This is a genomic window from Rhodobacter viridis (assembly GCF_003217355.1).
GTDB classification, from domain to species: Bacteria; Pseudomonadota; Alphaproteobacteria; order Rhodobacterales; family Rhodobacteraceae; genus Rhodobacter; species Rhodobacter viridis.
Genome location: NZ_QJTK01000012.1, coordinates 1 through 56486, shown reverse-complemented (window position 1 = coordinate 56486; position 56486 = coordinate 1). Strand labels below are relative to the sequence as shown.

Annotated in this window: 51 protein-coding genes and 1 tRNA gene (1 of these 52 running past the window's edge); 26 read left to right on the top strand and 26 right to left on the bottom strand. The window is 66.6% G+C overall.

Features of this window, described 5'->3' with window-relative positions; all coding sequences use genetic code 11:
- From iolD to C8J30_RS14050, 4 genes are all read left to right on the top strand, one after another.
- Nucleotides 1–1545, top strand: the 3' portion of a protein-coding gene (iolD, locus tag C8J30_RS14065) for a 3D-(3,5/4)-trihydroxycyclohexane-1,2-dione acylhydrolase (decyclizing) (RefSeq protein WP_110806484.1). 297 nt of this gene lie to the left of the window's left edge; only the last 1545 of its 1842 coding nucleotides appear in the window; its start codon lies beyond the left edge, outside the window; its stop codon occupies nt 1543–1545.
- An 81-nt stretch (nt 1546–1626) separates the two neighbouring features.
- On the top strand, nt 1627–2547 hold the full coding sequence (gene iolE, locus C8J30_RS14060) for a myo-inosose-2 dehydratase (protein ID WP_110806483.1): 921 nt from the start codon (nt 1627–1629) through the stop codon (nt 2545–2547).
- An 85-nt stretch (nt 2548–2632) separates the two neighbouring features.
- Nucleotides 2633–3436 (top strand): 5-deoxy-glucuronate isomerase, encoded by an 804-nt coding sequence (gene iolB / locus C8J30_RS14055; protein ID WP_110806482.1) that lies wholly within the window; start codon nt 2633–2635, stop codon nt 3434–3436.
- A 72-nt stretch (nt 3437–3508) separates the two neighbouring features.
- Nucleotides 3509–4537 carry a GlxA family transcriptional regulator gene (locus C8J30_RS14050; protein ID WP_110806481.1) on the top strand — a complete coding sequence of 343 codons (1029 nt, stop codon included), beginning with the start codon at nt 3509–3511 and terminating at the stop codon, nt 4535–4537.
- On the opposite strand, the gene C8J30_RS14045 is transcribed toward C8J30_RS14050, so the two are convergent.
- A complete protein-coding gene (locus C8J30_RS14045; RefSeq protein WP_110806480.1) occupies nt 4534–5265 on the bottom strand; it encodes an NAD(P)-binding domain-containing protein in 732 nt (243 codons plus the stop codon). The genes C8J30_RS14050 and C8J30_RS14045 overlap by 4 nt on opposite strands.
- Nucleotides 5266–5432: 167 nt before the next feature.
- Here C8J30_RS14045 and C8J30_RS18695 point away from each other — a divergent pair, with 167 nt between their 5' ends.
- Together C8J30_RS18695 and hemP are read left to right on the top strand one after the other, a co-directional pair.
- On the top strand, nt 5433–5597 hold the full coding sequence (locus tag C8J30_RS18695; RefSeq protein ID WP_181420889.1) for a hypothetical protein: 165 nt from the start codon (nt 5433–5435) through the stop codon (nt 5595–5597).
- Entirely contained in the window at nt 5594–5755 is a 162-nt protein-coding gene (gene hemP, locus C8J30_RS14040) for a hemin uptake protein HemP (RefSeq protein ID WP_110806479.1), read from the top strand. The genes C8J30_RS18695 and hemP overlap by 4 nt, the downstream gene beginning before the upstream one ends.
- Nucleotides 5756–5824: 69 nt before the next feature.
- Here hemP and C8J30_RS14035 read toward each other — a convergent pair whose 3' ends face one another.
- Both C8J30_RS14035 and C8J30_RS14030 read right to left on the bottom strand, forming a co-directional pair.
- Nucleotides 5825–6100: a DksA/TraR family C4-type zinc finger protein gene (locus C8J30_RS14035; protein WP_110806478.1), complete on the bottom strand. Its 276-nt coding sequence runs from the start codon at nt 6098–6100 to the stop codon at nt 5825–5827.
- 61 nt (nt 6101–6161) lie between these two features.
- Nucleotides 6162–6235: transfer RNA gene (locus tag C8J30_RS14030), tRNA-Gly, on the bottom strand.
- A 254-nt stretch (nt 6236–6489) separates the two neighbouring features.
- On the opposite strand from C8J30_RS14030, the gene C8J30_RS14025 reads away from it, so the two are divergent.
- Entirely contained in the window at nt 6490–9786 is a 3297-nt protein-coding gene (locus tag C8J30_RS14025; protein WP_181420888.1) for a sensor domain-containing protein, read from the top strand.
- Between the two features lie 10 nt (nt 9787–9796).
- Here the strand turns inward: C8J30_RS14025 and C8J30_RS14020 are convergent, their stop codons facing one another.
- Nucleotides 9797–10216: an RrF2 family transcriptional regulator gene (locus C8J30_RS14020; protein ID WP_110806476.1), complete on the bottom strand. Its 420-nt coding sequence runs from the start codon at nt 10214–10216 to the stop codon at nt 9797–9799.
- A 130-nt stretch (nt 10217–10346) separates the two neighbouring features.
- Between C8J30_RS14020 and hcp the strand changes: the two genes are divergently transcribed.
- Nucleotides 10347–11996 (top strand): hydroxylamine reductase, encoded by a 1650-nt coding sequence (hcp, locus tag C8J30_RS14015; protein WP_110806475.1) that lies wholly within the window; start codon nt 10347–10349, stop codon nt 11994–11996.
- A 54-nt stretch (nt 11997–12050) separates the two neighbouring features.
- Here the strand turns inward: hcp and C8J30_RS14010 are convergent, their stop codons facing one another.
- Nucleotides 12051–14384 (bottom strand): methyl-accepting chemotaxis protein, encoded by a 2334-nt coding sequence (locus C8J30_RS14010; protein WP_245909829.1) that lies wholly within the window; start codon nt 14382–14384, stop codon nt 12051–12053.
- Between the two features lie 380 nt (nt 14385–14764).
- On the opposite strand from C8J30_RS14010, the gene C8J30_RS14005 reads away from it, so the two are divergent.
- The 6 genes from C8J30_RS14005 to C8J30_RS13980 all read left to right on the top strand — a co-directional run bounded on the left by C8J30_RS14005 (nt 14765) and on the right by C8J30_RS13980 (nt 25031).
- The gene (locus C8J30_RS14005) at nt 14765–17473 is read left to right on the top strand and encodes a putative bifunctional diguanylate cyclase/phosphodiesterase (protein ID WP_181420887.1); all 2709 of its coding nucleotides are present in this window, start codon (nt 14765–14767) and stop codon (nt 17471–17473) included.
- A gap of 231 nt (nt 17474–17704) precedes the next feature.
- Entirely contained in the window at nt 17705–18448 is a 744-nt protein-coding gene (locus C8J30_RS14000; RefSeq protein WP_110806472.1) for a helix-turn-helix transcriptional regulator, read from the top strand.
- 299 nt (nt 18449–18747) lie between these two features.
- Nucleotides 18748–21456 carry a DUF2339 domain-containing protein gene (locus tag C8J30_RS13995; RefSeq protein ID WP_110806471.1) on the top strand — a complete coding sequence of 903 codons (2709 nt, stop codon included), beginning with the start codon at nt 18748–18750 and terminating at the stop codon, nt 21454–21456.
- A gap of 83 nt (nt 21457–21539) precedes the next feature.
- Nucleotides 21540–22928 carry an NAD(P)/FAD-dependent oxidoreductase gene (locus C8J30_RS13990; protein WP_110806470.1) on the top strand — a complete coding sequence of 463 codons (1389 nt, stop codon included), beginning with the start codon at nt 21540–21542 and terminating at the stop codon, nt 22926–22928.
- A 142-nt stretch (nt 22929–23070) separates the two neighbouring features.
- On the top strand, nt 23071–24048 hold the full coding sequence (locus C8J30_RS13985; RefSeq protein WP_181420886.1) for an alginate O-acetyltransferase AlgX-related protein: 978 nt from the start codon (nt 23071–23073) through the stop codon (nt 24046–24048).
- Nucleotides 24049–24143: 95 nt separating this feature from the next.
- On the top strand, nt 24144–25031 hold the full coding sequence (locus tag C8J30_RS13980; RefSeq protein WP_110806468.1) for a hypothetical protein: 888 nt from the start codon (nt 24144–24146) through the stop codon (nt 25029–25031).
- Nucleotides 25032–25046: 15 nt separating this feature from the next.
- Here the strand turns inward: C8J30_RS13980 and C8J30_RS13975 are convergent, their stop codons facing one another.
- Nucleotides 25047–25295: a DUF2312 domain-containing protein gene (locus C8J30_RS13975; RefSeq protein WP_013068296.1), complete on the bottom strand. Its 249-nt coding sequence runs from the start codon at nt 25293–25295 to the stop codon at nt 25047–25049.
- A gap of 142 nt (nt 25296–25437) precedes the next feature.
- Between C8J30_RS13975 and C8J30_RS13970 the strand changes: the two genes are divergently transcribed.
- Nucleotides 25438–25653, top strand: coding sequence for a hypothetical protein (locus C8J30_RS13970; protein WP_110806467.1), 216 nt, complete (start codon nt 25438–25440; stop codon nt 25651–25653).
- A gap of 3 nt (nt 25654–25656) precedes the next feature.
- Here the strand turns inward: C8J30_RS13970 and C8J30_RS13965 are convergent, their stop codons facing one another.
- The 10 genes from C8J30_RS13965 to C8J30_RS13925 form a co-directional block, all read right to left on the bottom strand.
- The gene (locus C8J30_RS13965; RefSeq protein WP_110806466.1) at nt 25657–27591 is read right to left on the bottom strand and encodes an enoyl-CoA hydratase/isomerase family protein; all 1935 of its coding nucleotides are present in this window, start codon (nt 27589–27591) and stop codon (nt 25657–25659) included.
- Between the two features lie 100 nt (nt 27592–27691).
- The gene (locus C8J30_RS13960) at nt 27692–28015 is read right to left on the bottom strand and encodes a TraR/DksA family transcriptional regulator (RefSeq protein WP_110806465.1); all 324 of its coding nucleotides are present in this window, start codon (nt 28013–28015) and stop codon (nt 27692–27694) included.
- Nucleotides 28016–28089: 74 nt separating this feature from the next.
- The gene (locus tag C8J30_RS13955; RefSeq protein WP_110806464.1) at nt 28090–29328 is read right to left on the bottom strand and encodes a FliM/FliN family flagellar motor switch protein; all 1239 of its coding nucleotides are present in this window, start codon (nt 29326–29328) and stop codon (nt 28090–28092) included.
- 132 nt (nt 29329–29460) lie between these two features.
- Nucleotides 29461–32154: a sensor histidine kinase gene (locus C8J30_RS13950; RefSeq protein WP_110806463.1), complete on the bottom strand. Its 2694-nt coding sequence runs from the start codon at nt 32152–32154 to the stop codon at nt 29461–29463.
- A gap of 3 nt (nt 32155–32157) precedes the next feature.
- Nucleotides 32158–32448, bottom strand: a complete 291-nt coding sequence (locus tag C8J30_RS13945; protein WP_110806462.1) for a hypothetical protein — start codon at nt 32446–32448, stop codon at nt 32158–32160.
- Entirely contained in the window at nt 32448–32861 is a 414-nt protein-coding gene (locus tag C8J30_RS13940; RefSeq protein ID WP_110806461.1) for a response regulator transcription factor, read from the bottom strand. Before C8J30_RS13940 ends, C8J30_RS13945 begins: the two co-directional genes overlap by 1 nt.
- A 59-nt stretch (nt 32862–32920) precedes the next feature.
- A complete protein-coding gene (locus C8J30_RS13935; RefSeq protein ID WP_110806460.1) occupies nt 32921–34261 on the bottom strand; it encodes a helix-turn-helix domain-containing protein in 1341 nt (446 codons plus the stop codon).
- 175 nt (nt 34262–34436) lie between these two features.
- On the bottom strand, nt 34437–34592 hold the full coding sequence (locus tag C8J30_RS18690) for a hypothetical protein (protein ID WP_181420885.1): 156 nt from the start codon (nt 34590–34592) through the stop codon (nt 34437–34439).
- A 109-nt stretch (nt 34593–34701) separates the two neighbouring features.
- Nucleotides 34702–35157, bottom strand: a complete 456-nt coding sequence (locus tag C8J30_RS13930) for a hypothetical protein (RefSeq protein ID WP_110806459.1) — start codon at nt 35155–35157, stop codon at nt 34702–34704.
- 90 nt (nt 35158–35247) lie between these two features.
- On the bottom strand, nt 35248–36573 hold the full coding sequence (locus C8J30_RS13925) for an aspartate aminotransferase family protein (RefSeq protein ID WP_110806458.1): 1326 nt from the start codon (nt 36571–36573) through the stop codon (nt 35248–35250).
- A gap of 174 nt (nt 36574–36747) precedes the next feature.
- Here C8J30_RS13925 and C8J30_RS13920 point away from each other — a divergent pair, with 174 nt between their 5' ends.
- From C8J30_RS13920 to accC, 4 genes are all read left to right on the top strand, one after another.
- Nucleotides 36748–37377, top strand: coding sequence for a TetR family transcriptional regulator C-terminal domain-containing protein (locus C8J30_RS13920; RefSeq protein WP_110806513.1), 630 nt, complete (start codon nt 36748–36750; stop codon nt 37375–37377).
- 130 nt (nt 37378–37507) lie between these two features.
- Entirely contained in the window at nt 37508–38077 is a 570-nt protein-coding gene (locus tag C8J30_RS13915) for a hypothetical protein (RefSeq protein WP_220033748.1), read from the top strand.
- Nucleotides 38078–38370: 293 nt separating this feature from the next.
- A complete protein-coding gene (accB, locus tag C8J30_RS13910; RefSeq protein WP_110806456.1) occupies nt 38371–38871 on the top strand; it encodes an acetyl-CoA carboxylase biotin carboxyl carrier protein in 501 nt (166 codons plus the stop codon).
- 7 nt (nt 38872–38878) lie between these two features.
- Nucleotides 38879–40225 (top strand): acetyl-CoA carboxylase biotin carboxylase subunit, encoded by a 1347-nt coding sequence (gene accC / locus C8J30_RS13905; protein ID WP_110806455.1) that lies wholly within the window; start codon nt 38879–38881, stop codon nt 40223–40225.
- Between the two features lie 32 nt (nt 40226–40257).
- Here accC and C8J30_RS13900 read toward each other — a convergent pair whose 3' ends face one another.
- Nucleotides 40258–40965 carry a methyltransferase domain-containing protein gene (locus tag C8J30_RS13900; protein ID WP_110806454.1) on the bottom strand — a complete coding sequence of 236 codons (708 nt, stop codon included), beginning with the start codon at nt 40963–40965 and terminating at the stop codon, nt 40258–40260.
- Between the two features lie 65 nt (nt 40966–41030).
- Between C8J30_RS13900 and aat the strand changes: the two genes are divergently transcribed.
- Complete coding sequence (aat, locus tag C8J30_RS13895; RefSeq protein ID WP_110806453.1) at nt 41031–41669, top strand: leucyl/phenylalanyl-tRNA--protein transferase; 639 nt, start codon at nt 41031–41033, stop codon at nt 41667–41669.
- On the opposite strand, the gene C8J30_RS13890 is transcribed toward aat, so the two are convergent.
- From C8J30_RS13890 to C8J30_RS13870, 5 genes are all read right to left on the bottom strand, one after another.
- The gene (locus C8J30_RS13890) at nt 41633–42001 is read right to left on the bottom strand and encodes a DUF2155 domain-containing protein (RefSeq protein ID WP_110806452.1); all 369 of its coding nucleotides are present in this window, start codon (nt 41999–42001) and stop codon (nt 41633–41635) included. The two genes, aat and C8J30_RS13890, sit on opposite strands and share 37 nt — an antisense overlap.
- Nucleotides 41998–42474, bottom strand: a complete 477-nt coding sequence (gene mlaD / locus C8J30_RS13885; protein WP_110806451.1) for an outer membrane lipid asymmetry maintenance protein MlaD — start codon at nt 42472–42474, stop codon at nt 41998–42000. The genes C8J30_RS13890 and mlaD overlap by 4 nt, the downstream gene beginning before the upstream one ends.
- Before the next feature lie 45 nt (nt 42475–42519).
- Entirely contained in the window at nt 42520–42894 is a 375-nt protein-coding gene (locus tag C8J30_RS13880) for an NADH:ubiquinone oxidoreductase subunit NDUFA12 (RefSeq protein WP_110806450.1), read from the bottom strand.
- 122 nt (nt 42895–43016) lie between these two features.
- Entirely contained in the window at nt 43017–44291 is a 1275-nt protein-coding gene (gene clpX / locus C8J30_RS13875; protein WP_013068317.1) for an ATP-dependent Clp protease ATP-binding subunit ClpX, read from the bottom strand.
- A 121-nt stretch (nt 44292–44412) separates the two neighbouring features.
- Nucleotides 44413–45042, bottom strand: a complete 630-nt coding sequence (locus C8J30_RS13870; RefSeq protein ID WP_055209897.1) for an ATP-dependent Clp protease proteolytic subunit — start codon at nt 45040–45042, stop codon at nt 44413–44415.
- A 207-nt stretch (nt 45043–45249) separates the two neighbouring features.
- Here C8J30_RS13870 and C8J30_RS13865 point away from each other — a divergent pair, with 207 nt between their 5' ends.
- Nucleotides 45250–45819 (top strand): hypothetical protein, encoded by a 570-nt coding sequence (locus C8J30_RS13865; protein WP_110806449.1) that lies wholly within the window; start codon nt 45250–45252, stop codon nt 45817–45819.
- A gap of 13 nt (nt 45820–45832) precedes the next feature.
- A complete protein-coding gene (locus C8J30_RS13860) occupies nt 45833–48454 on the top strand; it encodes a methyl-accepting chemotaxis protein (protein WP_110806448.1) in 2622 nt (873 codons plus the stop codon).
- Nucleotides 48455–48460: 6 nt separating this feature from the next.
- On the opposite strand, the gene uraH is transcribed toward C8J30_RS13860, so the two are convergent.
- On the bottom strand, nt 48461–48817 hold the full coding sequence (uraH, locus tag C8J30_RS13855) for a hydroxyisourate hydrolase (protein ID WP_110806447.1): 357 nt from the start codon (nt 48815–48817) through the stop codon (nt 48461–48463).
- Nucleotides 48818–48949: 132 nt separating this feature from the next.
- Here uraH and puuE point away from each other — a divergent pair, with 132 nt between their 5' ends.
- Entirely contained in the window at nt 48950–50365 is a 1416-nt protein-coding gene (puuE, locus tag C8J30_RS13850; protein ID WP_110806446.1) for an allantoinase PuuE, read from the top strand.
- Nucleotides 50362–51192, top strand: coding sequence for a bifunctional allantoicase/(S)-ureidoglycine aminohydrolase (locus C8J30_RS13845; RefSeq protein ID WP_110806445.1), 831 nt, complete (start codon nt 50362–50364; stop codon nt 51190–51192). The genes puuE and C8J30_RS13845 overlap by 4 nt, the downstream gene beginning before the upstream one ends.
- Here the strand turns inward: C8J30_RS13845 and C8J30_RS13840 are convergent.
- The 3 genes from C8J30_RS13840 to C8J30_RS13830 all read right to left on the bottom strand — a co-directional run bounded on the left by C8J30_RS13840 (nt 51189) and on the right by C8J30_RS13830 (nt 54787).
- Complete coding sequence (locus tag C8J30_RS13840) at nt 51189–52451, bottom strand: glycerate kinase type-2 family protein (protein ID WP_110806444.1); 1263 nt, start codon at nt 52449–52451, stop codon at nt 51189–51191. The two genes, C8J30_RS13845 and C8J30_RS13840, sit on opposite strands and share 4 nt — an antisense overlap.
- On the bottom strand, nt 52439–53125 hold the full coding sequence (locus tag C8J30_RS13835; RefSeq protein ID WP_110806443.1) for a D-lyxose/D-mannose family sugar isomerase: 687 nt from the start codon (nt 53123–53125) through the stop codon (nt 52439–52441). Before C8J30_RS13835 ends, C8J30_RS13840 begins: the two co-directional genes overlap by 13 nt.
- A 96-nt stretch (nt 53126–53221) precedes the next feature.
- Entirely contained in the window at nt 53222–54787 is a 1566-nt protein-coding gene (locus C8J30_RS13830; protein ID WP_110806442.1) for a bifunctional metallophosphatase/5'-nucleotidase, read from the bottom strand.
- 158 nt (nt 54788–54945) lie between these two features.
- Between C8J30_RS13830 and C8J30_RS13825 the strand changes: the two genes are divergently transcribed.
- Complete coding sequence (locus C8J30_RS13825; protein WP_110806441.1) at nt 54946–55284, top strand: DUF952 domain-containing protein; 339 nt, start codon at nt 54946–54948, stop codon at nt 55282–55284.
- Nucleotides 55281–56339 carry a quinone-dependent dihydroorotate dehydrogenase gene (locus C8J30_RS13820; RefSeq protein ID WP_110806440.1) on the top strand — a complete coding sequence of 353 codons (1059 nt, stop codon included), beginning with the start codon at nt 55281–55283 and terminating at the stop codon, nt 56337–56339. The genes C8J30_RS13825 and C8J30_RS13820 overlap by 4 nt, the downstream gene beginning before the upstream one ends.
- Nucleotides 56340–56486: the final 147 nt, after the last annotated feature.

The following is a 56486-nucleotide window of genomic DNA, read 5'->3' as shown; positions in this document are numbered from 1 at the left end:
GCGGCGGCGCTCGCCCATGTGAACCGCTTGCCCGTGCTTTTCATCCCGGGCGATGTCTTTGCCAACCGCCGCCCCGATCCGGTGCTGCAGCAGATCGAGGATTTCGACGACGGCACGATTTCGGCCAATGACTGCTTCCGCCCGGTGGTGCGCTATTTCGACCGGATTTCGCGGCCCGAGCATCTGCTGACCGCCCTGCCCCGCGCTTTCGCGGTGATGACCGATCCGGCCAATTGCGGCCCGGTCTGTCTCGCCTTCTGTCAGGACGTGCAGGCCGAGGCTTTCGACTATCCGGTCGAGTTCTTCGCGCCGAAGGTCTGGCGCATCCGCCGCCCCGAGCCGGATCTGCAGGAACTGGCCGAGGTCGTGGCGCTGATCAAGGCGGCCGAAGCCCCGGTGATCGTCGCGGGCGGCGGGGTGATCTATTCGGGTGCCGAGGCCGATCTGGCGGCCTTCGCAGCGGCCCACAACATTCCCTTTGTCGAGACCCAGGCGGGCAAGGGAGCGAATGGCTGGGACGATGCGTTCAACTTCGGCTCGCCCGGGGTGACCGGTTCGGCCTGTGCCAACGAGCTTTGTGCCAAGGCCGATCTGGTGCTGGGGGTCGGCACCCGGTTTCAGGATTTCACCACCGGCTCATGGACGGTTTTCGGGGCCGAAGGGCGCAAGCTCGTGAGCATCAACCTTGCGGGCTATGACGCGCTCAAGCACGGGGCGGTCGGGCTTGTCGGCGATGCCAAGGTCTGCTTGCAGAAGATCTCCGCGGCGCTTGGCGATCACAAGGCCCCGGCCTTTGATGCGGCCTCGCGGCTGGCCTGGCAGGCTGCGGTGAAGGTGGTGACGGCGCCGCCCGCGCGAGGCGATGCGAACAATCTGCCCTCGGATGCGCAGGTGATCGGCGCGGTGCAGCGGGTGGTGACGAAGGACAGCATCGTGATGTGCGCGGCGGGCACGATGCCGGGGGCGCTGCAGGTGCTTTGGCAGGCGGCGCCAGGCGGCTATCACATGGAATACGGCTATTCCTGCATGGGCTACGAGGTGGCGGGGGCGCTGGGGATTGCGCTCGCCCGCCCCGGGAAAGAGGTGATCTGTTTCGTCGGTGATGGCAGCTACATGATGGCGAATTCGGAGCTTGCCACCGCGGTGATGCGTCATGTGCCCTTCACCATCGTGCTGACCGACAACCGTGGCTATGGCTGCATCAACCGGCTGCAGCAGGAATGCGGCGGGGCCGAGTTCAACAACCTTTACAAGGACTGCCGCATCGAAGAGGGGCCGCAGATCGATTTCGTCGCCCATGCGGCCTCGATGGGGGCGCATGCCGAGAAGGTCGGCTCGATCGCCGATCTGGAAGCCGCGATCGTCGCCGCGCGCGGGCGCAAGATCCCGAGCGTGATCCTGATCGACACCGATCCGGTGCCGGGCACCGGCGCGGGCGGGCATTGGTGGGATGTGGCCGTGCCGCAAGTGGGCGGGCCTGCGCGGCTTGAGGCGGCGCGCGAGCGCTATGTGAAGGCCGCCGCCCGGCAGAATGTCGTGAACTGAACCGAAGGCCGGGGGCTTTGCCCCCGGACCCCCCAGCGTATTTGGGCCAAGAAAAAACAAGGCCCGGGAAAAGAGGAAAAGATGATCCTTTACGGCACGAACCCCATCGCCTGGGCGAATGATGACGATCAGACGATCGGCGCCGATATTCCGACCGAGCAGATCCTGCGCGAAGCGGGCCGCGAGATCGGCTTTGACGGTATCGAGAACGGCCACCGCTGGCCCGAGGATCCGGTCGCGCTGAAGGCGCTGCTGGGGGCGTATGGGCTGAAGTTCGTCTCGGGCTGGTATTCGACCAATCTGCTCGTCGGCTCGGTCGAGGACGAGATCAAGTCGGTGCAGGGGCATCTGGCGAAGCTGAAGGAGAACGGCTGCAAGGTCTGCATCGTCTGCGAATGCTCGAACACCGTGCATGGCAGCCCGACGACGCCGGTGAATGCGCGGCCGCGCCTGACGGCTGACGAGATGGTGGCCTTTGGCGCGAAGATCGAGGCCTTTGCGGCCTATCTGGCCTCCGAGGGCGTGACGCTTGCTTATCACCACCATATGGGCACCGTGGTCGAAAGTCCGGAAGAAATCGACGCCTTCATGGCCGCGACCGGGCCGCATGCGCACCTGTTGTTCGATGCCGGGCATTGCACCTTTGGCGGCGGCAACCCCGAGGAAGTTCTGGCGCGGCATGTGGGGCGCGTTGCGCATTTCCATTCCAAGAACATCCGTCGCGCGATCTGTGACCGGGTCCGGGCCGAGAATCTGTCCTTCCTGCAGGGCGTTCTGGCCGGGGCTTTCACCGTGCCGGGCGATCCCGAAGGGGCGATCGACTTCCTGCCGCTGATGCGGATCCTTGCGAGCGCGCATTACAGCGGCTGGCTGGTGATCGAGGCCGAGCAGGATCCGAAGCTGCGCAATCCGCTGCAGTATCAGTCGCTGGGGCTGAAGTCGCTGAAGGCGGCGGCGCGGGCGGCGGGGCTCGATGCCGGGTGCGGCTGCGGCTGTTCGTAACGAAAGCCGGGGCCAAAACACGGGGAAGGCGCTGCCTTCTCCGGACCCCATCCGAGGTATTTAGTGCAAGATAAAGGGACACGGGATGACGTTGCTGCGCAAGCCTTTCGGGGCGCATGGGAAGGTGCATGAGATCACCCCGGCCTCGGCGGGATGGCGCTATGTGGGGTTCTCGCTTTACCGGCTGCGCGCGGGCGAGGGGACGGCCGAGGCGACCGGGGGCAACGAGGTGATCCTGGTCATGGTCGAGGGCAAGGCGCATCTGACCGCGGCCGGGCAGGATTGGGGCATGCTCGGCGAGCGGATGAATGTCTTCGAGAAGACCCCGCCGCATTGTCTTTATGTGCCGAACGGGCAGGATTGGTCGGCCGTGGCCGAGACCGACTGCACGATTGCCGTCTGTGCCGCGCCGGGCAAGGGCGGGCATCCTGCGCGCCGGATCGGGCCGGAGGGGATCACGCTCACGCCGCGCGGGAAGGGCGGAAACACCCGTCACATCAACAACATCGCGATGGAAAACGAGGATTATTGCGACAGCCTGCTGGTCACCGAGGTGTTTACGCCTGCGGGTCATTGGTCGTCCTATCCGAGCCACCGCCATGACGAGGATGACTTCCCCCGCATCACCTATCTCGAGGAGACCTATTACCACCGGCTCAACCCGGCGCAGGGCTGGGGGGTGCAGCGGGTCTATACCGAAGACGGCAGCCTTGACGAGACGATGGCGGTGAAGGATGGCGATGTTGTCTGCGTCCCGCGCGGCCATCACCCCTGCGGCGCCCCCTATGGCTTCGAGATGTATTACCTCAACGTCATGGCCGGGCCGCGGCGGAACTGGCGCTTCCAGCCCGATCCCGCCAGCGAATGGATCCTGACCCGGGATGCCTGAGGGGCCGCGCGGGGCTGTTGCGATCCCCCGCGTCGTCGTGTCACGCAGGGATATCCACGCTTCGGGGACCCGATGACCGATTCGCTTCCGCTCGTGCCGCAGGGCGCGGCCTTCTTTCCCGTCGAAACCCCGGGCGAGACCCGCAAATACGCGTTCCTGCTCGTGCCGGGCTTCACCCTGCTTGCCTTTTCCTCGGCGGTGGAGCCGCTGCGGATTGCCAATCAACTCTCGCAACAGCCGCTTTATCAGTGGCGGCTGCTGTCAGAGGGCGGTGCCGCCGTCGCCTCGTCTTCGGGGATTTCGGTCTGCACCGATGGGCCGCTGGCCGCCCTGCCCCGGGACACCCGGCTGTTCGTCTGCTCGGGCAATCCGGCCGCGGCCGCCGCGGCGGAGCCGGTGGTGGCGCTGGTGCGGGCGCATGCACGCTTTGGCGGCACCGTGGGCGGGATCTGCACCGGCGCCGTCGCGCTGGCCAAGGCGGGCTTGCTGGACCGGGCAAGTTTCACCCTGCATTGGGAAAACCAGCCCGCCTTTTGCGAGGATTTTCCTGAACTGACCCCCACGCCCGCGATGTTCGAGATCGCGGCGAAGGTGATGACCTGCGGTGGCGGCGCGGCCTCGACCGACATGATGATTTCGCTGATCGCGCAGGATCATGGCGCGGAATTCGCCGCGATGGTGTCGGAGATGTGCCTGCGCAAGGTGATGGTGGGGGTCGATGCGGCGCAGCGCTCGGCGCTGTCGGTGCTGATCCGCTCGCGCAATCCGGGGTTGATCGCGATGGTGGCGCGGATGAAGGCGCATCTGGAAGACCCGGTGCCGCTGGCCGAGATCGTCACCGCCTCGGGCTATTCGCGCCGCCATGTGGAGCGGATGTTCCTGTCGGTGCTGGGCGAGACGCCCGGGGACTTCTACCGCGGGCTGCGGCTCGATCACGCCCGCAACCTGCTGTCGACCACCGAGATGACGCTGATCGAGGTCGCCGTCGCCTGCGGATTTTCGACCGTGGCGCATTTCTCGCGCAGCTTCCGCGCCCGGTTCGGGGTGGCGCCGACGAAATTCAACCGCACGCTCAGCGCCCCGGCGCCGCAGCCGCGCTAGCTGCGCCCGGCCAGACGGTCGAGCCCCGCCAGCAGATCGGGCACCATCCCCGCCGCTTCCATGTGGCGGCGCAGGCGCTGGTTGTAGCCCCCCTCGGTGTCGAGCGCGGCCAGCAGATCGGCGACCGGCCCGGCCTGCAGACTGACGCCGACCAGATGGCGCAGGAAGGCCTCGCCCGCCGCCGGATCGCGGCTGCGCGCCGCAAGCCAGCCCGCCGTTTCCTGCACCAGAAGCGCCACCGGCGACAGCACCGCCTGCGCGGCCAGCCAATCGGTCAGCTCGGACTCGGCGCCGAGCGCATAGATCCGGTTGCGCGCCCCGAACAGCGTCTCGATCAGCGCGGTCTCGCCACAGGCGAGGATCGGCGAGCCGCCCGTCGCGATCGCCGGATAGGGCAGCATCACCGCCTCGGCCCGGGCCGGAGCGACCCATTGCGCGACCTGCGCCAGCGTCGCCCCCGCCATCAGCGAGATCACCCGCTGATCGGGCCGAAAGCCAAGGTCGGGCAGAAGCTGCGCCGCCGTTTCGGCCACAAGGCCGAGGATCACCACCTCGGAGCGCTCCAGCACCGCCTGATTGGGCGCGATGGTGACACAGGCGCAGTCCCGCGCCAGCGCCGCCGCATGGGCCGCGCCGCGTTCGGAGACGGTGATCTCGTGCCCGTCGCCCTCCATGCCGCGCACCACGGCGCTCGCAATCGTGCCCGTCCCCAGAATTCCGATCCGCATCCGGCTCTCCCTCTCCTGCCCGTCCAGAGAAGCCGCAGTCAGCCGGATTGCCAAGCGGTTTCCACCCAAGCGGGTCAAGAAATTTCCGACGAAAAGATTCCGGCTTTACATTTCCGATTGAATCAGTCAGGTTTAGCACATCATCCACAACCGCCGAGGTTCACCTCATGACCCTTGCTCTCTTCACTCGCAACCGTCCGGCCCTGCCCCGGCACGACGACCGGGCGCCGGTGCCGTTTTCCCTGTCCGACCTTGTCGCCGCGCTCAGCACCGGGTTCGACCATGCACAGCGGTATGAGGCGATGCTGGACCGGCGGGAGGGCTGCGCATGAACATGACCCTTCCGATGTCGGGCAGCGCCACGCCGGTGCTTCCGGCCCATGATGCGCGCATTTTGACCAGGGGCGGCAACCTGGCGCAGATCGATCTCGACGGACAAACCTATACGCTGCGTATCACGCGGCAGGGAAAGCTGATCCTGACCAAATGATCCCCGGTCAGGCGCCGCTCCCGAAACTCTCTCATCGCTGACTTGGGGCCGGGCAACCGGTCCCTTTTTTCATTTCAACTGGCTGTCTTTCGAGGCACGCCGGTTCATGCCGGGCCGCGGCTGGCGGGCCTTGGCCGCATCGCGATCGGCGGCGCAGTCGCGGCAGAGCTTCACGCCGGGCACGGCCTGCCGACGCTCTTCCGGGATCGGCTCGTCGCAGTCGATGCAGGTCCGCGCGCTTTCGCCCACCAGACCCCGCCGCGCCGCCATGCGCTTGAGCTCGTCCTCGATCGAGGCGTCGATCTGATCCTGAACCGCGCCATCGCGCGCCCAACCACCGGCCATGCGAACTCCTCCTGCCGCGCCACTCTGGCAGGGCGGATCGCCTTCGTCAAAGCTGGAAGGATGGAGCGGGTGACGGGAATCGAACCCGTGTCTCTAGCTTGGAAGGCTAGGGTCTTACCATTACACAACACCCGCACAGGGCGCGTCTTACAACCCGAAATCGCGGCTGGCAAGAGGCAGGACGGCCATCCTCCGCCAGCTCCGGCGCCCAAACAGGGGCGAAAACCCGATCCCGCGGCCCTCGGCGCGGATTGGCACGAAAGCGTTAATTTTTCGTTAACCATATTATGATCCCCTGAGTCGGGGAGGGAAGGTCCTGCATGGTTCATGCAGGGCTCGGGGGGAGACATATGCTCAATGTGCCGGATTTTGGAGCCGCGACGGGAGAAGTGAAGACCAACGCGCGCGACGGGCCGTCGTCGCTGACGATCGATTTCGACCCGACCGGGCGGATCACCGTGGTTGCGGGATCTCTTGATCTGCTCGGTCAGAGCGGCACCGCGCGTGGCGGCACTCCTTTCCCCGATCTGTTCATCCCCGCCGATCGGCTGCAGCTTGCGGACTGGCTGGCCTCGCCCGAAACCGCGACGACGCTGCGCCTGTCGCTGACCCGGGGCCTGCTGCCCCCCCTTCCCTGCCATGTCACGCTCTTGCGCCTCGCCCCCGGGCAGGCCGGACGCGCCGTCCTGAACGATGCCGCCGCGGCCGAGGATGTCGCGCGCCTGCGCGCCGAGCGCGACCACTTCGCCCATTACGTCGACGAGACCTGGCTCGGCACCTGGGCCTGGAACGTGCAGACCGGCGAGACGCGGTTCAACGAACGCTGGGCCGGGATCGTCGGCTATCGTCTGGCCGAGCTCGCCCCGATCAGCATCGAGACCTGGCTGCAGCTTTGTCATCCCGACGATCTGGCGCGCTCCAACCATGAATTGCAGCGCCATTTCGCGGGCGAGACCGAATGGTACGAGGTCGAGGTGCGGATGCGGCGCAAGGACGGCCGCTGGATCTGGGTGCGCGATGTCGGGCGGTTGCAGAGCCGCGACGCGCAGGGGCGCCCGGAATGGATGTATGGCGTGCATCGCAACATCGACGCGGTGAAGGCGCGCGAAGGGCAATTGCGCCGGGTGCAGGGGCTTTTGGAAAAGGCGGGGGCGCTCGCCGGTTTCGGCTGCTGGGAACTCGACGTCCGAACGCAGGAAATCTACTGGTCCGATGAAACCTGCCGCATCCACGGCATGCCCCCCGGAACCGTGCCGCCGCTGGAAAAGGCGATCGCCTTCTACGCCCCCGAAGCCCGCCCGATCGTCGCAGCCGCCGTCGAGGCCGCGATGCAGCATGGCACACCCTGGCAGTTCGAGCTGCCGCTGATCCGGGCTGATGGCACGCGGATCTGGGTAGTCTCGCTGGGCGAGGCGCAGTTCGAGGACGGCCTGCCCGTGCGCATCGCCGGGGCGTTTCAGGACATCACCGCCCGCAAGGAAAGCGAGCGCAAGCTGGCCGAGGCGGCAACCGAAGTGCAGATCGCCCATGAACGGCTGAACACGATCGCGCAGAACGTGCCCGGGGCGCTTTTCGAGTTGCGCCGCGAGGCCGACGGCCGGATCGGGTTTCCCTATTTCACCCGCAAATTCGCCGAATTGCTGGGCGTGCCCGACAGCATCATGGCCGCGGGCGGCCCCCCCGTCTTCCGCAACATCCCGCGCGCGGATTTCGAGGCGGTGCAGAATGCCTTCCTCGCCTCGCGGCAGTCGCTGAGCCTGCTCGAGGCGCGGCACCGGGTGATGGACGCCGATGGCGAGACACGCTGGGTCAATCTCTGGGCCTCGCCCTCGGCGCAGCCCGACGGGGCGGTGCACTGGTTCGGCAAGGCGCTCGACATCACCGATCGTCTGCAGATCGAGGCGCAGGTGACGGCGGCCGCCGAAGAGGTCCGCCTCGCCCATGCCCGCATCGCCTCGATCCTCGACATCGTGCCGGTCGGGCTGTTCGAATTCCGGCTGCACCCGGATGGCCGCACCGATTTCCCCTATACGAGCGGGCGGTTCGGCGAACTCGTCGGCCGCGACCGGGCCGAGATCGCGCGGCTTGGGGGGGCGCTGCTGGCCGGAGTTCTGCCCGAGGATCGGCCCGCGATGGAAGAGCTGACCCGGATCAGCGCGGCAGAGCTGACACCGTGGCGGATGCGGTTTCGCTATGCCCACCCCGAGCGGGGGATGATCTGGCTGATGGCGGCCTCGATCCCCGAGGCGAAACCCGATGGCACGGTGATCTGGACCGGGGCGCTTTACGACGCCACCCCCGACGTCACGCGCGAATCCGAGCTGGAACGCGCCTATGCGCTGGCCGAGCAGATGCGCAACGAAAACGAGCATCTGGCGCTGCATGACGGGCTGACCCGGCTGCCGAACCGGCGCTATTTCGACCGCCACATCGAGGCCCGTCTGCATGCGGCCGAAGCGGGTCATGGTCCGCGCGACTGTGTGCTGATCCAGGTCGACCTCGACCACTTCAAGCATGTGAACGACACTTTGGGCCACGCGGCGGGCGATCAGGTGCTGATCCGCGTGGCCGATCTTCTGCGCCGCAACCTGCAGGCGGATGATTTCGCGGCGCGCCTTGGTGGCGACGAATTCTGTCTGCTGCTCGCCCCGGGCACCACCGAAATGCGCGCCCGCGCCATCGTCGAACGGCTGCGCCGCGGGCTCGACGAGCCGCTGCGCTATCGTGGCCATCCCTGCCGGATCAGCGCCTCCTTTGGCGTGGTGATTGCCGAGGACATGACCGATCTGGCCGAAGAACTGCAGCTTTACGCCGATGCCGCGCTTTATCGCGCCAAGACCGCCGGGCGTGACCGGGTCGAGATTTTCGCCCATGCGCTGGCCGAACAGATGCATCTCGACCGGCAGCTGGCCGCACACTTCCACTGGGCCTTCGAGAAAAACGAGTTCGAACCCTGGTTCCAGCCTCAGGTGCGCACGAGTGACATGTCCCTTGTCGGGGTCGAGGTGCTGGTGCGCTGGCGCCATCCCGAACGCGGCCTGATGACCCCCGAGGCCTTCCTGCGGGTGGCGCGGGAATTGCAGATCGTGGCGGAAATCGACCGTGTGGTGATGGAAAAGACCGCCGAGGTGCTCGACCGGCTCGAGGGCGCGGGGATCGTGCTGCAGCGGGTCTCCTTCAATGTCTGCGCCGGGCGGTTGCGCGACCCCTCCTTGCCGCTGGCGGCCCGCAAGGTCGCGCGCGACCGGACCCGGGTGGCGCTGGAGCTGCTCGAAACCGGAAACTGGCAGGAGGAAGGCGACGATTTCCGCGAAGCTCTGGCGCGGCTGCGCGCGCAGGGGATCGAGATCGAGATCGACGATTTCGGCTCGGGTCAGACCTCGATCGTCGGGCTGATGGAGATCCGGCCCTCGGCGTTGAAGATCGACCGGCGGATCGTCGCGGCGATGCGGCGCGACACCCAGGATGCCGGGCTCGTGCGCCAGATCGTGCAGATCGCCCGCAGCCTTGGCATCACCACGATTGCCGAGGGGGTCGAGACCGCGGCACAGGCAGAGACACTCCGCGCGATCGGCTGCGACAGGATGCAGGGCTTCTTCATCGCGCCGCCGCTCGACGAGGCCAGGCTGCGCGCCTTCATGATGGCGCGGCAAAGCCCGGTGCGGGCCTCGGGGGGCGCGATCTGATCGCGCGCCCTCAGACGCCTTGCGGGGCGGGCCTGCGGCGCAGGCAATCGGCGATGCTGTAGGCGTCGAGGAAGCGGAAATACTGCCCCTGCGCCGAGGAAAGAACGCCTTTCAACCCGCAGAGCGGCTCGACGACGCACTGCCCGTCGGGGGCGAAACAAGCCACGATCGGCTGGCGGGCCTCGAAATGACGCACCACCGCGCCGACGCGGATCTCGGTCGCGGGCCGCGCCAGCAGCACGCCCCCCTTCGCGCCCTTCACCGTGCGCACGAATCCTCCGGCCACCAGCGTCTGAACCACCTTCTGAAGATGGTTGCGAGACACAGCGAGGGCTTGCGCAAGTGCCTCGGTATTGACCAGCCGCTCCGGTTCGGATGCCAGAAAAAGCAGCGTGCGCAGCGCGAAATCGGTCGATGACATCAGATGCATGCGTCGCTCTCCGGCTCCGGGCGCGGCTTTGCGTTGCGCCCATCGTGGAATTCACAATACCACGTTGCGGAGAGAGTTTAAATGGTATCAGAAATACCACGATACTTGCTCTCTCCCGAAAGGACATCAGATGTTTTGCATCCAGTGCGAACAGACCCTGCACACCGCGACCGGTGTCGGCTGCCGCTTCGCGCGTGGCGATTGCGGCAAGACCGCCGCCGTCTCCGATCTTCAGGATGCGCTCATCTGCGCGCTGATGGCGGTGTCGAGCTATGCCGTCGCGGCGCGGGCGCAGGGGATCATCGATGCCGAGGTCGATGCCTTCGTGCCGAAGGCGCTGTTTGCGACGCTGACGAACGTCAACTTCGACCCCGAGCGGCTTGCCGGCTATACGACCGAGGCGCAAAAGCTGCGCGACCGGCTGCGCGGGCTGTGCGCCGAAGCCGGGGCGGCGCTGCCCTCTCTGCCTGCGCTCGCCGATGCCACATGGCCCAGCGATGCCGCCGGGCTGAGCGAGGCCGGTCGGCAGGTGGCGCTCGACCGCGATGCGGCGCGGATCGGCGCGGATGTGATGGGCCTGCGGCTCCTGTGCCTTTACGGACTCAAGGGGATCGCCGCCTATATGGAACACGCCCGGGTGCTCGGCCAGACCGACCCCGTGGCGGCGGCGGGCTTTCATCGCCACATGGCCTTCCTGGCAACCGAGCCGACCGAAGCGCGCGCGCTTTTTGCCGAGGCGATGGCGATCGGCACGCTGAACTTCCGGGTGATGGAGATGCTCGACGCCGGGGCGACCGGCACTTTCGGCGATCCGGTGCCGACGCCGGTGAACCGACGCCCGGTCGCGGGCAAGGCGATCCTCGTCTCGGGGCATGATCTGCACGACCTGCTGCGCATTCTCGAACAGACCGCCGGGCGCGGCATCAATGTCTATACGCACGGCGAGATGCTGCCCGCCCATGCCTATCCGGCCTTCAAGGTCTTCCCGCATCTCGTCGGCCATTACGGCAGCGCCTGGCAGAACCAGCAAAGCGAATTCGCCGCCTTCCCGGGGGCGATCGTGATGACATCGAACTGCCTGATCGATCCGCGCAGCGGCGCCTATCAGGACCGGATCTTCACCCGGTCGATCGTCGGCTGGCCCGGCGTGCGCCATATCGAGGACGAGGATTTCGCCGCGGTCGTCGCCTGCGCCGAGACCCTGGCGGGCTTTGCCGCGACCGAGCCGGTGGTGACGCAACTGACCGGGTTTGGCCGCGCCACCCTGCTCGACGCCGCGCCCGCGGTGCTCGACAAGGTCAAGTCGGGGAAGATCCGGCATTTCTATCTGATCGGCGGCTGTGACGGCACGCGGGCCGAGCGCAGCTATTATGCCGATCTCGCCCGGGCGCTGCCGCAAGACACAGTGGTGCTGACGCTGGGCTGCGGCAAGTTCCGTCTTGACGGCATCGATTTCGGCAGCGTCGACGGCCTGCCGCGGCTGCTGGATCTCGGTCAGTGCAACGATGCCTATGCCGCGATCCGGCTGGCCGTGGCCCTGTCCGAGGCGCTCGGCTGCGGGGTGAACGATCTGCCGCTGACGCTGGTGCTGTCCTGGTTCGAGCAGAAGGCGATCGTGATCCTGCTGACTCTGCTGGCGCTTGGCGTGCGCGATATCCGGGTCGGGCCGACCGCGCCGGGGTTCCTGACGCCGAACCTGATCGCCACGCTGAATGCCGAATTCGGGCTGCGGCTGATCTCGACCCCCGAGGAAACTCTGGCCGAGACGCTCTGCGCCTGACCTTGGCACTGCGGAACGGGCGGCCCTGCCGCCCGTCCCAAGCCGGGGCCTGCCTCAGGCCGCCCGGCCCCGCTGCGCGGGCGCATCCTTGTCGGTGCGGAACTGCGACACATTCTCGACCAGCGCATCCGCCTCGACCCTCAGCGCGCCGAGCGCGGCATTGGTCTCTTCGAACATCGCGGCATTCTGCTGCGTGACCCGATCCAGCTCGGTCGTCGCCTTCGAAATTTCCGAGATGCCGACCTCGGTCTCGCCCACCGCGCCTGCGATATGTTCGATCCGCTCGAGCGCGCCGCGGATCGTGCCGACGATCTCGCTCAAGGCGCCCGCGGTCTGATCGACCATCTCGACCCCGCGGCCGACATCCTGCGTCGCCGTGCCGATGATCTGCGCAATCTCGCGCGAGGCTTCCGAGGAGCGCTGCGCCAGCGCCCGCACCTCCGAGGCGACGACGGCAAAGCCGCGTCCGCTTTCGCCCGCCCGCGCCGCCTCGACCCCCGCGTTCAGCGCCAGAAGGTTGGTCTGGAAGGCGATGTCGTCGATCACCTGCAACACCCGCTCGATCCGTTCGGAGGATTGGCGAATGCTCTCCATCGCCTCCATCGCCCGGGTCGCAATGCCGTTGCCGGTCTCGGCCCGTGTCGAGATCTCCCGCATCCGCTCCTTGGCGTCATTGGCGATCCCCGCCATATTGCCGATCGAGCTCGACATTTCCTCCAGCGCCGAGGCGGTTTCCTCGAGCATGGCCGCATTCTGTTCGCTGCGCCGCGCCAGATCATTGGCGGCGGTGCTGATCTCGGAGCTCGAGCCGTCGATCGTCACCGAGGCCGCCTCGATCGCCAGCACCGTCCGCGCAATGCTGTCATTCGCCGCCCGCACCGAGCGCGCCATTTCGTCGAAGACGCCCACCAGCCCGTCCTGCATGTGATAGGTCAGATCGCCCTCGGCCAGATGGCGCAGCGCCTTGTTGACCTCGGCGATGCCCGCATCCGTGATCTCGCCGATCCGGTTCAGACCGGCGCAGATCTCGGCCAGCATCCCTTCCTTGTCGTCAAGCCCGATCCGGCGCGAGAAATCCCCATCGGCACAGGCGGTGACCATCGCCGAAATCTCGGCGGCGATGCGGCGATCCTGCTCGGCCTGACGCCGGGCCTCCTCGGCTTCGCGGGCCAGTCGCGCCTCCTTGCCGGCCCGCTGTGCCGCCTCGCGCCGTGCTTCCTCCTGACGATGCGCCTCGCGGTCCTCTTCGGCCTTGCGGGCGATGTCCTGGCCTTCGAGAATGCTGACCCGGAAACTGTCGAGCGCGCTGCCCATCTGCGCGGTCTCGCGCAGACGCGGCACCGGCAGGGCCACATCCAGCTGACCGCCCGCCATCGCATCCGCCGCCTGCACCAGTGCCCGCACATCCCCTTCGGTCCGCCAGACCGAGCGCGCCCCCGTCATCATCGACGCGACGAGCGCCGCCAGAATGACGCCGCCGACCCCCAGGAAGCCGATCAGCGCAGCGCGGGCCTTGGCGGCAGCCGCCGCCCCGATCCGGTTGCCGATTTCGGTTTCGACCTGCTTCATCGCCTCGATCCGGGCGGTGGTGGTGGCAAAGAACGCATCCCCCGTCACGCCGCCCGTGTCCTGGGTCGTCGGGAAGGAAAAGGCAATCTCGCGCATCCGGTTCAGCTCGATCGAGGCGGGCAGCTCGTTCAGCCGATCCACCGCGGCCTGATCCTCGGGCGTTGCAAAGGCGGAAAAGAACAGGAAAGCCTGCTCCTGCTGCGCCACCATCGCGCGTATCTTCAACAGGGTCACCGTGTCGAACTGCCCCTTGCGGAACGCGCCCGAGCCCAGCGCGCGTTCGAGCCCGGCCCGTTCCTTCGCGGTGGTGAACGCCGCATAGGCGGTGATCCGCGCGTTGATCTGCGCATCGGCGCTGGCACCGGCCACGACGTCGACGAGTTGCAGCACATCGGCGTTCATTTCGGTGAAATATTCGATCGCCTCGGGCGGCGGGATCTGCCGGGCATCGACGGCCTTGCGAAGGTCGGCGCTTCTCTTGAAATCCCCTTCAAGCTCGGTCAGCAGGGCCGCAATCTGCGGCGGCAACTGGTCAAGGCCGATCGTTTTCGCATGCTCGATCAAGGCCACGCGCGCCGTATCGGCCGCCTTGCGCTGGGCTGCGAGCTTGTCCGGGATGGTGGCTTCCTTGCCATTGAGAAACAGGCTCGTCATCCCGCTTTCAAGCTGCTGGGCATGGGCCACATTGGCCGCCGCCTCGGCCAGTCCCATCAGCCGCTGCACCTGCCGCGCATCCGACAGCGCCGTCCAGCGCTCGCCGATCAGGACGAACCCGAAAACCAGCGCCAGCAAAGCGGGCATGCCGAGCGTCGTGACCATCACGCGCCGCAGCGAGTTTCGGGGAAGAGGTTTTTCCGACATCTGAAAGCACCCATTTGCAACCGAAACGAGAATGCCCGCGCTTCCCTAATGTTTTGCAAAGTTGCCCGGGCCGGACTCCTCTCAAGCCGAGACAGAGCAACTTTCTTTGATAAAATATGACGCAAATGGACTCTGCAAACCGGCCCCTGCGACGCTTTTTCGGGCAGTAGACCGTCCCCAGGAATGCAGCCCTGAATTGCAACGTTGACAGAACGTCGCAGATCGCGATTCATACTGCCAGTTCAAACTGTTTATCTCCTCTTTTCCGGGCGCCGAGGGAGCGTCTTTCGATGAATTGGAAACCCGCTTCAAATCGCGCCAGCGCGCGCAGCAAACCTTTGACGAGCGCCCCGGATCCGGCGCTCACGGCCTGCGGGCCGGTGAATGACCCTGTCGCAGAGATCGACGCCCGTTTCGCAGCCCTGGAATCGCTGCTGCCCCCCGAGAGTGACAGCCCCGACTTGCGGGCCGCGCTCGACCGGCTGCGGGTGAGTTGCGCCGAACAGGCGGCCGCGCTGGAGCTGTCGCTGCATCAGGCACCGGATGGGATGCATATTCCCGGCGATCTGTTGCGCCGCCTGCCGGTGCCGGTGCTGCTTCTTACCCATGCGCTGCGCATCGCGGACTGGAATGACCCCGCGCGCCGGATGCTGGGCGACGACCGCAGCGGCAATCCTTCCGGGGCCCTGCGCGGGGCTCTGTCGCGCAGCGAGGCGCGCGCCCTGACGGCGGCGCTGGATGCGGCCCCGGCACAGCCGTTTGTGCCGATCCGGGACAAGAGCGCGGTGCAGGCGCTGCGGCTGCACATCCTGCGCGCCGGACGGGCGCAGCAAACCTATGATGCCCATGTCGTCGGCACCCCGGACAGATTCGGCGCCCGGGGACTGACCTGGTGGGTGGTGCTGCTGCCAGTCAATGCCAGCACCTCTGCGGGCAACCCCGAACTCTTGCGTTTCCTGATCGAAAGCACGCTCGACCCGGTGACCCTGACCGATACCGATGGCCGGGTGGTGATCGCCAACAAGGCCTATGCCATGCCTTTCGGCCTCACCCCCGCCGAGATCGAGGGGCGGCGGCGGTCGCAATTCATGGATGAAAAGCTGGCGCGGCATCAGAACGGGATCGAGGCCGGGGTGATCGCAAAGCGCCAGGCGGTGCTGATGGAAGAGACGGCCCTGCGCCCGAGCGTAACCCGCAACGGCCAGCCCGGCGCGCTGCGACCGGCGCATCTCTTGACCGAGCGACGCCCGATCTTCGACGACGACGGGGCCGTGATCGGCGTCTTCACGCGCGCCCGCGATGTCAGCGAAGAGCTGCGCATGCGCGAGGTGGAGCGGCTTGCCGACCGGGTCTTCGAGCAATCCAGCGATGCGATCGTGGTGACCGATCCGGCGTTTCGGGTGGTGCGGGCGAACCCGGCCTTCGAGCGGATGAGCGGCCTTGATCTGGGCACCGGCCCATCCCCGCAGCTCGAGGCGCTGGTGACGCCGCGCAGCGGGACGCGCTGGATCGCGGCAGGCATGCCGAACGACGAATCCTGGCTGCGACAGGAGCTTTCGCCGACCGACGGGACCTGGCAGGGCGAGGTGGTGCTGCACAGTCGGGACGACCGCCAGCTGACCTGCTGGGCGCGGATCACCCGGCTGACCGATGCGGCGGGGACCACGCTTGGCCATGTCGCGATGCTGGCCGATCTGACGCTGCTGCGTCAGACCCAGGCCGACAACCAGCGCATGGCGCAGTTCGACCAGCTCACGGGCCTCGCCAACCGGCGGCTTCTGGCCGAGCGGATCGACGACTGGATCGGCTTTTGCTCGCGCTCGGGTCAGTCCTTCGCGCTGATGTATCTTGACCTGAACAAGTTCAAATCGGTGAACGACTCGCTGGGCCACGAGACCGGCGATCTGCTGCTGACGGTGATTGCCGACCGGCTGCGCGCCGTGCTGGGCGAAAACGAATTGGCGGCGCGGATCGGCGGCGACGAATTCGTCGTGCTGATCGGCAATGCCAACGAGACGGCGGCGCGGGCCCGGGCGGAGGCGTTGCTCGATCATCTGGCGCGGCCGCTTGATCTGCCGGGGCTGCACAATTACCGGCCCTCGGCCTCGGCGGGGATCGCCTGTTATGGCCGTCACGGCGACAGTCGCGATGCGCTTTTGCGCAATTCCGATCTGGCGATGTATGCGGCGAAATCCGACCGGCAGGCGGTGACGATCTACGAACCCTCGATGGGGGCCGAGGCGCTGCGCGAGCTGGAAACCCGGGTGGCGCTGATCAATGCGCTCGAAAACGACGAATTCGAGCTGCATTTTCAGCCGATCTTCGCGCTTGCGGACAAACGCCCGCGCGGCTGCGAGGCGCTGGTGCGCTGGCACCGGCCCGGGCACGGGCTGGTGATGCCGGGGGATTTCCTGCCGATCGCCGCCAAGGCGGGGCTGATGCCCGCGATCGACCGGATGGTGCTGCGCCGCGCGGTGGCGGTGCAGGCGCGCTGGCGCTGGGCGGGGCTTGTCCATGCCGACTGGACGCTGTCGATCAACCAGACCGCCTCCAGCCTTGCGGCGCAGGACTGGGCCGATGTGCTCGATGCGGAGCTGGTGCGGGTGGGCTGGAAGACCACGAACGATGTCGCGCCGCCCTTCGGGTTGCAGATCGAACTGACCGAGGATCAGCTCGCGATCGACGTGCCGGGCGCGATGGAGGCGCTGCAGCGGCTGCGCAAGATGGGGATTGCGCTCGCCATCGACGATTTCGGAACCGGCTATTCGAGCCTGACCTATCTGCGCCGGATGCCGGTGACGACGCTGAAGATCGACGCCAGCTTCGTGCGCGGCATCGAGGCCGATGGCGACGCCCGCCAGATCGTCGAGGCGATCATCGGGCTGGCGAAGAAATTCGGCTTCGTCGCGCTGGCCGAGGGGATCGAATCCGAGGCGGCGCTGCAGACGCTGATCGACCTCGGCTGCGAGCACGGACAGGGCTATCTGTTCGAGCGCCCCCTGCCGCAGGCCGTTTTCGAGGCACGGTTCTTCGGCACCGCGCCGTGAGCGATCTTCACCGCGGACGCCCCGGAGCCCCCCGCAACTGCGGGGGATCGCCGCAGCCCCGAAAGACTCGTTGCGTTCAGGGGGCGGCGGGGCTTCCTTTCCGCTGTGGCACGGGCCTGATCTGCGGCCCGTCTTTACCTGTGTAACCATGGCCTGTTGCCCATCGATGACCGATCGCGTCCTTGTTCCCGACCGCCGCCGCGCCCCCGCCTGCCCGCTGCGGGGAAAGACATGACGATGCAGGCGCTTCTTGATCTGGCCGAGACCCTGCGCGCCGATCCAGATCCGCTGGCGCGCTTTTCCGAATTCGCACAAAGGCGGGGCGCGAAGGGCTTTTTCTACGGTTTCAGCGCCTTTCGCAGCGATGTGGGCGATCTGGGCTATACCGCCGCCCTGTTTCATCACCACACCTACAGCGCCGAATGGCAGTCCGCGATCGGCGTCGGGGCGCTTCTCGACAATGACCATTCCATCGTCGCGATGGATCACGGCGCGCGCATGGTCGAATGGATGCCCGCCGAACTGGGCAGCTTCCTTGCCAGCCTGACCCCGTCGCAGCGCCGTCAGTTCGAGATCGAACACGACCTTGGCATGACCTGCGGCGCCTCGCTTCTGCTTGACGGGCATCCGCTCGGCTTTTCCGGCATCGGGCTCTGGATGGACACCCCGCCCGAGACCGCAGCCTTTCGCCGGCTCTGGGCCGCCGAAGGTACGGTGCTGACGGCCGCCTCGAACCTGCTGGATGCCGCCGTGCGGGGCGACCGGACGAACCTGCTGGTGCGGCTTTCCCCGCGCGAGATCGACTGCCTGTGCTGGCTGGCCCGCGGCCTGCGCCCGGCCGAGATCTGCTGGCGGCTGAAGATTTCGGAAAAGACCTTCGAGAAACATATCGCCTCGGCCAAGGCGAAGCTGAAATCGCGCACCCGCGATCAGGCGCTGGCCAAGGCCGTGCTGATGCGTCTGCTGCCGCTGTAACTGTTCGGCAACATGGGGAATTTCCCCCAGTGTTTGCCCCCGCCGGGCTTTGCTAAGAAAGTCCCGATGCGCCGGAGAGAGTGGCTCCGACGCATCGTTTCCGGGGAAACTGTTGATTGACCTCAGAATTTTCAGCATCCGTCGCGTCCTGCGCGGTGCTCGCATCGTCAGACGCATCAAGGGAGTGGTGAGCCCCGCATCACTCGCGATGCGACCTCCCGGCCCGGGTGGCCCAAGTCCGTTCCCTTGCACGTCTTTTCCCGATAGGCTTCACGACAGATCTGGTCGGAGGAGTTCTCGTGGGCGATGAAGAACTGATCGCAGTGATCCTGGCCGTTCCGCTGGCCATTGTGCTCACGCTTGTCGTGCTCGTCCTCAAGGTCATGGGCCTGCGTCGTCGCCTTGATCTGGCCGAGACCCGGTTGGGCGAGATGGCCGCGCAACTGCGCCTGGTGCTGCCCGAAAGCGTGCCCGCCATTGCGCCGTCAGAAACCGTTGCGCCCCCGGCTGAACCGGCCGAGGCGGTGCAGCCCCCGCCCCTGCCCATCGCACCGACCGAGGCGCCCAAACCGCCCCCGATCCCGAGGCCGGATCTGGTGCAGATCGCGGTCGGCTGGCTGATGGAAAACTGGTTTTACGTCATCGCCGGTCTGTCGCTGGCGCTGGCCGGGCTTTTTGCGGCGCAATATGCGGCCGAGCGCGGGATGCTGTCGCCCACCGCGCGGCTCCTCCTTGCGGCGGGTCTTGGCGTCGCGCTGATCGGCGCGGGCGAGGCGATCCGGCGCCGCTGGGGCGACGAGACCGACAGCGCCACCGCCTATCTGCCCTCGATCTTTTCGGGCGCAGGGCTGGTGACGCTTTACGGCACGGTGCTGACGGCGCAGATGCTTTACGCGCTGATCGGTCCGGGCGTGACCCTTGCCGGGCTGGTGCTGGTCTCGGCCCTCGCCGTCGTGCTGGGCTGGTTCTACGGCCCGTTCCTTGCGGTGATCGGCCTCACTGGCGCCACTGCCGCGCCCTTCCTTGCCGGGGGGGAACCCGGCTCGCCCTGGCTGATCCAGAGCTATTTCGGCCTCGTCATGCTGGCCGGGCTCGTGATCAACGCCGCGCGCAAGTGGCGCTATCTGGACGAGGTGGCGCTGGCCCTGCCCTTCCTCGCGGCGGGTCTCGTGCAGGAAGAGACCGGCGGCGAGGCCGCCTTCCTGTGCCTGTCGGCGCTGATGCCGATCGTCGCGACGATCTTCTTTGGCGGCGCGCTGCAACCGCGGCTCGACATGCCGCCAGTGGTGCAGCGGCTCGCCCAGCGCGACCGCGCTTCGGTGGGCTGGCGGCAATGGGCCTTGCTGATCGTCTGGGCGGCGGGGCTTGCCGCGATCCTCAAGACGGTCTTGACCGAGCCTTACGGCGACATCGCCGCGGCCGATCTGGGCTATCTGATCGCGGCGCTCGCGGTGGGGGGGCAGTTCGCCCTTGCCACTTTCTGGAGCCGCCGCGCCCCCGCCGTGGCCGATTTCGCCGTGCTGACCGGGGCGGCGCTGCTTCTGTTGGCGACCGAGATCCACCCGATGCTCTCGGCTCCCGTGCCCGAGGAACCGGTGCAAAGCGCGATGATGGGCTTTTACGCGCTGATCGCCGCGGCGACGCTCGGATCGCTGCTGGCGGCGCGGCAAAGCATTGCCGCGACCGGCCCGGCGGCGCTGTGGTGGGCGCAGGGGGCGGCGGTGCTCGGCCCCGGCGTGCTCGCGGTCGAAGAATTGCTGCAGGCCCCGGCGCGGATGATCGGGCCGACGCCCTGGGCAGGGATCGTGATGGCGGGGGCGGCACTGGCCACGGCTCTCGCCGAGCGCGCCGGCAAGCGCGACGGCGCCGATCACGGCCGGATGTCGCTTGCGGCGCTCGCGGCGATGGCGCTGCTGGCGCTCGCGCTGTTCATTCTTCTGGGCACGGCGGCGCTTTCGGTCGCACTCGGCGTGCTGGTGCTCGCCGCTGTCGCGATGGATGACCGCTGGCGGCTGCCGCATCTGGCGGCTTTCGCGCAGGCGGGCGCGGCGGTGCTGGTCTATCGGGTCACCGTCGATCCGGGACTCGACTGGGCGCTGAGCGTGGCGAGCTACCCGGACATCCTGCTCGCCCATGCGCTGCCCGCCGCCGCCCTTGCGGCCGCATGGGGGCTCGTGCGCGGCGCGGCCCGGCCGGTCACCCGCGCCGCCCTTGAAGGCGCTTTCGCGGTCGTCGCGGGGGCGGGTCTTTCGGTGCTGATCACCCGCGGGCTCGAGGATCTGTCGGATCAGGGCACCCGGCCCTGGCATCTGACCTTCGGCCTCCTCGCCAGCGTCTGGCTGCTTGCGGGCTGGTCCTCGGCGCGCACCGCGCTGGCCGAGACACCGGCAGAGGCCGCATTGCCCGGCCACAAGGCGGCGCTCTGGCTGCGCCGGATCACCGCAACGCTGTCTTTCGTCTCGGCGGCGGGCCTGCTGGCGTCGGATGTGATCTTCGGCAATCCGTTCTGGGGCTTTGGCGGCACCATCCTCGGGCCGGTCGTGTTTTCATCGCTCGCGCTCGGCTATCTGCTGCCCGGCCTGATCGGCTGCGCGATCGCGGCGACGCTGCGCCGGATGCCGCTTTGGTTGCGGGTGGGCTTCGGGGCCAGCGGCGCGGGGCTGGTGGCGCTGTATCTGTTCTTCAGCGTCGCCCAGGCCTGGCGCGGCAACGACCCTGCCCGCCTGCCGATGAGCGAGGGCGAATTGTGGAGCTATACCGCGCTCTTGCTGGTGATCGGCGCCGGGTTGCTGGTCGCGGCGCTGCTGCGGCGGGAAACCTGGCTGCGCTATGTCGCCGATGCGGTTCTGGGCCTCGCCATCGTCAAGGTCTTCTTCGTCGATGCCTCCGACCTTGGCGGGCTGGTGCGGGCGGGCTCGTTCCTGATCCTTGGCCTCGCGCTGGCGGGCCTTGCCTGGATCAACCGCCGGGCCGCGATGCTGACCGCCGAGGCGCGCGGCCCCGCGTGAGGCGACGCAAGCCCCGCCTGCACAAACCGCTGGGCAGCGCCGCGAAGGGCTTTAGACTGGCCCGGACGGCTACGGAGGCAGCGATGGCGGTGACGACGAACGGCGAGGTTTCCTTCTGGTTTGCGGACATGGGCGGTCTGCCGCCCGCGCGCCCGCCCCTGCCCGGGGATATCGCGGTCGATGTCTGCATCGTCGGCGCCGGGTTCACCGGGCTTTGGGCGGCCTATTATCTGAAGCAGGCCCGGCCCGATCTCTCGATTGCCGTGGTCGAAAAGGAATTCGCCGGGTTCGGCGCCTCGGGCCGCAATGGCGGCTGGTGCTCGGGCGAATTCGGCTGGAACCGCAGCCGCTACCTTCAAAGCGGCACGCGCGAGGGCGTGATCGCGCTGGAACGGCAGCTGCGCGCCACCGTGGCTGAAATCCTGCGCATCTGCGCGGCCGAGGGCATCGACGCCGATCAGCACGAGACCGAGTGCCTGACCTATGCCTGCACCCCGGCGCAGGTCGAACGGCTGCGCGCAAGTCTGGCCGAGGATCGCGCCTGGGGGATCGGCCCGGACCGGATCGACTGGCTCGACGGCGCTGCGGCCGCGGCCCGGATCCGGGTGCCGGGAGCCCTTGGCGCGCTGGTGACGCATGGCGTTGCCCGGGTGCAACCGGCGAAGCTGGTGCGCGGGCTCGCCGCCGCGGTCGAGCGCCGCGGCGTGCGCATTTACGAGCAGACCTGCGTCACCGAGATCACCCCTGGCCTCGTGCAGACCGACCGCGGCCGGGTGCGGGCCGAGCGGGTCCTGCGCGCGACGGAAGGATTCACCCGCAACATCGCAGGCCATGACCGCGACTGGTTGCCGCTCAACAGCGCGATCGTCGTGACCGAACCGCTTCCGCCCGCGCTCTGGGACGAGATCGGCTGGGCCGGATCGGAACTTCTGGGCGATGCCTCGCACGCCTATTGCTATGCTCAGCGCACCCGCGCCGGGCGGATCGCGATGGGCGGGCGCGGCGTGCCCTATCGCTTCGGCTCGGGGCTGGATCGGCGCGGGCAGACGCAGCCCGAGACGATCGCGAAGCTGGTCGCGATTCTCGAGCGGATGGTGCCACAGGCGCGCGGGCTGCGGCTCGACCATGCCTGGTGCGGGGTTCTGGGCGTGCCGCGGGACTGGTGCGCGACCGTCGGGCTTGATCGCGCGACCGGCATCGGCTGGGCGGGGGGCTATGTCGGGCTTGGGGTCTCGACCTCGAACCTTGCCGGGCAGACGCTGGCCGATCTGGTGCTGGACGCCAGGACCGAGCGCACCGCCCTGCCCTGGGTGAACCGCCAGCCGCGCCGCTGGGAACCCGAGCCGCTGCGCTGGCTGGGGGTGCAGGGGATGTATCGGCTTTATGCGCTCGCCGATGGCCGGGAAGCAGCGCGGGGCGGCGCCCGCACCTCGCGGCTCGCGGGTCTGGCGAACTGGCTGACCGGGCGCTGAGACACCTTCCCTCCAGTTCAGATCGCCTCCGCCTCTTCGCCTTCTGATTGTTCCATCTGAAACCGGAACACGCTCAAGTTTTCCTTGACCCTTCGCCTCTAACCCCCATGATCGGGACGGTTCGATGCTGAAGGTGAGGGGAATGGGCGCTGCGCCGAAGGCGATTTCGGGTCTCGATGACTGGCTTTTCCTGTGCAACGACACCAACCAGACATGGGACATGTACGAGGGGCGCCTGCGTCTCGACGACAGCGCCCAAGCGCAATGGCGCGAGGAATTTGTCCGTCGCGGCACCCTGATGCGCGCGCTTGGCATCCATTACCGGTATATCATCGTGCCGAACAAGGAATGTGTTCTGCCGGACATGACCCCGCCGGAGCTGCACAAGGCCCCGTTTCGTCTGGTCCATCAGGTGCGTGACGCCGCCCGGGGACATGTGCATGACATCGTCCTCGAGCCCTTCATTCTGAACCATCCCGAGCGGCTGAAATTCTTCGACCGCGGCGACACGCACTGGAATGCCTTTGGTGCCTGGCATGTGGTCAATCACATCCTTGCGGGGCTGGAAATTCCGGGCGGCCTGCAACCGATCTCGGAGCAGGAGGTCAGCTTCCGCACTGAGACGCAGTTCATCGGCGATCTGTCGCGAAAGTTCGATCCACCGATCAGCCCGGGCAGCATCCGGGCGCAGCTTCCGCACAGCACGGCCGCGTGCCGTTTCGACAACCGGATCGTCAATCATGGCAACCTCGGGATCTGGGAGGGTGGCGCCCCGGACGGCCCGGTGATGCTGGTTTTCGGCGACAGCTTCGCCTCCGAGATGGTCAGATATCTGGCGCATCGCGCGCGGCGGCTGGTGCGGGTGCACACCAGCGCGATCGACCGCGAAATCCTGTTTCGCGAACGTCCCGACATCGTGCTGTCGGTGTCGATCGAGCGTTTCCTGCGCACGGTCCCGCCGCGGATCACGGATTTCTCCTACAAGACGGACCTGCGCCAGAAGCTGGGCGGGCTTGATCCTGAAAAGCGCGCGGCCCTGCTTGCGCCGATGCACGCGCTGCGCACCGGGCCGAATGCGGCCTATGCGGCCGACATGCTGGCCTCGGCACCGCTGGAGTGAGGGCGCGGCCCACGGCAAGAGCCGGAAAAGGAATGGCCTGCGGGGCTTTGCCTGCGCAGCATTGGCGGCTATGGTGACGCGAGGAGAAACACGCGATGCACCTGGTCTTTCATCTCGGCGCCCATGCCACCGATGACGAACGTCTCATTCGGACACTGGCGACCAACCCGGAGGTGATGGCCGCGGCGCAGTCGCATGCCCCCGCCCCCACCGCCTATCGCATGGCGCTGCGCGATGCGTTGATCGGTCTGAAGGGGCGGCCCGCCGATGCGGCGACGCAGGACGGGCTGCGCAAAGCCTGCCTGCGCGGCGCGCGCGGCCCGGTCGAGCGGCTGATCTTCAGCTACGAGAATTTCCTCGCCCTGCCCGAGCGCGCGATTGGCGCCACGGGGCTTTATCCGGCCGCCGCCGACAAGCTGGCGCCGCTGGCGAACCTCTTTCCGCAAGATCAGACCGAGTTTCACCTCGGCCTTCTCGACCCGGCGCTGCTGCTCGTTGCGCTGGCCGCCCGCCAGCCCGGCCGCGACTTCAGCGACATGCTCGCCGGTCACGCGCCCGAGGATCTGCGCTGGGGCCCGGTGCTGGAACGGATGGCCGAGGCGGCAACGAAGGTCGGCGCGAAACTGGTCGTGTGGTGCAACGAGGATCTGCCGCTGATTTTCCCCGAGGTGCTGCGGCAGATGGGCGGCATCGCCGCCGCCGCGCCGCTGATGGGCGAATATGGGCTGGTCGAGGATCTGATGCAGCCCGAGGGGGCGAAGCGTCTGCGCACCTACATGGCGCAGCACCCGCCGCAAACGGCCGAGCAGCGGCGCAAGGTGCTGACGGCGTTTCTGGAGAAATTCGCCCGCCCCGAGGCGCTTCTGGCCGATGTGGCCCTGCCGGGCTTCACCGAGGAGCTGGTGGCCGAAATCGCCGCGCGGTATGCGCAGGACGTGGCGGCCATCGCGCGACTGCCGGGCGTGACGCTGATCACGTCCTGACGCAGGCCCCGGCGCTTACGACATGCCAAGCGCGGCCTTGTAGATATCAAGGATCGCCTCTTCCTCGGCCAGATCATTCTTGTCGCGCTTGCGCATCGCGATGATCTTCTTGATCACCTTGGTGTCGTAACCGCGGGCCTTGGCCTCGGACATGATGTCCTTTTGCTGCTCGGTGATGTCCTTCTTCTCGGCCTCGAGATGCTCGTATTGCTCGATGAACTGGCGCAGCTCGTCCGCGGCCACGGTATAGGCGTCGTTCGACATGAAGGCTCTCCGAAGGTCGTTACGCGGGATGGAGCCCCTGACTAGCGCAGCCCCGCCCCCCCTTCAAGCCGCAACCCTCGCGCCATCGCGGTGCTTGCCAAGACCTTGCGCGCAAGGTAGCCGGGGCAAAACGGAGGCGATCATGGAAGTTCTGATCTGGGCGGGGGCGGCAATCTCGCTGGTGGGGATGGTCGGCATCCTCTATTGCGCCGCGCAAGTGGCCAAGGCGAAGAAAGCCGGGCTCGACGATGCCGGCCTGCGTGCGCAGCTGCGCGGCGTCGTGGTGATGAACCTTGGCGCGCTTTTCGTTTCGGTGATCGGGCTGATGCTCGTCGTGCTGGGCGTGACCTTCAAATAAGTCTCACGCGAAACGCTCGGCGAGGCTTTGTCCGTCGCGGATGAGCACATCCAGAAGCGCGGGCGTCGGCGGGGCCCCTTCGGCCTCCAGCGCGCGCAGACGCTTGCGCAGGGCAAGCGGACCGATCCGGTCGGCCTGAAACATCGGCCCGCCGCGATGCGCCGGAAAGCCAAGCTCGGCCCCCGCCATCAGATCGATATCGCCCGGGCGGAAGGCCTTGCGTGATTCGAGCGCCGCAATGCCGAGCGCCGCCAGTTCGGCAAGGATCCGGGCGACGATCTCGGCCTCGGAAAAGCTGCGCGGCGCGATCCCGGCTTCGGCGCGCAGCGCGGCCAGAGGCTCCGCCGCCTGCGCCATCCCCCCCAGAACGGCGAGCGTCGCCAGAACCGGCCCCGGCTTGCGCCCGGCGGCCAGAAGACGGGTGCCCGCCAGATCGGCGCCAAGGCGCTCGAAGCGGGCAAAAGGCCCTTCGGCAAAACCCCAGCGCGTCAGCGCGGCATCGACCGCCTGCGGTGCGGCGCCCGCCAGAACGGTGCGGTCTGCGGCCATGAAATACGCCGCCTCAAGCCGCAGCGCCGGGGCCGTCGCATGGATCACCCGCATGCCGCCGGCGCGCAACACCGCCGCCAGCCGCGGCAGATCGGCCGTCTGCCCGGGTGTCCCGGCCCAGATCGCCGCCAGACGCTGGCTGCGGTCGATGCCCAATTCGTCCGGCCCGGGGGCCGTACCCGACAGCGCCAGCACCGCGCCCGCGGGCAGGAACCTGCGCAGCGTGTCGCGTTCCTCGGGAGTGGTCGGCGCGGCGATCATCAGATCGGTCGGACCAAAAGCATCGGGGCCAGAGACCGGCTCCAGCCGCGCCCAATCGGCCTCGCGGCGGGCGGGATCAAGAAGTCCCTCGGCCGCGGCCTTCTCCTGCGCCCGGGCGATCTCGGTCAGAAGCGGCGGCAGGCGCGCGGGGTCGGAGGTGCCGATCTGCACCGCAAGCCCCCGGCGCAACAGCGCAATCACCCGCCCGGCGCTCGGGTTCCAGAGCGCCACGCGCGAGACCGGGACGATGCCCTCGGTCGGCACGCCCGCCAGCCCCTGCAACTCTGTCTGCGCCCGCGCGAGATGGCGCAGCGCCGCCGCGGTTTCCGAAGCGACAAGATCGGCATAGGCCACGGCTTCGAACTCCAGCGCGGCGGGCAGCGGCAAAAGCAGCGCCGCCTCGGCCACCTGCGCGATACGGGTCGGGGCGGAAAGATCGGCGCGCGGCGGAATGCGCGTCCGCGCCGCGGCCAGCGCATCCAGCGCGCCGCCCGGATCGGAAAGCGCCCCGTCGCGGCGCGAGAACGGCCCCTCGGCACCCAGCGCCGCGACCCGCAAGGCCTCGGTCTGGGCGGCGGTCTCGATCGTGCCTTCCGAGGCCACGGCATCGCACAGGCCAAGCGGCATCGCCTCCTCGGCGCGGAACACACGGCCCGAGAGCAGCGCCTCCAGCGCCACGGCGCCCCCGACGCGGCGCACCAGACGCACCGTCCCGCCAGCAGCGGGCAAAAGGTTCAACGCGGATTCCGGGAAGTGAAACCGGGTCGAGGCCAGCGCGAGCCGCAGCCCGGCCGCCTGCGTCAGGGCGAGGACCCCGCCCGAAATCGTGCCCGAAAGCACCGCCACGACCGGCACCTCGGCCTGTGCCAGACGGGTGCAGAGCGTGCCCAAGGTGGGTTTTGCGGCGCTGTACTCCTCGGCCGGGTCAAGCGCGCGCGGCCATCCGCCGTCGCCCGCGCGCAGCACGATCGCCTGCAGGCCCGGGGTTTCGAAAGCCTCGGTCAGCGCGGCCTCAAGCGCCCAGCGCATCGGCTGGTCGAAGCCCGCCCCTTTCGGCCCCTCGTCGGCCCCCTCCAGCGTCACCAACGCGACACCGTCGCGCCGCTGCACGTTCACCCGTCTTGCCATGCCCCCTCCGGCTTTTTGCTCAGGTTACGCGCGCAGGCCCGGTCACGGCAAGCGCAACCCGGGCCCAAGCCCAGGTCGGGACAGGAAATTATAGCCGCCCTCAGTGCTTGGCGGCGTGGTCGCGGCAGAAGGGGGTCGCGGGCAGAAGATCGAGCCGCTCTTCCGCGATCGGTTCCCCGCAGGTGACGCAAGAGCCGTATTCGCCATCGTCCATCCGCGCCAAGGCCGCCTCGATCATCCGCAACTCGTTGCGGGCGGCGTCGCCCAGATCCTGCAGCACCTCGTCTCCCTCGCGCTCGGTGGCCATTTCGGCCCAATCCTTGGCCTCATGGGTCTCGAGCTCGTCCGAGATCTGCGCCATGCGCGTGGTCAGCTGCGCCTTGCGGGACAGAAGCTCCTCCCGCCGGAGTTCGAGGGATTTCATCGCGTCCTCCTGTCGTTCCCTTAGACAAGCGCAAAACGTTGAAAAAAGCCTTGATGCAGGTCAATCGACCCGGCTCAGAAGCCGGATCCGATCTTCAGCGGCGGCAGATCCCCCGCGGTGTCATCAGCGCCGAAGCCATCAAGCGTCAGCCCAAGCGGCGGCAGATCGCCCCCGGCGTCGAAGCCGCCCAGACCGCCCAGATCCCCGCCATCAAAACCGCCAAGCCCGCCAAGACCCCCGAGGCCGCTGCCCGGCTCCGGGTCATAGGCCGGGGAATCGATCCGGTCGAGCGGCGCCCGCGGTCCGCCCGGCGCGGATTTGCCGGCAAAGGGACTGGACCCCGCCTCGAAGGGCGGCGGCACGACGCGGCGCGACTTCGGTTCGGGCGGAGCCTGAAGATCCACCTCTTCGTGTTCGACCAGCCGCACCGCGCGCAGGCCGCGATGCTGTCCCAGCCGCGCCGCAGAGAGCTTGCGCCGCCCCACGCCCTCGACGGTCAGATTTTCCAGCGCATCCGAGGGGATCGGAATGTCCATTCCGGCCCGCAACCCCATCACCGCCGCCAGAGGCAGCGTCACGCGGTGCAGCACGGCATCGAGCTGCGCCTGCGCGCCCATGACGGAATTCTCCATCCGATGCGCCCATTCCGCCGCCTCGCGGTCGGGGGTGATCGGCCCGGCCTCGGCCAGCCCCGGCATGCGCCGCAGCGAATGGCCGCGCCCGTTCACCGGCACCGCCCAGACGATCTGGCCCTTGCGCTCGAAGCCGTGGCCGAAGCCGACCTCCAGCTGCCAGAGCCGGTATCCCATATCCTCAAGCAGAAGGCCGAGCGGGCGCGGATCATCCAGATAAGAGGCATAGCGGAAGCCCCCCGCCCAGACGACGGCCTCGGTCTCGACCAGCGTTTCCTCGATCAGGCCGAGCGTCGCGTCGATGAAATCGGCCACCATCGAGGCGTCGATCCGCGTCGGTTTGCGCGGCTGCCCCGGCCCCTTGGCCAGATTGCCGGTGGTCTGCACCTCGATCAGCACCGAAAGCGTCTCGGGCGGCAGCGCCACGATGCCCATGCTTTCCTCGGGGCCTTCGATGATCGCGATCAACGAAAACGGCTCGATCGCCTCGGGCAGGTCGGCGAGCGTCCGGCGCCCTTCGGTGACGTTCATGACCTGCGCGGGCAGCTGGAACATGTCCTGCGCCACTTTCGAGATCGCCTGCACGATCGCCCGTTCGGCCGTGATCGGAGAACCGTCCGAAGCGGGCCTGCCCGCCTCGGCCTTGCGCCGCATCACTGTCTGAAGCCGTTCTTCCGTCATCCCGTCCCGCCGTTTGCCTGTGCGTCGACGGATAAGGAATCGCAGATCAGGGTTTACAAATGGTTGATATCTGAGCCGGAGCTTTACACTTTTTCGCGGTCATTCCCGAGACTTGCAGCCGGGATGCTCCGGTCAGACCGCCTCGTCGCCGTCGCGGCGGCGCAGGGGCAGCGTGACGCGGAACGCGGCCCCGCCCTGCCCCGGCACATAGTCGATCGACCCGCCCAGATTCGCCATGATTTCGCGGCAAATCGCCAGCCCAAGCCCGGCGCCGCCCGCTTTCGACGTGTCGGTGAGGCGGGCGAATTTCTCGAAGATCAGCCCCTGCGAGGCCTTCGGGATCCCCGCGCCATTGTCGCAAAAATCGATCTGCACCATCTTGCCGCGTTTCTTCACCTCGATGCGCAGCACCGCGCGCTCGGCGGCACAATACTTGCGCGCATTCGAGATCAGATTGATGAAAACCTGCACCAGCCGGTCCGTGTCGGTGAACACCGGCATGTGTTCCGAAGGCAGATCGCGGTCATAGCGGAACTCGCGCTCGGGCCGGGTCGAGGAGGCCGCCTGCACGGCGCGGTCGATCAGATCATGCAGGTTCGCCACCGAAATATTCAGCTGCACCTTGCGGTTTTCGAGCACCGCAAGGTCCAGCAGATCATCCAGCAGACGGGTCAGGCGGCGGGCTTCTTCGTGAATGATTTCCGCATATTGCGCCCGCAGCGGCTCGGGCAGGTCGGGCTCCATCAGGATCTCGGAAAACGCCCGGATCGAGGTCATCGGCGTGCGCAGTTCGTGGCTGATCTGGCCGAGGAAAGCGTCCTTCTGCACCGAAAGCGTGGTGAGCTTCGCGTTTGCGTCCGAGAGCGCGCGGGCGGTGCGGGCCAGCTCGGCCGACTTCGCCTCGAGCTGGGCGGAATATTCCTTGATTTCAGCCGCTTCGTTCGCAACCGCGATCAGATCCTGGACCGAGACCGCGGCGCCGCCGGTCAGCTGCGAGATCATCGCATGCGCCGTCGCCGCGCCGACCGAGCCCGCCAGCTGGCGTTCGAGCGAGGCGAGGAAATCCGGCGTCGGATCGGGCAGGAAGCCGCGCTTGCCCTGCGCCGCCGCGGCGGTCTGGAAGAACAGCTGCGCCTCCTCGGCGCCAAGGATGCGCTGCGCCATCGACAGCAGATCCTCGGCCTCGGCCTGGGTGCGCGACCAGCCTTTGGCGCCCGGACGGCCCTCGAAGACGTTGACGAAGGCGACGCCCTGCAGCCGCTCGACCGGACCGGGGAAGGAGAGGATCGAAAAGACAAGGAAAGCCAGCGTGTTGAAGAGCAGGCTCCAGAACAGCGCATGCAGCAGCGGATCAAGCCCCTGAATGCCGAACAGCGCCTGCGGGCGCAGCCAGGAGAGGCCGAACGGCCCCTCGGCCATCAGCTGCGCCGAGATCAGGCCGGAGTCGCCGACGGACGGCAGGAAGAGCGCGTAAAGCCAGATCGCGAAGCCGGTGAGCAGGCCCGTGGCCGCGCCCAGATGCGTCGCGCCGCGCCAGTAGATGCCGCCGATCAGCGCGGGCAGCACCTGCGCCGCGCCGACAAAGGCGATCAGACCGATCTCGGCCAGCGCCTCGGACCCGCCCGAAAGCTTGTAATAGCCATAGCCCATCGCCAGAACGAGCCCGATCGAGAGACGTCGCGACATCAGCACAAGGCCGCGCACGTCGCCGCGCTCGGCCGGTTCGTCGCGGTAGATCGCGAGCCAGAGCGGCGTGACGATGTGGTTCGACACCATGGTCGAAAGCGCGATGGCGGCGACGATCACCATCGAAGTGGCCGAGGAAAACCCGCCCAGAAAGGCCAGCAGCGCGAGGCTGCCCCGGCCTTCGGACAGCGGCAGGGTCAGCACGAACAGGTCCGGGTTCACCCCGGTATGCGGATGGCCAAGCCCGACGACCGCGATCGGCACGACGAACAGGCTCATCAGCATCAGATAGGTCGGAAAGGCCCAGCTTGCGGTGACCAGATGGCGCTCGTCGGTATTTTCGACGACCAGCACCTGAAACATCCGCGGCAGGGTCAGCACGGCGGCGGCCGAGACGAAGGTCAACCCGGCAAAGCGGCCGGGTTTCAGGCTCCATTCGGCGATTTCCGAGGCATCGATGCGGGCGAGGATGTCGGACACTCCCCCCGCCACGCCCCAGACGACCCAGATGCCGACGGCGAGCAGCGCCACCAGTTTGACGATCGCTTCAAGCGCGATGGCGGTGACGACGCCGTGGTGACGCTCGTTCGCATCCAGATTGCGGGTGCCGAAGAGGATGGTGAAGATCGCCAGCCCCCCGGCGATCCAGAGCGCGGTGGCCGATTGCTCGGGCAACACCCAGAAGCCCGGCCCCTGCGCGGCAAAGACCCCGAAAGAGAGCGTGACCGATTGCAATTGCAGCGCGATATAGGGCGTGGCCGAGGCCACCGACATCAGCGTGACGATCACGCCCAGAAGGTTCGACTTGCCGTAACGGCTTGAAATCAGATCCGCAATCGAGGTGACGCGCTGGGTGCGCCCGATCCGGACAAGCTTGCGCAGCACCCACCACCAGCCGACAAAGACCAGCGTCGGGCCAAGGTAGATCGTCAGGAACTCAAGCCCCGAACGCGCCGCATAGCCCACCGCGCCGTAAAAGGTCCAGGCGGTGCAATAGATCGACAGCGACAGCGTATAGACCCAGGGGCTGTGCAGAAAGCGCAACCGGCCGCGCGCGGCGCGGCGCTCGGCCACGAAGGCGACGAGGAACAGCACCATCACATAGACGAGCGAGACGCCCACCAGCACGTTGAAGGGCATGGATCAGCTGTCTCCGGGTTCGGGCGTGCTGCCCTCGGCCTCTTCCTCGGCATCGAGCGCCGGGGCCAGACCGCGGGCCAGCGCCGCAGCGGCAAGGATCAGCCCGACCCAGACCGAGAAAAGATAGATCATGCCGCGTGCGGTATCCGGGATCGGCGTGTCGGCCGGATGCCAGAGCATCGGCAGCAGGATCAGCACCAGCCCGACCAGCGGCAAAAGCCGGGCCGCATCCATCATGCGACGGCGCCGATAGGAGCGCCGGGCCAGGAACAGCGGCGTGGCGGAGCCCGGCATCAGCCTGCCTTGCCCGATCCCGCCAGAACCGAGGCAGCAAGGACCGGGGCGGCGATCGCCTCGAGCGCGGCCAGCACATCGGCATTGGCGAAGGGCTTGGCAAGAAAGGCCGAGGCCCCCGCAGCGGCGGCGGCTTCGCGGTCGCGGCCCTGCCCGCGGGCGGTCAGCATCAGCACCGGGGTGGCGCCCAGATCGGCATCGGCGCGCAGTTCGGCCAGGATTTCAAGACCGGAGCGGCCGGGCAGCATCAGATCGAGGATGACGGCGGTCGGACGCAGCGCGGCGATACGGGCCAGCGCCGCGATGCCCGAGGCCTCTACGGTCACGTTCCAGCCCGCCCGCGTCAGGATGAACCGGATCGCCTCGGCGATATTCGGCTCGTCCTCGACCAATAGCACATGCTTTTCCGCCATGATCGAACTCCTCCCCCGGTCAATCTATCCACGCTTGTCCCCATGCTGTCAAACCGCCGTCAGCGGGCAGCGATCAGCGAGGGCTCGCGCCGTCCGGTGCAGTCGCGGCGCGGGCAGACCCGGCAGGAGGTGCCGACCGGCCGCGCGTCCTCGGACCGGGTGGTGGCGGGGGTGACAAGCATCATCGCCTCCATCAGCACCGGGGCGTCGAAGGCGGCGGCCGATCCCTCGGGCGGGCGGGGGGCGGCAAAGGCCCAGGACTGGAAGCGCTGCGGCAGCCGCCCGGCCATGTCGAGGGTGAGACGCAACGGCTGCATCGGCCGCGCCAGCGCCTCGTAAAGCGGCCAGAGCGGGCAGCCGGCGGCCGAGCGCGGCAGCGCAAATCCCGGCAGCGGGCGGCGCAGCGTCAGCGTGCCCGAGGCATCGCAGACGACAAGGCCAAGCGGCGGCAGGTTGGCCGCGCCCTCGGGCAGCGTCGCCAGACGGCGAAAGACCGCGGCCATCGGCGCGCCGAACCGCGCCGCGAGCCGCCCGGGGTCGAGCCCGGTCTCGGCCAGCGCGGCAAGGAACGGCTTGAGCGGCAGGATGCGGCTGTCGGCCAACGCGCGGGTCAGATAGCCCAAGGCGAGATCGCGCGCGGCCGAGGCGGCCAGTTCCGGCGCCTGCGCGATCAGATCGGCGGGCGCGGGCGGATCGGGGCGCTCGAATTCCGCCAGATGCCAGCCGCGCGCCGAAAGCCAAGATTCAAGTTGATCGAGCGGCGCGGCAAGGCCCGAATCCGCCGCTTCGATGCCGTCGAGATAGGCGACAAGCCCCTCGGCGGCCGCGCTCAGACGCAGGCTTTCCGAGGCGATCGAGGACAGGAACCGCGCTTGCCACTCCGGTTCGATATCGGGGGTCTCGACCAGAATCGCCGCGCTCGAGCGCAGCGAGGTCACGGCAGACAGCACTTCGTGCAGCTCGTCGAGCAGGTAAGGGTCCTGCCCCATCCGCTCGGAATAGGTCTCGACCACCCGCTCGAGCGCCGCCGCCCGGGCCTGCCGCGCCGCCAGAATCTTCGCCCAGCCGGGAAAGCGGCCGACGAATTCCTCGATCCGGTCCAGCTCGGACGGGTCGATCAGCGCCCCGGCTTCGGCGCCTGTCGTGTCAGCCCCCGCCGCCGCCTCGCGCAGGGCTTCGAAGAGCGCACTTTCCGCCCCTTCCGACAACGCGACCGGCGCGACACCCAGCGCTTGGGCAAAGGTGTCGAGCAAAGGCTCGGAGACCCGACGGCGGTTGTGTTCGATCAGGTTCAGATAGGCGGCCGAAATTCCGACCGACCGCGCAAGATCGGCCTGACGCAGTTTCAGCGCCAGCCGCCTTTCACGTATCCGCGTGCCCGTCAGGGCAGATCGTGCCATCGTATCCCCACACCTCGGAGGGAGCCCGGGACCCCCTCACGAATTTACAAACAAGTTCAGGGAACACAACGCAATTTACCATCCCCGCCGCGAGAGGCGGCAGGGCGCACGCGCGATCGGCCCGCGGCAGAGGGGGGCACCCCGGCACGCGGGCCTGCCCCTGCGCCGTGACAAATCAGCAGGGGTTTTGCACCGTCACGCTCGACAGCGTGGACAGATCGGAAACGCCGCCTTCGCATTTGCCCGGCGGCTGCGTGCAGCCGGACAGGGCGGCAAGGGCCAGAGCGGCCAGAAACGCAAGCGATGTCTTGCGGGTGGGTGTGCAGGTCATGTGCGGCCTCCTCCAGATCGCGCCCGCCCGGGGATGCCCCGAAGCGATGTGAACTACATAGTTCACAGCATGCGATGACGCCCTGATCTGTGTCAAGCAGCCTGACGATTCAGTCGAAACTGCGGAAATGCGCCCCGTAATTCAGGGCGCGGCGCGAGCAGAGATCCATCGCATATTGCAGCCAGACAGACGCCTTCTGCCCCGAGGCCTGCTTGTCGACCGCAAGTTTGGCGCGCCCCTGCGCGATCGCGGGCCCCATGTCGGACTTGATGTCGCGCATGCGCTTGACCCAGAATTGCGCCGCTTCCTCGAAATAGCTGCCCGGGGGGGCGCCGCTGGGAACGATCGACTGCGCCACCGACAGGCAGTAGCCCGCCTCGACATCAAGCGAGGGCGTATCGAAAAGATGGCCCGGAGGGGCGGCGAACTGGGTCTTCCAGACCCCCCAGAACAGCACCGCCACCAGCACCACAAGCGCGAATCCCCCCCCCCAGACGAGCACCGGAGAGAGCGCCTCGTCAGAGTTGATCTGCTGCTTGGAATTTTTACTTGCGGTTGTGGGCATGGCATCCTCCGCAATCAGGATGCCTCGGAATGGTTAAGAAAGTCCAAACGCCGGTAAGAAATGGGGGCGGCCACCCGCCCCCTTCCTGTCTCAGTCGAGCGTCTCGAGCACCGATTTCAGCGTGCCGATCAGCTCGTCGATCTGCGCTTTCGAGATGATCAGCGGCGGGCTCATCGCGATGATGTCGCCGGTGGTACGGATCAGGATGCCCTTTTCATAGGCCTTCAGGAAGGCGGTGAAGGCCCGCTTCGTCGGCTCCCCGGCGATCGGCTCCAGTTCGACCGCGCCGATCAGGCCCTCGTTGCGGATGTCGATGACGTGACGGGTGCCGCGCAGGCTGTGCAGCGCCTCCTGCCAATAGGGGGCGAGCTCCGCGCAGCGCTCGAAAAGCCCTTCTTCCTTGTAGGTTTCGAGCGTCGCGATCCCGGCTGCGGCAGCGATCGGGTTGCCCGAATAGGTGTAGCCGTGGAAAAGCTCGATCATGTGCTCGGGGCCCTGCATGAAGGCGTCATGCACGGCGGCGGTGGTCAGCACCGCGCCCATCGGAATGACGCCATTCGTCAGACCCTTGGCGGTCGTCATCATGTCGGGCAGCACGTCGTAATGCTGCACCGCAAAGGCCGAGCCGAGCCGCCCGAAGCCGGTGATCACCTCGTCGAAAATCAAGAGGATGCCGTGTTTCTTCGTGATCTCGCGCAGCTTCTGCAGATAGCCCTTCGGCGGCAGCAGCACGCCGGTCGAGCCTGCCATCGGTTCGACGATCACGGCGGCGATGGTTTCCGCGCCATGCAGGGTGACGATGCGCTCCAGCTCATCCGCCAGATTGGCGCCATGCTCCGGTTGCCCCTTCGAAAAGGCGTTCAGCGCCGGAAGATGGGTGTGCGGCATGTGATCGACGCCGGTCAGCAGGCTGCCGAACATCTTGCGATTGGTGACGATGCCGCCGACCGAGATGCCACCGAAGTTCACGCCGTGATAGCCGCGCTCGCGGCCAATGAGCCGGGTGCGGGCGCCTTCGCCGCGGGCGCGGTGATAGGCGATGGCGAGCTTCAGCGCCGTCTCGACCGATTCCGAGCCGGAGTTGGTATAGAACACATGTTCCATCCCCTTCGGCGCGATGTCGATGATGCGGTTCGCCAGCTCGAAGGCGGCCGGATGGCCCATCTGGAAGGCGGGCGCATAATCGAGCTCGGCCGCCTGTTTCGCGATCGCTTCGGAGATCTTCGGGCGGCAATGCCCCGCGTTGCAGCACCACAGCCCCGCGGTACCATCGAGCACCTGACGGCCATCCGCGGTGGTGTAATGCATGTCCTTGGCGCCCACGAACATCCGGGGCGCTTTCTTGAATTGCCGGTTCGCCGTGAACGGCATCCAGAAGGCATTGAGATCATTGGGCGTCTTGCGGTCGAGCGCCATGGAAGTCTCCCTGAAGGGCCGGTTTGGGCCGAATTTTGCGCCCGGATCTCGGGCCGGGTCGTTTGACCGAACGGTCAGCATCAGGCTAACATCGGAACGGGCGGCGTCAAGCTTCCCGCGCCTGTATAAAAGGACTGTGACCGCATGCCCTCTGAACCGATGTCCGCCGATCCGATGCCCGCCGAGCCCGCCGAAACCTCCGCGCGTCCGCTCACCCGCATCCAGAAGCGCAACATCGAAGCGATCCTTGACGCCGCGCTCGAGGTGTTTTCGGCGCAGGGGTTTCGCGGGGCGACGCTCGACCAGATCGCCACCGCGGCGGGTCTGTCGAAGCCGAACCTGCTCTATTACTTCCCCTCGAAAGAGGCGATCCATCTGGAGCTGCTCAGCTCGCTGCTTGATGACTGGCTGGCGCCGCTGCGCGAGATGCGCGCCGAGGGTGAGCCGCGCGACGAAATCATGCGCTACATGCGCCGCAAGCTGGAGATGAGTCGCGCGATGCCGCGCGAAAGCCGGTTGTTCGCCAATGAAATCCTGCAAGGCGCCCCGCGGATGGGAGGCACGCTGGCGGTCGAACTGAAGGTTCTGGTCGACGAAAAGGCGGCGATCATCCGCGGCTGGAGCGCCGCGGGAAAGATCGCGCCCGTCGATCCGCACCACCTGATCTTCTCGATCTGGGCGCTGACACAACATTATGCGGATTTCGACGTGCAGGTCCGCGCCGTGCTGGGCCCGGGTCACGACCCCTATACGGAAGCCGAGCGCTTCCTCGACACGCTCTTTGACCGGCTGCTGCGCCCCTGATCCCGGCGCGCGTTAACCCTCTGCCGAATTGGTCGCGCTTGGTAACTTCTGAGTAACTTGCCGGGCGCATCATCGAAGTCAGGGGTAAAACCGCGAGGAGAGTGGGGAAATGGACCGCATATCGGGGCTGATGCCCCAAACCGGATGGTCACCTTTGCTGAGCATGGTGCCACAGAAGAAACCGCCGGCGACAACCGTCGAACCGGCAAACACATCGGCGAATACGAATTCCGGCCTCGGGGCCGAAGTCGGCTCGCAGAACCAGAACGAGCGGGTGGTGCAGTTGCAGGCCCGCAATCGCGATCTGGCGGTGGAAACGGCTGTTCTTGCGCAAAGCCGATCGGCCTCGTTACCGGACCCGGACGCGCCGACCGGCCCGCCGCCGACTTTCGACGTGACGCCGCTCGAGGCGAATGCCGCCGCGCTGATGGCCGTGCCGCCGCAGGAACCGGAAGCCGACCCGCGGGCCGAGATGACCGAAACGGCGGCGCAGCAGGCAGCCGAAGGCTCTGCCGAGGCCGATCCGCAGCCGCAGGTCGCACCGGAGGCTGACACCGCCGCACCGGCGCCGAAGGCGCAAGCCAAGCCGGAACCGGCGCCGCAGCCCGAAGTCAAGGTCGAGCGTGCGGCGGCTCATGCCGCCTCCGATTGGCAAGCCACATCGGACACAGCCGAACCGAGTCTCGACGTCGTGCGCTGAAAACGGCCCGGCGCAGTCCGGCCTCCTCGCACGCCCGCGGTCTTGCGGGTCGTGACCATAAAATCTGGCCGCACCAGTGCCCGCCCGCCGATCCCCCCCGATCGTGCGGGCCAAGGCTCTGGTTGCGGCCCCATTTTCATTGTGAAATTTCACCGGGGACTGCGCCCCGGAGCCTTTCCCCTGCGTCATCCGTTCACGCTTTCCTCGCCCGCGCGGCTCGCGTATAAGCGGGGCACATGAACGCGCCCCGAAGCGAATGAGCGGGGCAACCTGAAGAGTCTTTCGAGGACCGCATGACCAAACAATCGCATGAGAACGACGTCGCCTTCATCCAGGCGCTGGCGGAGCTGCTGAACAAGAATGACCTGACCGAAATCGCGGTCGTGCGGGAATACGGCGAAGACGACAGTCTCGAAGTGCGCGTGGTGAAGCAGGCGACCGTCGTCGCCGCCCCCGCCCCGGTCTATGCCGCGCCGGCGTTGGCCGCGCCGCTTGCCGCCCCGGTTGCCGCTGCTGCCGCCGCCGCTCCGGCCGCCGCCGATGCCGATCCGGCGAACCACCCGGGCGCGGTCACCTCGCCGATGGTCGGCACCGTCTACCTCGCGCCGGAACCCGGGGCTTCGGCCTTCGTCAAGGTCGGCGACACGGTCAAGGAAGGCCAGACGCTGCTGATCGTCGAAGCCATGAAGACGATGAACCACATTCCGGCGCCGAAATCGGGCACGGTGAAGCGCATTCTCGTCGATGACGGCTCGCCGGTCGAATACGGCACGCCCCTGATGATCGTCGAGTGAGGCGCAGATGTTCGAAAAGATCCTGATCGCTAACCGGGGCGAGATCGCGCTGCGCGTGATCCGTGCCTGCCGCGAGATGGGGATCGCCTCGGTGGCGGTGCATTCCACCGCCGACGCCGACGCCATGCATGTGCGCATGGCGGATGAAAGCGTCTGCATCGGGCCGAACCCGTCTTCGGAAAGCTATCTTTCGATCCCCGCGATCGTCGCCGCCTGCGAAATCACCGGCGCGCAGGCGATCCACCCGGGCTATGGTTTCCTGTCGGAAAACGCCACCTTCGTGCAGGTGCTCGAAGACCACGGCATCGCCTTCATCGGCCCGAAAGCGGAGCATATCCGCATCATGGGCGACAAGATCACCGCGAAGGACACGGCGAAGAAGCTGGGCATTCCGGTCGTCCCCGGTTCGGACGGCGGCGTTCCCGATTTCGAGGCGGCGAAGAAAGCCGCCGCCGAGATGGGCTATCCGGTGATCATCAAGGCCACCGCCGGTGGCGGTGGTCGCGGCATGAAAGTGGCGCAGTCGGAAGCCGAACTCGAGATCGCCTTCCGCACCGCGCGCAGCGAAGCCAAGGCTGCTTTCGGCAATGACGAAGTCTACATGGAGAAATACCTCCAGCGGCCGCGTCACATCGAGGTGCAGGTCTTCGGCGACGGCCGTGGCCGCGCGGTGCATCTGGGCGAGCGGGATTGCTCGCTGCAACGCCGCCACCAGAAGGTCTTCGAGGAGGCCCCCGGGCCCTGCATCACCCCCGAGCAGCGCGCCCGCATCGGCGGCATCTGCGCCAAGGCGATGGGCGAGCTGGGCTATTCCGGCGCCGGCACGATCGAATTCCTGTATGAAGACGGCGAATTCTACTTCATCGAGATGAACACCCGCCTGCAGGTGGAACATCCGGTGACCGAGGGCATCTTCGGCGTCGATCTCGTGCGCGAACAGATCCGTGTCGCGGCGGGCGAAGAGATGGAGTTCACGCAGGAAAACCTGCAGATCCGCGGTCATGCGATCGAGGTGCGGATCAACGCCGAACGGCTGCCGAACTTCGCCCCCTGCCCCGGCAAGATCACGCAATACCACGCCCCGGGCGGGCTGGGCGTGCGGATCGACTCGGCGCTTTACGACGGCTACAAGATCCCGCCCTATTACGACAGCCTGATCGGCAAGCTGATCGTGCATGGCCGCGACCGCAACGAGGCGCTGGCGCGTCTGAACCGGGCGCTTGGCGAGCTGATCGTCGATGGCGTCGACACCACGATCCCGCTGTTCCGGCAGTTGCTGGAAGAGCCCGACATCCTGCGCGGCGATTACTCGATCCACTGGCTCGAGAAATGGCTCGCCAAGACCTACGGTTGACCGAAGCGCCCCCGCAAGGGGGCGTTTTCGTCTCAGGCCTTCGGGCGCAACAGACAGGTGGCGCGGCGCTTGCCGGTGGGGCGGAAGTAATCCGCGACGAAGCGGCGCTTGTTCGGCCGCACATCGGACCAGTCCACCCACTCGGTCGTATAGCCCAGCACATCGACCATCGCCTCGAGCGCGCCAAGGCTCGGGATGCCGATCAGCGCCTTGTCCTGCCCCTCGACCTGTGCCAGCGCGTTCAGATCCTTGCTCGGGTCCTCGCGCACGAGATCGATCACCTGCCCCGGCCGCTGCGAAAACTCGCTGTCGAGCAGCACCAGCCGCGGCTTGAACCGGGTCACCAGTTGCAGAAGCCGGAAGTGGTCCATGATGTGATAGAAGATGCCCAGCACGCCGATCACGTCATACTGCGCGCCCGCCGCCAGATCGGCTTCCATCCCCTCGAAGATGTCGCCGCAGCGCAGCCGGACGCGCGCGGCGGCCTCATCTTGCGGGAATTCGCGGAACCGCTCGATCAGATGCTGACGGCCCTCGATCCCCACCACCTCGCCCGCGCCCGCCGCCGCAAAGGCATAGGCCCAGCGTCCGTCATGCGCCGCAAGGTCCAGCACCCGCGCCCCGGCCAGATCCGCCGCGATCGGCTCGATCAGCTTGCGATGGCGCTGATTGAGCCGCCCGATCGCGTAATCGTCGCTGGAATACCGTGCGACAGATCGCAAAAAATCGAAAAATCCCATGGCATTGCCGCACTTTCGTGTCAAACTCCCGTCAGCTTAGGGTTCGGGATCACGGTTGGCAACAAATGACGGCGGGGCTTAGTCCGGAATTACTGCTCTCGGCCTATGCGCAAGGCATTTTCCCCATGGCGAGCGCGCGCGACGCGACCGAGCTGCATTGGTTCGAGCCGCGGCTACGCGGCATCATCCCCTTGGACGGCTTTCATATCTCGCGCTCGCTGGCCCGGGTGATCAGCCGCGAGACCTACAGCATCCGCACCAACACTGCCTTTCGCGCCGTGGTCGAGGGCTGCGCCGACCGCCCCGAGACCTGGATCAATGACACGCTGTTCCGCCTTTACGATGCGCTGCACGCGCTTGGCGCCGCCCATGCGGTCGAGGTCTGGCAGGGCGAGGATCTGGTGGGCGGCATTTTCGGCGTAACGCTGGGGGGGGCGTTTTTCGGCGAAAGCATGTTTTCGCGCGCGCCGAATGCGTCGAAAGTGGCGATGGCCTATACGGTCGACCGGCTGATCCGAGGCGGCTTCAGCCTGTTCGACACGCAATATCTGACGCCACATCTGCGGAGTTTGGGCGGGATCGAAATCCCCCGGCTCGACTATCGCAAACGGCTGCGGCGCGCACTGGGGCAACAGGCAGAGTTCACCGCGCCGCCGCCCGCGACGGCTCAGTCGATCTTGCAGCGCAGGACCCAGACGTCGTAGCGTTGATGATCAAGCGCCGAAAGCGCCGGGTTCTGCGCGATCATCCAGCCGCGGAAGACCTCGCGCCCCTGCGCCGTGTCGGTGATGTCCAGAAAGGCATAGGCGTTCGAAGCCGGGTCATCGGCCGGATAGCGGCAATCGGTCAGACGCACCGAAAGCGAGCCATAGGTGACGCTCTCGCCCACCGAAAGCGTCAGGTCGCTGGCCGCCCCCGCGATCTTGTCGAGACCGCGCAGATAGGCCCCCGGAGCCTCGGCCAGCCCCTCGGGCGCGTCCTGAGCGCTCGCGGCACCGGCCGTCAGCAGCACCGCGACCAGAGCCGCGCGAATCATGGCGCTTTCCCGTCGGTGGATGACTTCTCGCCATCCTTGGCGCCGGCGAATTTCATCATCAGACCCAGCGCCGAAACGGCCCCCTGCGTGTCGACGATTTCCTCGCCCGGACCCAGATTGACCGGGCTGCCGCCCGGCAGGATCTCGACGAAGGCGCCGCCGAGGAGCCCCTCGGTCGCGACGATGATCTGGCTGTCATCGGGGATATCGACGCCCGATTTCATCGCCACCGTCGTGTCGGCGAAAAAGGTTTGCGGGTTCAGCGCGATATCGGTGACCGTGCCGACCTTGACCCCGGCCATCCGGACGTCGGTGCCGACGCTGATTCCCTCGACCGAGCGGAACGAGGCTTTCAGCGGATAGCCGCTACTGGCCGTGCCGAGGCTGTGCCCCTGCCCTGCCCAAAGAAAAAATCCCACCGCGACGGCCAGAACGGCCGCCCCGGTGAGCACTTCAACTCGATTTTCACTCATGTTTTCCAGCCGGTTGCGCGGAAGGACAGGGTTTGGACGACCGGCTTACTCCGGCTGCCATGCCTCGTAATCGGTGCGGGCCACGGGCTCGGCCCGGCGCAGCGAGCCCGGCGGAACGAAGGCCGTCGCCAGACCGGTCTGATTCTGCTGATGCGGCAGTTCCCAGGGCTTGTGATCCAGCGGCGCCTTGGTCGGCGGCTCGTTCCAGGTGAAATGGATCCAGCCATGCCAATCGGGCGGAATGCGGCTGGCCTGAACTTCGCCGTTGTAGATCACCCAGCGACGTTTGCCATCCTTGCTCTGGTAGTAGCAATTGCCCTCGGCGTCCTCGCCGACCTTCACCCCGTGACGCGCGGTAAAGATCTGGGTGCCGAGAGTCTGGCCGTTCCACCACGTCAGCAGGCGCAGCAGGAATTTCATATCTCACCTCCGCATCTTTGGCCCCGTTATAGCGGCGGGGCCGCCAAGGTCCAGTGTTTTGCGGACCCGTTCAGCACAAAGGGCGGGTTTCCCCGCCCCTTCCGTTTCACGACGACCGGGGCTCAGCCAGCGGTCTTGGGTTCTTTCTTGCCCGAGGTCTCGGCGTAGATCAGCAAGGGTTTGGCGCCATTGGCCATTTCCACCGCCTCATCGTTCACCACGACTTCGCGCACGCCTTCCATGCCCGGCAGTTCGAACATCGTGTCGAGCAGGATGTCTTCCATGATCGAGCGCAGACCGCGCGCGCCGGTCTTGCGCTTGATGGCGCGGGCGGCAATCGCCTTCATCGCATCGGGGGTGAAGGTCAGCTTCACGCCCTCGATCTCGAAGAGACGCTGGTATTGCTTGACCAGAGCGTTCTTCGGCTCGGTCAGGATCGTCACCAGAGCGGCCTCGTCGAGGTCTTCCAGCGTCGCGATCACCGGCAGACGACCGACGAATTCCGGGATCAGACCGAATTTCAGCAGATCTTCCGGTTCCAGTTCCTTGAACAACTCGCCCGCGCCCCGCGATTCCGGGTCCTTCACGTCGGCGCCAAAGCCGATCGCCGAGCCCTTGCCACGTTGCGCGATGATTCGGTCGAGACCCGCGAAAGCCCCGCCACAGATGAACAGGATGTTCGTCGTATCCACCTGCAGGAATTCCTGCTGCGGATGCTTGCGCCCACCCTGCGGCGGCACCGAGGCGACGGTGCCTTCCATGATCTTCAGCAGCGCCTGCTGCACGCCCTCGCCCGAAACGTCGCGGGTGATCGAGGGGTTGTCCGACTTGCGGGTGATCTTGTCGACCTCGTCGATATAGACGATGCCGCGCTGCGCCCGCTCGACGTTGTATTCGCTGGCCTGCAGCAGCTTCAGGATGATGTTTTCCACGTCCTCGCCGACGTAACCGGCTTCGGTCAGCGTCGTCGCATCGGCCATGGTGAAGGGCACATCGAGGATGCGCGCCAGCGTCTGCGCGAGCAGCGTCTTGCCGCAGCCGGTCGGCCCGATCAGCAGGATGTTCGACTTCGCCAGCTCGACATCTTGTTTCGAGCCGTGGTTCAGACGCTTGTAATGGTTGTGCACCGCGACCGAGAGCACGCGTTTCGCATGCATCTGTCCGATCACGTAATCGTCCAGCACCTTGCAGATGTCGCGCGGCGTCGGCACGCCATCCGTCGCCTTGAGACCGGTGGTCTTGGTCTCCTCGCGGATGATGTCCATGCACAACTCGACGCATTCATCACAGATGAACACGGTCGGACCCGCGATCAGCTTGCGCACCTCGTGCTGGCTCTTGCCGCAGAACGAACAGTAAAGGGTGTTCTTGCTGTCGGAGCCGGAATTGTTCGCCATCGTCATCCTCGAATGGCCCGACCCGGGCCTTTGGGGGCTGTCCTGGACCGAAGTCTAGGGCAGCACCACGTTCTTCTCAATCGCAAATTCCCCGCTCCGGTTAAGAGCGGTCATCGATTCGTCACTTTCCGCCGTCAAGGCTCGGCCGCGCCGACAGGATCTCGTCGAGATGGCCCCATTCCAGCGCCTCTTCGGGCGACATGAAGCGGTCACGCTCGAGCGCCTCGGCCACTTCCTCAATCGACCGGCCGGTGTGGCGGACGTAGATCTCGTACAGGCGCTGGCGGATCTTTTCGGTTTCGCGGGCGTGGATCATGATGTCCGTCGCCTGGCCCTGATAGCCGCCCGAGGGCTGGTGCACCATGATGCGCGAGTTCGGCAGCGAGAAGCGCATGCCCTTTTCGCCCGCGCAGGCAATGACCGAGCCCATCGAGGCGGCCTGCCCGATGACCAGCGTCGAGACCTTCGGACGGATGTATTGCATGGTGTCGTAGATCGCGAGGCCCGAGGTGACGACACCGCCGGGGCTGTTGATATACATGGAAATTTCCTTCGAGGGGTTCTCGGCCTCGAGGAACAGCAGCTGGGCGCAGATCAGGCTCGACATGCCGTCGTGGAACGGCCCGGCAAGGAAGATGATCCGCTCCTTGAGCAGCCGGGAATAGATGTCATAGGCCCGCTCGCCGCGCGAGGTCTGCTCGACCACCATCGGTACCAGCGTGTTCATGTAAAGGTCGACCGGGTCTTTCATTCGCTGCCTTTCCTCGTGATGTCCGCCAAGCCTTAGCGCGCGTTGCTTAATCAAGTCTTAGTGTCGCAAGTCCCCCCCTGCAAGGGCAGCGACTTAAAAGAGAGGAGTTGGAATGATTCTTGGCGATTAATCGGGCGGAAAGAGTTGGTGGGTAGTCTGTGCGACAAATGTTCTCGGGGAAATCCTTCCCGCTACTGGAGCCTGCTCATGACCTTTCGTGCCGCGACGCTTGCCCTCGCGCTTCTCGCCCTGCCAGCGCAGGCCGAGGACGTTTCCCAGCAAGTGAAGGGAATAGTTGAAAAAGATCTGCGCGCCTGGGCGGCGGATCCGGCACTGGTCGCGGCGGTGATGGCCGCAAACGAAGCCCATTCCGCGCTGAGCCAGCCGCAGATCGACTCGCTTGACGCCGCCTGGAAGGCCGAACTGGACACGGCAAGTCGTCCGACCATCGATCCGATCCTCGCCTCCCCGGTGTCGAAGGCGCTCAAGGCGCAACTCGAGGCGAGCGGCGGCCGCTTTACCGAGGCCTTCGTGACCGACAACCGCGGGCTGAACGTGGCGCAGGCCGGTCCGACCTCCGACTACTGGCAGGGCGATGAAGCCAAGTTCCAGGAAACCTACCCAAAGGGCGCCGATGCCGTCTACGTGAGCGAGGTCGAATTCGACGAATCCTCGCAAAGCTATTCGGTGCAAGCCTCCTTCACCGTGACCGACCCCGCGACCAAGTCCCCGATCGGGATGATGACGGTCGGTCTCAATGCCGAAATGATCCAGTAATCCGGGGCCAAAGATGAGCGCCAAGACGTCCGCTTCCGTCAGCTTCTTCCACTCGAGCTTTTTCCGCGCCACCTTGCTGGTTGCCGCGTCGGCGCTCACCCTCGTGGCTTCGTTGACGTTCATCAACGTAAAGTCAACGACCGACATGGCGCTGACGCAACTGCAGCAACAGGCGCATGGATCGAGCGCGATCATCGCCAAGCAACTGGTCGGGCCGATGCGCTTCTCCGACAAGCTGCAACTGGGCAAGGCCCTGCAGGATGTCGTTGACGATACCTCGAATCCGGCTGACGCCATGATGGCGGTGAACGAGAAGGGGGAGGCGATTGCGACCTACGCGGCGCAGGGCGTTTCCACCGCGGACCTCGAATCCATGGCGAAGGAGGTCGTCGGCAAGACCGAGGAATTCACCGCCGAAGACGGTCTGATGATCGCGACCCCGGTCAAGAGCGCCACCAGCGGTGCCGTGCTTGGCTTCGTGATTTCGCACTGGTCGGATGCCGCGACCGAAGCCGCGATCGCCGCCGCAACCAGCAAGGGGCTCATCGTCTCCGGGATTGTTCTCGTGCTCGCGATGGTGGTGACCAGCCTCGTCTTCCGCGCGATCGTCTCCGTCCGGCTCGGCAATATCAATTCCGCGATGTCGGCGATTTCGGGCGGGGCGCTGACGACTGCGGTGCCCTATACCGAAACGAAAGACGAGATTGGTCACATCGCCAAGTCTCTTGAAGCGTTCCGGCAATCGCTGGCAGAGGCGGAAGCCACGAATCGTACCGCCCTGATGCGCGGCACGGCGCTGGCATCGACCTCCACGGCGATCATGCTGACCAACACCGATCACGAAATCACCTGGGTGAACGACGCGATGGTGAAGCTGATGCGCGTGCATGCTGCTTCCATTCAAGCTCGCAACCCGGATTTCGATCCGGACAACATGATCGGCTATCGCGCGGACCGCATCCTCGAGGGTGGGATCGCCGTGGCGCATGACATGGACGAGGGCAAGAGCGACTCGCTTCGCATCGAGCAGGATCTGGCCTCCGGCACGATCGTGGCCGAAGCGAATGCGGTGAAGACGCCCGATGGCATCAAGATCGGCCATGTCGCCGAATGGCACGACATCACTTCGGCCCGTCGCAACATTGCGATCACCGAGGCCATCGACGCGACGCAGCTGCGGGTGGAATTCACCCCTGATGGCCGGATGAGCGCTGCCAACGTCGCCATGTGCGTGATCTCGCAACGCGAAGAAGCGCAACTCATCGGCATGGACTTCTCGCGACTCGTTCGAATCGCCTCGACCGGCGAAATGGCCTTCGACGCGATCCGGCGCGGGGAAAGCGTGATCGGCCGCATCATCGTCTCGATAGACGGGCAGGAGCTTCTCCTCAACGGCGCGATGACCCCCGTGCGGGATCGTAACGGAAACATCCGTCGCGTGATCGCCATCGGGACCGACATGTCGGATATCGAAGCCCGCGAAGCGCGTGCGCAGGCCGAGCGGGAACGCACCGCAGCCGAGCAGCGCCAGGTTGTGGAACAGCTGCGCGATGCGCTGCGGCATCTGGCCGAGGGCGATCTGACGCAATCGATCCGCAATCCCTTCCCGGGCGATTACGAGACTCTGCGCGTCGACTACAACGAAGCCACCGCGAAACTGCGCGATGCGATGGTGCTCGTGCTGGAAAACTCGAGCCTGATCCGCACCGAGTCGGGCGGGATTTCGCGGGCGGCCGAGGATCTGTCGCGTCGCACGGAACAGCAGGCGGCGACGCTGGAGGAAACCGCCGCGGCCCTGAACGAGCTTACGGCCTCGGTGAAATCGGCGGCTGACCGGACGCTGAAAGCCAATGACATGGTGGCACTCGCGCGTCGGAACACCGAGTCGAGCGGTCAGGTCGTGCGCGAGGCCGTGCAGGCGATGGGCGAAATTTCCGAAAGCTCGAACAAGATTTCGCGGATCACCTCGGTGATCGAGGAGATCTCCTTCCAGACCAACCTCCTCGCGCTGAACGCCGGGGTCGAGGCCGCCCGTGCGGGCGAAGCCGGTCGCGGGTTTGCGGTCGTCGCCTCGGAAGTTCGGGCTCTGGCGCAGCGTTCCTCGGAAGCGGCTCGCGAAATCGCCGGTCTGATCTCGGACTCGTCCGGTCAGGTGAAACGCGGTGTCGAACTTGTCGGCCAGGCGGGCAGCGCGCTCGACGGCATTCAGACCTCTGTGGCCGAAATCGTCACCTTCATGTCGGACATCACCGCCTCGACCACGGAGCAATCGGCGGGCCTGAGCGAAGTGAACACCGCGATCCTGCAACTCGATCAGGTGACGCAGCACAATGCAGCAATGTTCGAAGAAACCTCGGCAGCCAGCCAATCCTTGGCCCGCGAAGCGGATGGCCTGAACGAGACGATGAGCCGCTTCCGCCTTGGCGCACAGGCCGCCGCAAACGCGAACGCAGCCAGCAGCTTCCGCTCGACCCGTCCGGCGACGCCAACGCAAGTCGCCGCCGCGCCTGTCGAACCGGCCCCCGCCGCCCCGGTTCGCGCAGCGGCTCCTGCTCCCACCCCGAGAAGCAGCGCCCGCGGCTCGAACCTTGCCGTCAAAGCAGCTCCGGCCGAAGACAACTGGGAAGACTTCTGATCCGGCTCAACTGCCGCGATAGGTCGAATAGCCGAATGGCGAAAGAAGCAGGGGCACATGGTAATGTGCCCCTGCATCATTTACGCCGAAGCGGATCGGGATTTCGTCCAGAAATTGGGGCTCGCAACCCGCTTGTCCATTCCGGCGCAAGTAGTCGCCAACACGGAAGACAAGTTCGTAGCAACCTGTCGCAAACTCCGCCACGGTCAGGATCGGGACATCGGTCCGGCCGTCCGCATTGGTGCGGCTTTTCGCGACCGGATGACGCCCCTCGGCATCAATGCGGCTCAGCACGATCTCGATCCCTTCCGCCGGGCAACCCCGCGCAGTATCGAGAACATGGGTCGTCAGATATCCCGTCATCGCCCCCCCTTTGCGTTGCCTCTTCCTCGCCACAATTTCGCACGGCAAGTTGCGAAACGGATGATTTCCTTTTCGAAAAAAACCTGAAACTCTCGCTCATGCAATCCCCCTGCAGCCGGACCGGAGGCAAAGATGACCCGATATCCCAGAGACATGCGCGGCTATGGAGGCTCTCCGCCCGATGCGCGCTGGCCCGCGGGGGCCCGGGTCGCGATCTCTTTGGTGCTGAACTACGAGGAAGGCGGCGAGAACTGCATCCTGCATGGTGACGCCGCCTCGGAAGCCTTCCTGTCCGACATCGCGGGGGCGGCGCAATGGCCAGGCCAGCGTCACTGGAACATGGAGTCAATCTACGACTACGGCGCCCGCGCCGGATTCTGGCGGCTGCATCGGCTCTTCACCCAGATGGACCTGCCCATCACCATCTACGGCGTCGCGACCGCACTGGCCCGCAGCCCGGAGCAGGTGGCCGCGATGAAGGCGGCGGGTTGGGAAATCGCCAGCCACGGGCTGAAATGGGTCGAGCACCGCGACATGCCCGAAGACGAGGAACGCCGTCAGATTGCCGAGGCGATCCGGCTGCATGCCGAGGTCGTGGGCGAACGACCGCGCGGCTGGTACACCGGGCGCTGTTCGACCAACACCGTTCGGCTGACCGCGGAAGAAGGTGGTTTCGACTGGATTTCAGATACTTACGACGACGATCTGCCCTATTGGCGGCGGATCGGCAACCGCGACCAGCTGATCATCCCCTACACGCTCGAAGCCAATGACATGCGCTTTGCCACCGCGCCGGGCTATATCGAGGGCGAGCAGTTCTTCACCTATCTGAAGGACAGCTTCGACACGCTTTATGCCGAGGGCGCCGCGGGGGCGGCGAAAATGTTCTCGATCGGGTTGCATTGCCGTCTGATCGGGCGGCCCGGCAAGATCGCGGGGCTCAAGCGGTTTCTGGACTATGCCCGCAGCCACGAGGGCGTCTGGTTTGCCACCCGGGGCCAGATCGCGGCGCATTGGGCCGCGATGCATCCGCCACAAGACTTTGATCGCCCAAGCGAAATGACGCAAAGTGCCTTCGTCGCCGCGTTCGGCGCAATCTACGAGCACAGTCCCTGGATCGCCGAAAAGGCCCATGGGCTGGAGCTTGGTCTCGCGCATGATTGCGCCGAGGGCATCGCCAGCGTTCTGGCGAGGGTGTTCCGCTCGGCTTCGGAGACGCAGCGGCTGCGCGTGCTCAAGGCCCATCCCGATCTGGCGGGCAAACTGGCCCGGGCCAAGCGGTTGACGGCGGAGAGCACGGCCGAGCAGGCCTCGGCCGGGCTCGACGCGCTGACCGATGCCGAACGGGTCGCCTTCGAGGAGCTCAACCACGATTACACCGAAAAATTCGGCTTTCCCTTCATCATCGCGGTGAAGGACCACACGAAACCCGCGATCCTCGAGGCGTTCCGCCGCCGGATCGCCAACGACCGCGCCACCGAATTCGCCGAGGCCTGCCAACAGGTTGAACGCATCGCCTGGCACCGACTGAAGGACCTTCTGCCATGACCGGCTATTACACCCCGACCGGCGGCCTGCCGCCGCAAACCGCGCTGATGACCGGGCGCGCACTCTTCACCGAAGCCTATGCGGTGATCCCGAAGGGCTGCTTTTCCGACATCGTGACGAGCTTCCTGCCGGGCTGGACGAACACCCGGATGTGGCTCATCGCCCGGCCGATGAGCGGCTTTTCCGAGACCTTCAGCCAATATGTGATGGAGGTCGGCGCCGATGGCGGCTCGGATATGCCCGATCCGGAGACCGGGGCGGAGCATGTGCTGTTCGTCACCGAAGGCGCAATGTGGCTCTCGCTCGATGGTCAGGAACACGAGTTGGCGGCGGGCGGTTATGCTTACATCCCCGCGGGGTGCAGCTGGGCGGTTAAGAACGGCGCCGACGATCCCTTGCGCTTTCACTGGATCCGCAAGCTCTACGAGGCGGCGCCGGGGGTGGAAAAACCCGCGGCCTTCGTGACGAACGAGCGTGAGATCAAGCCCGTCGCCATGCCCGACACCCAGGGCCGATGGGCCACCACGCGCTTTGTCGATCCGACCGATCTGCGTCACGACATGCATGTGAACATCGTCACCTTCCAACCCGGCGGGCTGATCCCGTTCGAGGAGACGCATGTGATGGAGCATGGGCTTTACGTGCTTGAGGGCAAGGCGGTCTACAAGCTGAACCGCGACTGGGTCGAGGTCGAGGCGGGCGACTTCATGTGGCTGCGCGCCTATTGCCCGCAGGCCTGCTACGCCGCGGGACCGGGGCCGTTCCGCTATCTGCTTTACAAGGATGTCAACCGCCACGCCCGGTTGCGGGGCGTGCTGGGCCGCTAAAGGATCAGGAAAGCCCGGAAGTCGTTGACATTCGTCAGCGTCGGTCCGGGCTTCACCTGCGCATCAAGCGCCGCGAAGAAGCTGTGCGCATCATGCCCGGCCAAGGCCTGCGCCGGATCAAGACCCGAGGCCCGCGCCTGCGCGAGACTTTCGGGGCCGATCAGCGCACCGGCCACTTCGGCCGCGCCATCGACGCCATCCGTGTCGGCCGCAAGCGCCCAGATCCCCGGGGCACCGTCGAGCGTGTTGAGCGCGGATAGCAGAAATTCAACATTCGGCCCGCCCAGACCGGGGTTTTCCGGCAAGGAAACTGTACATTCCCCACCTGACAGCAAAACCAGCGGCGATTCCCCCGGCAGGCGGGCGCTGGCATAGGTCATCGCCATCCGCGCCAGTTGCGCCCCAAGCTCCGCCGCCTCGCCCTCCAGCGCATCGCCCAGACTGCGCACCGCGCAGCCCTTCCCGCGCGCCAGCGAAGCCGCCGCTTCCAGCGATTGCACTGGCGCGGCGACAATGATCGTCTCGCAACGCGACAGCGCCTGCGCCCCCGGCGCCAGCACCCCGGATCCCGCCAGCAGATGCCGACGCACCGCCTCGGGCACGGCAATCGCATGCTCTTCGAGCACCTTCAGCGCCTCGGCGGCCGTGCTCGTATCGCCCACCGTCGGACCCGAAGCGATGAAGGCCGGATCGTCCCCCGGCACATCGGAAATCAGCAAGGCCCGCATCCGCGCCGGATAGGCCGCCGCCGCCAGTTGCCCGCCCTTCACCGCGCTCAGATGCTTGCGCACGGTGTTGATCCGCTCGATCGGCGCGCCCGAGGCCAGAAGCGCCGCGGTCACCGCCTGCTTGTCGGCCAAAGTCAGCCCCTCGGCCGGGGCGCAAAGCAGCGCCGAGCCCCCGCCCGAGATCAGGGCCAGCACGCGATCCTCGGGGCCAAGGCCGCGCAGCAGATCCAGCATCCGCCGCGTCGCTGCCACGCCCGCCGCATCGGGCACAGGATGGGCGGCCTCGACAATCTCGATGCCCTGACAGGGGCGCGCATAGCCGTAACGGGTGATCACCAGCCCCTCGCAGGGCCCCCAGACGTGCTCGACCGCCTCGGCCATCCGCGCCGAGGCCTTGCCCGCGCCGACAACCACCACCCGTCCGGGCGGACGCGGGCCAAGCACTCGGGGCAGAACCTGCATCGGGTCTGCTGCTGCCACGGCCGTTTCGAAAAGTCTGTTCAACAGGTCAGTTGGGATCAGGGAATCCACGTATCATAATCCGAGACCAGCAAATGCAGCGGGTCCTCGTCCTCTTCGATATCCGCGAAGCGTCCGATTGGCTCGCGGAAGATGTTGTCGGTGCGGTCGTCGTTGACCGTGGAAACCTCGCCGATCAATACATCTCCCCCCTCCCCCCAGAAGGCATGCCAGTTGCCCGGCATCAGGGTCACGCTTTCCCCGGGCGCGAGCCGCAGGATACCGCCCGCAGGCAGGCCTTTCGTCACCCCGTCCGAGGCGACAACGACGGGCGCAGTGGGGTCGAGCGCCCCGGCCGCGTCCGAACTGAACATTTCGATCGCGAGCGTAGCCCCGCCGCGATTGATGATATCTTCCGCCTTGACGATGTGGCGGTGCATCGGGGAAAGCTGATTTTCCCGCGAAATCATGATCTTCTCGGCATAGCACATGCCGCCACCCCGGGCGAGGTCGGCCGCCCGGCCATTGCGGGTGGTGAAAAGAAAGAGGCCCAGCCGGGCAAAATCGCCTTGTCCGTAATCGGTGATGTCCCAGCCCAGGCGGGCGGAGACGATCCCCTCGATCTCCCCCCGCCGCGCCTGCATCTCGCGCGGGGACCAATAGGCGAAGGGCGGCAGGATATGGCCGAATGAGCGGATGAAGGCATCGGAATGCCGCAAGATGGTATTGATCTCGGATCGCTTCATGGCCGCACCTCTGAGCCAAGGTTTGCGCAAGCTCCGATCACGCGCAAGTGAAAAGCGGGGGGAAGTCTCCCCCGCTTCGCAATCATGGCAAACGCGCTACTTGCGGGTGATCCGGCCATCCAGCGCCGCCGCATAGGGCGCGTGGGCGGCCAGATACTCCGCCGTCACATCGGCCAGATCGGGGCCGAAATCATAGGCGTTCAGCCCCTCGGTCGCGAACATCTTGTAGCCGTCGCCACCGCCGCGCAGGAAGTTGTTCGTCACCACGCCATAGGTCGCGCCGGGATCGAGCGGCTTCCACCCGACCGAGGTCGCCACCTGCACCTCGCTCACCCGCGACCCGGCGGGCTTGGCGGGATCGAACGTGTATTTCAGCCCCGCCACCTGCGGAAAGCGGCCCTCGCTCTCCTCAACCGCGCTGACCCCGTTTTCCAGCGCCGTCAGAATCGTCGTCCCCTTCGCCTCGAAGGTCGAGAGCGTGTTCTGGAACGGCAACACCGTCAGCACCTCGCCCATCGTCACCGGCCCGGCGTCGATCGAGGCGCGCAAGCCGCCGCCATTCGCGATTGCAATGCTGATGCCCTGGTCCTTGACCCGATCGAGCATCGCCTCGGCCACCAGATTGCCCATCGCGCATTCCATCTGCCGGCAATGATCGCGCGCCCCGTCGATCTCGGTCGTGCTGTCCGCCACCACCTTGTCGCGGATCGCCTGCAGCGGCTTGGCCAGCTCCGCCACCCGCGCCGCCATCGTCGCGTCGGGCGTCACCGAGGCATCGAGCAAGATCGGCTCGCCCCCCGCCGATTTCAGATTGCCCGCATCGTCGAAGGTCAGCACCAGATGGCCCAGATATTTCGAATAGGCATAGGCCGAGACGACCGGCACCTTGCCCACCATCGTCGGATAGCTGGCGCCATCCTTGCCAAAAAGCGTGTGCGAATGCCCCCCCACAACTGCGTCGATCCCCGGGACGGCCGCGGCAATCTCCTGATCCTTGACGAAGCCGGTATGCGGGAGCGCGATGATCTTGGTCACGCCCTGCGCGGTCAGCGCCGCCACATCGGCCTTCAGGCTCTCGATCTCGTCCTGAAACGTGATGTCGGGCCCGGGCGAGGACGTTTCCACCGTATCAGTGGCCAAGGCCGCGACCAGACCGATCTTCTGGCCGCCCATCTCCAGCACGACCGTATCGGCGATCTTGTCTTTCAGCAACGAACGGCTCAGATCAAGGTTGCCAGAGAGCAGCGGAAATTTCACTTTTTCAACAAAGGCCGCCAGCCCCTCCGGGCCGTCGTCGAATTCGTGATTGCCCACCGCCATCGCATCATAGCCGATCGCCGTCATGAACTCGGCCGTGTCCGTGCCCTTGTAGCTGGTGTAGAAAAGCGAGCCCTGAAACTGGTCGCCCGCATCCAGAACGATCACGTTCTGCCCGGCCAGTTCCGTCCGCAGCGTCGCGACCTTGGCCGCGACCCGCGCAATGCCGCCAAAGCATTTCGCCTCGGCCGCGTCCTTGTCGGAACAGGTGCTGTCATATTTGTTGATCTGTTCGATGCGCGAATGCAGGTCGTTCGTGTGCAGGATGTGCAGCGTGTAATCGGCCTGCGCGGCCCCCGCACTCAGCACCAATGCGGCGGTCGACAGAAGAAAGCGGACGGACATTCGATCCTCCTCGGTTGGGAATGAGCCCAGAGTGACGCGAGCAAGCCCGCGCTGTCAAAACCGGATTTGCCCTGCATCGCGCTTCGCCGTGACGTGACGATGACGAAAGACCACAGCCGGGGATTGACCATTTTCCGGGCAGCGGGCATGACTGAGCCATGCTGATCTACAAGATCTTCCGCCGCCCCGAATGGGATGCGCTCTGTGCCGCGGGTGAGACCGCGGGGGCCCCCGTCGATCTGGCCGATGGCTACATCCACTTTTCCACCGCGGCGCAGGTCGTCGAGACGGCGGCGAAACACTTCGCCACCGAAAGCGATCTGGTGCTGGTGGCCGTGGCGGTCGAGGCGCTGGGCGCCGATCTGAAATGGGAAGTGTCGCGTGGTGGAGCGCTTTTCCCCCATCTTTACCGCCGCTTGCGCCGGGGCGATGTGGTCTGGGACACCGCGCTGCCGCTTGGCCTTTGCGGCCATATCTTCCCCGAGGCGCTGCTATGAACATCACCGAACGGCTGGGGCTGAAGCTCCTGCACGGGTTCGACCCGGAAACCGCGCATGGTCTGGCGCTGAAGGCGCTGCAGATGGGGCTGGTGCCCGGCTGCGGCCCGGTCACCGGGGCGCGTCTGAGCACGACAATCGCGGGGCTCACGCTGGCGAATCCCGTGGGGCTGGCGGCGGGCTTCGACAAGAATGCGGTGGCCTTGGGGCCGCTGATGCGGGCGGGCTTCGGCTTTCTTGAAGTCGGCGCCGCAACTCCCCGCGCGCAGGAGGGCAATCCGAAGCCGCGGCTCTGGCGGCTCGAGGAAGACCGCGCGGTGATCAACCGCTTCGGCTTCAACAACGAGGGGATGGAACCGATCGCAACCCGGCTGGCCGCGCGGCCGACGGGGGTGCCGGTCGGACTGAACCTCGGCGCGAACAAGGACAGCGCGGACCGCGCCGCCGATTTCGCCACGGTGCTGAAACGCACGGGCGCGCATCTCGACTTTGCCACGGTGAACGTGTCCTCGCCAAATACCGAAAAGCTGCGCGATCTGCAGGGCAAGGAGGCGCTCTCGGCGCTTCTGCGCGGCGTGCTGGAAACCCGCGCCGGGCTGGCGCGGCCGATCCCGGTTTTCCTGAAGATCGCCCCGGATCTGAGCCCGGCCGAGCTTGAGGACGTGGCCGAAGTCGCACGCGCTGTCGGCATCGACGGGATCGTGGCCACGAACACGACGCTGTCGCGCAAAGGTTTGAAAAGTGCAAGTTCTGACCAGGCTGGCGGGCTCTCAGGGGCGCCTTTGTTCGAAAAGTCCACGCGGGTTCTGGCGCAGCTGTCGCGTCTGACGGACGGAAAACTGCCGCTGATCGGCGTGGGCGGGATTTCTTCGGCCGAAGAGGCCTATGAAAAGATCCGCGCCGGGGCCTCGGCGGTGCAGCTTTATTCGGCGATGGTCTACAAGGGCATCGGTCTAGCGGCCGAGGTAGCGCGTGGCCTTGACGCGCTGCTGGCCCGCGACGGCTTCGCCTCGGTGGCCGAGGCGGTGGGCAACGGCCGCAGCCGCTGGCTTTAAATCCGGTCGGACATGCCAAAAACAAAAGGGGGGCTCGCGCCCCCCTTCGTTTTCACGCCCGGTTCATTCTGTTGTCGATGAGTTCCTGGACGACGCCGGGATCGGCGAGGGTGGAGATGTCGCCCAGCGCGCCATAGTCGTTCTCGG

Coding starts and splice junctions, on each gene's coding strand:
- C8J30_RS13825 (WP_110806441.1), top strand. CDS start 54,946: ATGCTGATCTACAAGATCTTCCGCCGCCCCGAATGGGATGCGCTCTGT.
- C8J30_RS13955 (WP_110806464.1), bottom strand. CDS start 29,328: ATGACGGAAGAACGGCTTCAGACAGTGATGCGGCGCAAGGCCGAGGCG.
- C8J30_RS13965 (WP_110806466.1), bottom strand. CDS start 27,591: ATGGCAAGACGGGTGAACGTGCAGCGGCGCGACGGTGTCGCGTTGGTG.
- iolE (WP_110806483.1), top strand. CDS start 1,627: ATGATCCTTTACGGCACGAACCCCATCGCCTGGGCGAATGATGACGAT.
- C8J30_RS13915 (WP_220033748.1), top strand. CDS start 37,508: ATGCCCCAAACCGGATGGTCACCTTTGCTGAGCATGGTGCCACAGAAG.
- C8J30_RS14020 (WP_110806476.1), bottom strand. CDS start 10,216: ATGCATCTGATGTCATCGACCGATTTCGCGCTGCGCACGCTGCTTTTT.
- C8J30_RS13835 (WP_110806443.1), bottom strand. CDS start 53,125: ATGAAGCGATCCGAGATCAATACCATCTTGCGGCATTCCGATGCCTTC.
- C8J30_RS14000 (WP_110806472.1), top strand. CDS start 17,705: ATGACGATGCAGGCGCTTCTTGATCTGGCCGAGACCCTGCGCGCCGAT.
- C8J30_RS13890 (WP_110806452.1), bottom strand. CDS start 42,001: ATGATTCGCGCGGCTCTGGTCGCGGTGCTGCTGACGGCCGGTGCCGCG.
- iolB (WP_110806482.1), top strand. CDS start 2,633: ATGACGTTGCTGCGCAAGCCTTTCGGGGCGCATGGGAAGGTGCATGAG.
- C8J30_RS13900 (WP_110806454.1), bottom strand. CDS start 40,965: ATGGGATTTTTCGATTTTTTGCGATCTGTCGCACGGTATTCCAGCGAC.
- C8J30_RS13820 (WP_110806440.1), top strand. CDS start 55,281: ATGAACATCACCGAACGGCTGGGGCTGAAGCTCCTGCACGGGTTCGAC.
- C8J30_RS13980 (WP_110806468.1), top strand. CDS start 24,144: ATGCACCTGGTCTTTCATCTCGGCGCCCATGCCACCGATGACGAACGT.
- C8J30_RS14045 (WP_110806480.1), bottom strand. CDS start 5,265: ATGCGGATCGGAATTCTGGGGACGGGCACGATTGCGAGCGCCGTGGTG.
- C8J30_RS13960 (WP_110806465.1), bottom strand. CDS start 28,015: ATGAAATCCCTCGAACTCCGGCGGGAGGAGCTTCTGTCCCGCAAGGCG.
- C8J30_RS13880 (WP_110806450.1), bottom strand. CDS start 42,894: ATGAAATTCCTGCTGCGCCTGCTGACGTGGTGGAACGGCCAGACTCTC.
- mlaD (WP_110806451.1), bottom strand. CDS start 42,474: ATGAGTGAAAATCGAGTTGAAGTGCTCACCGGGGCGGCCGTTCTGGCC.
- C8J30_RS13945 (WP_110806462.1), bottom strand. CDS start 32,448: ATGCCGGGCTCCGCCACGCCGCTGTTCCTGGCCCGGCGCTCCTATCGG.
- C8J30_RS13920 (WP_110806513.1), top strand. CDS start 36,748: ATGCCCGCCGAGCCCGCCGAAACCTCCGCGCGTCCGCTCACCCGCATC.
- C8J30_RS13870 (WP_055209897.1), bottom strand. CDS start 45,042: ATGAAAGACCCGGTCGACCTTTACATGAACACGCTGGTACCGATGGTG.
- accB (WP_110806456.1), top strand. CDS start 38,371: ATGACCAAACAATCGCATGAGAACGACGTCGCCTTCATCCAGGCGCTG.
- C8J30_RS13940 (WP_110806461.1), bottom strand. CDS start 32,861: ATGGCGGAAAAGCATGTGCTATTGGTCGAGGACGAGCCGAATATCGCC.
- C8J30_RS13865 (WP_110806449.1), top strand. CDS start 45,250: ATGACCTTTCGTGCCGCGACGCTTGCCCTCGCGCTTCTCGCCCTGCCA.
- C8J30_RS13860 (WP_110806448.1), top strand. CDS start 45,833: ATGAGCGCCAAGACGTCCGCTTCCGTCAGCTTCTTCCACTCGAGCTTT.
- C8J30_RS13985 (WP_181420886.1), top strand. CDS start 23,071: ATGGGCGCTGCGCCGAAGGCGATTTCGGGTCTCGATGACTGGCTTTTC.
- C8J30_RS13935 (WP_110806460.1), bottom strand. CDS start 34,261: ATGGCACGATCTGCCCTGACGGGCACGCGGATACGTGAAAGGCGGCTG.
- C8J30_RS13990 (WP_110806470.1), top strand. CDS start 21,540: ATGGCGGTGACGACGAACGGCGAGGTTTCCTTCTGGTTTGCGGACATG.
- aat (WP_110806453.1), top strand. CDS start 41,031: ATGACGGCGGGGCTTAGTCCGGAATTACTGCTCTCGGCCTATGCGCAA.
- puuE (WP_110806446.1), top strand. CDS start 48,950: ATGACCCGATATCCCAGAGACATGCGCGGCTATGGAGGCTCTCCGCCC.
- C8J30_RS18695 (WP_181420889.1), top strand. CDS start 5,433: ATGACCCTTGCTCTCTTCACTCGCAACCGTCCGGCCCTGCCCCGGCAC.
- C8J30_RS13975 (WP_013068296.1), bottom strand. CDS start 25,295: ATGTCGAACGACGCCTATACCGTGGCCGCGGACGAGCTGCGCCAGTTC.
- C8J30_RS14050 (WP_110806481.1), top strand. CDS start 3,509: ATGACCGATTCGCTTCCGCTCGTGCCGCAGGGCGCGGCCTTCTTTCCC.
- C8J30_RS14010 (WP_245909829.1), bottom strand. CDS start 14,384: ATGGTCACGACGCTCGGCATGCCCGCTTTGCTGGCGCTGGTTTTCGGG.
- C8J30_RS14035 (WP_110806478.1), bottom strand. CDS start 6,100: ATGGCCGGTGGTTGGGCGCGCGATGGCGCGGTTCAGGATCAGATCGAC.
- accC (WP_110806455.1), top strand. CDS start 38,879: ATGTTCGAAAAGATCCTGATCGCTAACCGGGGCGAGATCGCGCTGCGC.
- C8J30_RS13925 (WP_110806458.1), bottom strand. CDS start 36,573: ATGGCGCTCGACCGCAAGACGCCCAATGATCTCAATGCCTTCTGGATG.
- clpX (WP_013068317.1), bottom strand. CDS start 44,291: ATGGCGAACAATTCCGGCTCCGACAGCAAGAACACCCTTTACTGTTCG.
- C8J30_RS18690 (WP_181420885.1), bottom strand. CDS start 34,592: ATGACCTGCACACCCACCCGCAAGACATCGCTTGCGTTTCTGGCCGCT.
- C8J30_RS13845 (WP_110806445.1), top strand. CDS start 50,362: ATGACCGGCTATTACACCCCGACCGGCGGCCTGCCGCCGCAAACCGCG.
- hcp (WP_110806475.1), top strand. CDS start 10,347: ATGTTTTGCATCCAGTGCGAACAGACCCTGCACACCGCGACCGGTGTC.
- uraH (WP_110806447.1), bottom strand. CDS start 48,817: ATGACGGGATATCTGACGACCCATGTTCTCGATACTGCGCGGGGTTGC.
- hemP (WP_110806479.1), top strand. CDS start 5,594: ATGAACATGACCCTTCCGATGTCGGGCAGCGCCACGCCGGTGCTTCCG.
- C8J30_RS13970 (WP_110806467.1), top strand. CDS start 25,438: ATGGAAGTTCTGATCTGGGCGGGGGCGGCAATCTCGCTGGTGGGGATG.
- C8J30_RS13950 (WP_110806463.1), bottom strand. CDS start 32,154: ATGCCCTTCAACGTGCTGGTGGGCGTCTCGCTCGTCTATGTGATGGTG.
- C8J30_RS13930 (WP_110806459.1), bottom strand. CDS start 35,157: ATGCCCACAACCGCAAGTAAAAATTCCAAGCAGCAGATCAACTCTGAC.
- C8J30_RS13830 (WP_110806442.1), bottom strand. CDS start 54,787: ATGTCCGTCCGCTTTCTTCTGTCGACCGCCGCATTGGTGCTGAGTGCG.